Origin of the sequence: Nonomuraea basaltis (assembly GCF_005893125.1) — a bacterium.
Lineage (GTDB): Bacteria > Actinomycetota > Actinomycetes > Streptosporangiales > Streptosporangiaceae > Nonomuraea > Nonomuraea basaltis.
Genome location: NZ_VCJS01000098.1, coordinates 1 through 45,583, shown reverse-complemented (window position 1 = coordinate 45,583; position 45,583 = coordinate 1). Strand labels below are relative to the sequence as shown.

The 45,583-nt window shown below is 69.4% G+C and carries 36 protein-coding genes and 3 pseudogenes; 13 read left to right on the top strand and 26 right to left on the bottom strand.

Translation table 11 applies throughout. The features are described 5' to 3' along the window. The 9 genes from EJK15_RS36645 to EJK15_RS36605 all read right to left on the bottom strand — a co-directional run. Nucleotides 1-284: DUF2255 family protein (locus tag EJK15_RS36645; protein ID WP_138715066.1), on the bottom strand; the 284-nt coding region annotated here is incomplete at its 3' end. A gap of 8 nt (nucleotides 285-292) precedes the next feature. Next, complete coding sequence (locus EJK15_RS36640; protein ID WP_138715065.1) at nucleotides 293-1,327, bottom strand: zinc-dependent alcohol dehydrogenase family protein; 1,035 nt, start codon at nucleotides 1,325-1,327, stop codon at nucleotides 293-295. Between the two features lie 97 nt (nucleotides 1,328-1,424). Further along, on the bottom strand, nucleotides 1,425-2,267 hold the full coding sequence (locus EJK15_RS36635) for an SDR family oxidoreductase (protein WP_138715064.1): 843 nt from the start codon (nucleotides 2,265-2,267) through the stop codon (nucleotides 1,425-1,427). Beyond that, the gene (locus EJK15_RS36630; RefSeq protein ID WP_138715063.1) at nucleotides 2,264-3,016 is read right to left on the bottom strand and encodes a carboxymuconolactone decarboxylase family protein; all 753 of its coding nucleotides are present in this window, start codon (nucleotides 3,014-3,016) and stop codon (nucleotides 2,264-2,266) included. Before EJK15_RS36630 ends, EJK15_RS36635 begins: the two co-directional genes overlap by 4 nt. A 21-nt stretch (nucleotides 3,017-3,037) precedes the next feature. Then, nucleotides 3,038-3,217, bottom strand: coding sequence for a hypothetical protein (locus tag EJK15_RS36625; RefSeq protein WP_138715062.1), 180 nt, complete (start codon nucleotides 3,215-3,217; stop codon nucleotides 3,038-3,040). Between the two features lie 270 nt (nucleotides 3,218-3,487). Continuing rightward, a complete protein-coding gene (locus tag EJK15_RS36620; RefSeq protein ID WP_206061321.1) occupies nucleotides 3,488-4,369 on the bottom strand; it encodes a helix-turn-helix transcriptional regulator in 882 nt (293 codons plus the stop codon). A 395-nt stretch (nucleotides 4,370-4,764) separates the two neighbouring features. After that, on the bottom strand, nucleotides 4,765-7,803 hold the full coding sequence (locus EJK15_RS36615; RefSeq protein ID WP_138715060.1) for a Tn3 family transposase: 3,039 nt from the start codon (nucleotides 7,801-7,803) through the stop codon (nucleotides 4,765-4,767). Between the two features lie 92 nt (nucleotides 7,804-7,895). Continuing rightward, complete coding sequence (locus EJK15_RS36610) at nucleotides 7,896-8,477, bottom strand: tyrosine-type recombinase/integrase (protein WP_240777444.1); 582 nt, start codon at nucleotides 8,475-8,477, stop codon at nucleotides 7,896-7,898. A 468-nt stretch (nucleotides 8,478-8,945) separates the two neighbouring features. Continuing rightward, nucleotides 8,946-9,596, bottom strand: coding sequence for a TetR/AcrR family transcriptional regulator (locus EJK15_RS36605; protein WP_138715059.1), 651 nt, complete (start codon nucleotides 9,594-9,596; stop codon nucleotides 8,946-8,948). A gap of 497 nt (nucleotides 9,597-10,093) precedes the next feature. Here EJK15_RS36605 and EJK15_RS36600 point away from each other — a divergent pair, with 497 nt between their 5' ends. Next, nucleotides 10,094-11,674, top strand: a complete 1,581-nt coding sequence (locus EJK15_RS36600; protein WP_138715058.1) for a cytochrome P450 — start codon at nucleotides 10,094-10,096, stop codon at nucleotides 11,672-11,674. A 153-nt stretch (nucleotides 11,675-11,827) separates the two neighbouring features. On the opposite strand, the pseudogene EJK15_RS77215 reads toward EJK15_RS36600, so the two are convergent. The 10 genes and pseudogenes from EJK15_RS77215 to EJK15_RS36545 form a co-directional block, all read right to left on the bottom strand. Further along, a pseudogene (locus EJK15_RS77215) lies at nucleotides 11,828-12,286 on the bottom strand (helix-turn-helix transcriptional regulator); the annotation flags it as partial. A gap of 171 nt (nucleotides 12,287-12,457) precedes the next feature. Then, entirely contained in the window at nucleotides 12,458-13,405 is a 948-nt protein-coding gene (locus EJK15_RS36585; RefSeq protein ID WP_138715057.1) for an alpha/beta fold hydrolase, read from the bottom strand. After that, entirely contained in the window at nucleotides 13,402-15,159 is a 1,758-nt protein-coding gene (locus EJK15_RS36580; protein ID WP_206061319.1) for an FAD-dependent monooxygenase, read from the bottom strand. The genes EJK15_RS36585 and EJK15_RS36580 overlap by 4 nt, the downstream gene beginning before the upstream one ends. Further along, nucleotides 15,152-16,072 carry an amidohydrolase family protein gene (locus tag EJK15_RS36575; RefSeq protein ID WP_138715056.1) on the bottom strand — a complete coding sequence of 307 codons (921 nt, stop codon included), beginning with the start codon at nucleotides 16,070-16,072 and terminating at the stop codon, nucleotides 15,152-15,154. The genes EJK15_RS36580 and EJK15_RS36575 overlap by 8 nt, the downstream gene beginning before the upstream one ends. Then, the gene (locus tag EJK15_RS36570; protein ID WP_138715055.1) at nucleotides 16,069-16,488 is read right to left on the bottom strand and encodes a TIGR03618 family F420-dependent PPOX class oxidoreductase; all 420 of its coding nucleotides are present in this window, start codon (nucleotides 16,486-16,488) and stop codon (nucleotides 16,069-16,071) included. Before EJK15_RS36570 ends, EJK15_RS36575 begins: the two co-directional genes overlap by 4 nt. Next, nucleotides 16,485-18,320 carry an acyl-CoA synthetase gene (locus EJK15_RS36565; RefSeq protein WP_138715054.1) on the bottom strand — a complete coding sequence of 612 codons (1,836 nt, stop codon included), beginning with the start codon at nucleotides 18,318-18,320 and terminating at the stop codon, nucleotides 16,485-16,487. Before EJK15_RS36565 ends, EJK15_RS36570 begins: the two co-directional genes overlap by 4 nt. Continuing rightward, entirely contained in the window at nucleotides 18,317-19,228 is a 912-nt protein-coding gene (locus tag EJK15_RS36560; RefSeq protein WP_138715053.1) for a VOC family protein, read from the bottom strand. The genes EJK15_RS36565 and EJK15_RS36560 overlap by 4 nt, the downstream gene beginning before the upstream one ends. A 3-nt stretch (nucleotides 19,229-19,231) precedes the next feature. Further along, on the bottom strand, nucleotides 19,232-20,068 hold the full coding sequence (locus EJK15_RS36555; protein ID WP_138715052.1) for a fumarylacetoacetate hydrolase family protein: 837 nt from the start codon (nucleotides 20,066-20,068) through the stop codon (nucleotides 19,232-19,234). Nucleotides 20,069-20,186: 118 nt separating this feature from the next. Further along, nucleotides 20,187-21,425, bottom strand: coding sequence for a PucR family transcriptional regulator (locus EJK15_RS36550; protein ID WP_240777445.1), 1,239 nt, complete (start codon nucleotides 21,423-21,425; stop codon nucleotides 20,187-20,189). Nucleotides 21,426-21,627: 202 nt separating this feature from the next. After that, nucleotides 21,628-21,882, bottom strand: coding sequence for a site-specific integrase (locus EJK15_RS36545; RefSeq protein WP_206061318.1), 255 nt, complete (start codon nucleotides 21,880-21,882; stop codon nucleotides 21,628-21,630). 331 nt (nucleotides 21,883-22,213) lie between these two features. Here EJK15_RS36545 and EJK15_RS36540 point away from each other — a divergent pair, with 331 nt between their 5' ends. Beyond that, nucleotides 22,214-22,777 (top strand): RNA polymerase sigma factor, encoded by a 564-nt coding sequence (locus tag EJK15_RS36540; protein ID WP_138715050.1) that lies wholly within the window; start codon nucleotides 22,214-22,216, stop codon nucleotides 22,775-22,777. Beyond that, the gene (locus tag EJK15_RS36535) at nucleotides 22,777-23,712 is read left to right on the top strand and encodes a CU044_5270 family protein (protein ID WP_138715049.1); all 936 of its coding nucleotides are present in this window, start codon (nucleotides 22,777-22,779) and stop codon (nucleotides 23,710-23,712) included. Before EJK15_RS36540 ends, EJK15_RS36535 begins: the two co-directional genes overlap by 1 nt. 135 nt (nucleotides 23,713-23,847) lie before the next feature. On the opposite strand, the pseudogene EJK15_RS36530 reads toward EJK15_RS36535, so the two are convergent. The 3 genes and pseudogenes from EJK15_RS36530 to EJK15_RS36520 all read right to left on the bottom strand — a co-directional run bounded on the left by EJK15_RS36530 (nucleotide 23,848) and on the right by EJK15_RS36520 (nucleotide 29,415). Beyond that, a pseudogene (locus EJK15_RS36530) lies at nucleotides 23,848-26,897 on the bottom strand (Tn3 family transposase). Between the two features lie 146 nt (nucleotides 26,898-27,043). Then, on the bottom strand, nucleotides 27,044-28,201 hold the full coding sequence (tcmP, locus tag EJK15_RS36525) for a three-Cys-motif partner protein TcmP (RefSeq protein ID WP_138715048.1): 1,158 nt from the start codon (nucleotides 28,199-28,201) through the stop codon (nucleotides 27,044-27,046). Nucleotides 28,202-28,608: 407 nt separating this feature from the next. Then, nucleotides 28,609-29,415 (bottom strand): DUF2637 domain-containing protein, encoded by an 807-nt coding sequence (locus EJK15_RS36520; protein WP_138715047.1) that lies wholly within the window; start codon nucleotides 29,413-29,415, stop codon nucleotides 28,609-28,611. A gap of 354 nt (nucleotides 29,416-29,769) precedes the next feature. Here EJK15_RS36520 and EJK15_RS36515 point away from each other — a divergent pair, with 354 nt between their 5' ends. Then, on the top strand, nucleotides 29,770-32,904 hold the full coding sequence (locus tag EJK15_RS36515) for a Tn3 family transposase (RefSeq protein WP_138715046.1): 3,135 nt from the start codon (nucleotides 29,770-29,772) through the stop codon (nucleotides 32,902-32,904). A gap of 184 nt (nucleotides 32,905-33,088) precedes the next feature. Here EJK15_RS36515 and EJK15_RS36510 read toward each other — a convergent pair whose 3' ends face one another. Beyond that, a complete protein-coding gene (locus EJK15_RS36510; protein WP_138715045.1) occupies nucleotides 33,089-33,967 on the bottom strand; it encodes an SDR family NAD(P)-dependent oxidoreductase in 879 nt (292 codons plus the stop codon). A 51-nt stretch (nucleotides 33,968-34,018) separates the two neighbouring features. On the opposite strand from EJK15_RS36510, the gene EJK15_RS36505 reads away from it, so the two are divergent. The 3 genes from EJK15_RS36505 to EJK15_RS36495 all read left to right on the top strand — a co-directional run bounded on the left by EJK15_RS36505 (nucleotide 34,019) and on the right by EJK15_RS36495 (nucleotide 36,809). Beyond that, complete coding sequence (locus tag EJK15_RS36505; RefSeq protein ID WP_206061316.1) at nucleotides 34,019-34,666, top strand: TetR/AcrR family transcriptional regulator; 648 nt, start codon at nucleotides 34,019-34,021, stop codon at nucleotides 34,664-34,666. A gap of 305 nt (nucleotides 34,667-34,971) precedes the next feature. Continuing rightward, nucleotides 34,972-35,628 (top strand): recombinase family protein, encoded by a 657-nt coding sequence (locus EJK15_RS36500; RefSeq protein ID WP_138715043.1) that lies wholly within the window; start codon nucleotides 34,972-34,974, stop codon nucleotides 35,626-35,628. A gap of 20 nt (nucleotides 35,629-35,648) precedes the next feature. After that, the gene (locus EJK15_RS36495; RefSeq protein WP_138715042.1) at nucleotides 35,649-36,809 is read left to right on the top strand and encodes a pentapeptide repeat-containing protein; all 1,161 of its coding nucleotides are present in this window, start codon (nucleotides 35,649-35,651) and stop codon (nucleotides 36,807-36,809) included. A 298-nt stretch (nucleotides 36,810-37,107) separates the two neighbouring features. Here EJK15_RS36495 and EJK15_RS36490 read toward each other — a convergent pair whose 3' ends face one another. Further along, nucleotides 37,108-38,580, bottom strand: coding sequence for an AAA family ATPase (locus tag EJK15_RS36490; protein ID WP_138715041.1), 1,473 nt, complete (start codon nucleotides 38,578-38,580; stop codon nucleotides 37,108-37,110). A 431-nt stretch (nucleotides 38,581-39,011) separates the two neighbouring features. Here EJK15_RS36490 and EJK15_RS36485 point away from each other — a divergent pair, with 431 nt between their 5' ends. After that, the gene (locus tag EJK15_RS36485; protein WP_138715040.1) at nucleotides 39,012-39,464 is read left to right on the top strand and encodes a hypothetical protein; all 453 of its coding nucleotides are present in this window, start codon (nucleotides 39,012-39,014) and stop codon (nucleotides 39,462-39,464) included. A 230-nt stretch (nucleotides 39,465-39,694) separates the two neighbouring features. Further along, a pseudogene (locus EJK15_RS36480) lies at nucleotides 39,695-40,025 on the top strand (IS110 family transposase); the annotation flags it as partial. Nucleotides 40,026-40,187: 162 nt separating this feature from the next. On the opposite strand, the gene EJK15_RS73140 reads toward EJK15_RS36480, so the two are convergent. Together EJK15_RS73140 and EJK15_RS36470 are read right to left on the bottom strand one after the other, a co-directional pair. Beyond that, nucleotides 40,188-40,343 carry a hypothetical protein gene (locus tag EJK15_RS73140; protein WP_206061315.1) on the bottom strand — a complete coding sequence of 52 codons (156 nt, stop codon included), beginning with the start codon at nucleotides 40,341-40,343 and terminating at the stop codon, nucleotides 40,188-40,190. 20 nt (nucleotides 40,344-40,363) lie between these two features. Next, complete coding sequence (locus tag EJK15_RS36470) at nucleotides 40,364-42,844, bottom strand: ATP-binding protein (protein ID WP_420847121.1); 2,481 nt, start codon at nucleotides 42,842-42,844, stop codon at nucleotides 40,364-40,366. 230 nt (nucleotides 42,845-43,074) lie between these two features. On the opposite strand from EJK15_RS36470, the gene EJK15_RS36465 reads away from it, so the two are divergent. The 4 genes from EJK15_RS36465 to EJK15_RS36450 all read left to right on the top strand — a co-directional run bounded on the left by EJK15_RS36465 (nucleotide 43,075) and on the right by EJK15_RS36450 (nucleotide 45,421). Then, a complete protein-coding gene (locus tag EJK15_RS36465) occupies nucleotides 43,075-43,575 on the top strand; it encodes a GNAT family N-acetyltransferase (RefSeq protein ID WP_171074724.1) in 501 nt (166 codons plus the stop codon). Then, nucleotides 43,563-44,156 carry a dihydrofolate reductase family protein gene (locus tag EJK15_RS36460; protein WP_138715037.1) on the top strand — a complete coding sequence of 198 codons (594 nt, stop codon included), beginning with the start codon at nucleotides 43,563-43,565 and terminating at the stop codon, nucleotides 44,154-44,156. Before EJK15_RS36465 ends, EJK15_RS36460 begins: the two co-directional genes overlap by 13 nt. After that, nucleotides 44,153-45,079 (top strand): aldo/keto reductase, encoded by a 927-nt coding sequence (locus EJK15_RS36455; RefSeq protein ID WP_206061314.1) that lies wholly within the window; start codon nucleotides 44,153-44,155, stop codon nucleotides 45,077-45,079. Before EJK15_RS36460 ends, EJK15_RS36455 begins: the two co-directional genes overlap by 4 nt. A 192-nt stretch (nucleotides 45,080-45,271) precedes the next feature. After that, nucleotides 45,272-45,421, top strand: a complete 150-nt coding sequence (locus tag EJK15_RS36450; protein ID WP_138715036.1) for an FAD-dependent oxidoreductase — start codon at nucleotides 45,272-45,274, stop codon at nucleotides 45,419-45,421. Nucleotides 45,422-45,583: the final 162 nt, after the last annotated feature.

The window sequence follows — 45,583 nt, the reverse complement described above, 5'->3', positions numbered from 1 at the left end:
TCGTCGATCCGGTCGTGGACGGCGGTGTCGCCGGGGTCGGCGTCGGTGAAGGCGACGTCGGCCTGGATGCCGCCGGCCGAGATGCGGCCCTGGTGGCGGGTCCGGGTGCCGCGGTACCAGGCGCCGGAGCGGCCGTTCATGCAGCGCACGTACAACGCGTCTCCGGCGCGGACGACCCACATCGTCACCGGGCGGCGCAAGGTGCCGTCGGCGGGGCGGGAGGCGAGGTCGAGCTCTTCGGCATCGCCGATGGCGGTGAGTTCGTCGCTGGTCCAGGCGGTCATGGTTCTCCTTACGGCTGGATGAGGACCTTCAGCGCGGTGCGGTCGTTCATCGCGCGGTAGCCGTCGGGCACCTGCTCCAGGCCCACCGTGCGGTCGAAGACGCGGCCGGGCTGCAGGGTGCCGTTCAGCACCTCCGGCAGCAGTTCCTCGATGTAGGCGCGGGCCGGGGCGACGCCGCCGGTCAGGGTGAGGTTGCGCATGAACTCGCCGAATCCCATCGGCACCTGCTCATACTGGGGCGCGCCGACGCGGCTGACGGTGCCGCCGTCGCGGGCCACGGCGAACGCCGTGGCGATGGCCTGCTCGGTGCCGACGCACTCCAGCACGGCGTGGGTGCCGTCGCCGCCGGTCAGCTCCCGGACCCGCTCGATGCCCTCCTGATCGCGTTCGGCGACGACGTCGGTGGCGCCGAAGTCGCGGCCCAGTTCGGTGCGGTCCTCGTGGCGGCCCATGAGGATGATCTGCTCGGCGCCGAGGCGCTTGGCGGCCAGCACCGCCATCAGCCCGACCGCGCCGTCGCCGATCACGGTCACCGTCGTGCCTTGCCCGACCCTGGCGGTGACCGCGCAATGGTGGCCGGTGGGAAGGACGTCGGAGAGGGTGAGCAGGGACGGCAGCAACTCGGAGTCCTCCCCGACCGGGAGTTTGACCAGAGTGCCGGCGGCCTGCGGGACGCGGACCGCCTCGCCCTGGCCGCCGTCCACGCCGTCCGCGCCCCACTGGCCGCCGTGCCGGCAGGAGGTCTGCAGGCCTTCACGGCAGAAGCCGCAGGTGTTGTCCGACCACACGAACGGGGCCACCACGACGTCGCCGCGCCGCAGCCCGGACACCTGCGAGCCGGTGTCCTCGACGACGCCGAGGAACTCGTGCCCGATCCGGTCGCCCTGCTCGGTGGCCGGGCGGGACTTGTAGGGCCACAGGTCGCTGCCGCAGACACACGAGCGCAGCACGCGCACGATGGCGTCGGTGGGCTCGCGCAGCACCGGGTCGGGCACGTTCTCCACGCGCACGTCGCCGGCGCCGTAGATCAGGGTCGCTCGCATGAGAGCCTTCCATGTTCGTCGTGGTCGTACCCGCGGCCGGTCCAAGCCGGGTGAGCGGCCCGCCTGCCGCAGGTCCGCTGTCGGCAATCCCCGGGCGTCACTCGCCCGGCGGAAAGTCGGTGGAGGCGGCCAGCTCGGTCTGGCCCTCGAAGTCGGCGACGCGCTTGCGCAGCACGGCCAGGGTGCTCTCCAGCGCCTGGGAGCCGAGCACCAGGCGCAGCGGCGCGGGCTCGGTTGCGACGCTGTCGATGATCCGGGCGGCCATCCGGGCCGGGTCGCCGGGCGCGAGGCCGCCTGCCGGGTCGAGCATCTTCAGGAAGGCGTGCGCCGGGGTGTCGTCGTAGACCGGCATCAGGTCGGCGACCCGGGCGCTGCCGTAGCGGAACTCGGTGCGCGCGCCGCCCGGCTCCACGATCGTCACGCCGATGCCGAACGGCGCGACCTCGGCGGCGACCGACTCGGCGAAGCCCTCGATGCCCCACTTGGTGGCGTGGTAGAGCGAGTTGCCGGGGAAGGCGACCTGGCCGCCGTAGGACGAGATCTGAACGATCCGGCCGCCGCCCTGGGCGCGCAGGTGCGGAAGCGCGGAGCGAATCAGCTGGATCGAGCCGGTCAGGTTGGTGGCGATGATGTGGTCGACCTGCTCGTCCGACAGCTCCTCGGCGGCGCCGAACAGGCCGTACCCGGCGTTGCTGACGACCACGTCGATCCGGCCGAGCTCGGCGAACGCGCGATCGACCACCTGGCGAACGGCGGCGGCGTCGGTCACGTCCAGCACCTCGGCGCGGAACGTCTCCGGGTACTGCTTGACCAGGTCGGCAATCTTGCTGGTGTCGCGGACGGTGCCGATCACCCGCTCGCCGCGCTCCAGGAGCTGCCCGGTCAGCTCGCGGCCGAAGCCGCTGCTGACACCGGTGATGAGCCAGGTACGCGGGTTCACAGGGTCACCTCGTCCAGGACGCGCAGGCCGTTAAGCGTGCGCGGATAGCCGATGAAAGCAATGAGCTGGGTGAGCACCGCCAGCAGGCGGGCGCGGTCGTTGCCGATGTTGAGGTTGGCCGCGACGTGCCCCCTGACCTGCGGCTCGCAGCCGCCGAGGGCGACCAGCATGGCGAAGGTCAACAGCTCGCGGGTCGGCACGTCCAGGTCGGCGCGGGTCAGGTGGTCGCCGAAGCAGTTCGCCGACAGAAAGCGCTGGATGTGCTGCTCGTCCTGCGGCGCGGAGGCGTAGAGGGCCTCGACCCGGTCGGCGCCGACGATCTGCTTCTGCACGGCCAGGCCCTGCTCGTAGCGGGTGTCGGGGGTGGTGGTGGACTGGCCGGGCAGCGGCAGCTCGACGCCACGCTCGGTCAGCACGTCGTTGGTGGCGTGCAGGAAGTCGAAGACCTTGGCCATGCCGGCGTAGGGTACGGCCTGGTAGACGATCTCCTTGACCTCGACCGGGGTGACGCCGGCGGTGAGCGCCGCGCCCAGCATCACTCGGTACTCGCCCACCGCCTGGCAGGCGATCAGCGCGGCGAGCTGAACCATGAGCCGCGTCCGGGTGTCGAGGTCGCCGTGGCGCAGCACCTCGTCGAAGGCGAAGTTGTCGAAGACCTCGACCAGCTCGGGATCGGTGCGGGCGAGCGTCGAGACGTGGTCGGGGAACAGCTCGTCGTGGGTGTGGCGGGCTGCTTCGCTGATGGCCATGCGTGCTCCTGTTCAGGGTCTTCAGGGTCGGATGAGGACCTTCAGCGCGATGCGGTCGTTCATCGCGCGGTAGCCGTCGGGCACCTGCTCCAGCCCGACCTCGCGGTCGAAGACCTCGTGGCCGATGGCCGACGTGAGGCCGGGCCCGGGCTTCGCCCCTGTAGGGCCACAGACCGCTGCCGCATATGCGGGACCGCGCATCCGCACCACCGTGTCGGTCGGTTCACCTCATGCGCCCTTCCCTCTGAAGGCCGACGTTTTGCCTGGTCAGCCTCCATCAAACAGGCGCGTTCGGACATGCGGCAGGGCCTGCTGTTACAGGTAATGACAGAACCCCCCAGCCGGGTTTACGGCCCCGCTGCGCGGTGCCGTCCCCGGGCCAACCGGAGGTATGGACAGTGCGCGGGGAATGGATCTCGCGCCGCGAGTCGCGCCCTTGGGGATGCGGAGCCAGGAGGTCGGTGACGCGGGTCAGGCCTGGTCTGGGGCCGCCTGCTGTCCCTCGGCGAGGTCTTGAGTGGCCGCCCAGCTGGCGAGCATCTTCAGCCCGTCGGCGGTGGGGCTGCCGGGGGCGGCGGTGTAGACGTTCAGGGTCAGACCGGGCTCGGACGGCAGCTCCATCGACTCGAAGTTCAAATCGAGCCGGCCGACCACCGGGTGACGCAGCCGCTTCATCCCGCTGCGGTGGTACTGCACGTCGTGGGAGGCCCAGCGCTGCCGGAAGACCTCGCTGCGCGTGGACAGCTCACCGACCAGCTCGACCAGCGCCCGATCGTGCGGGTTGCGGCCCGCCGCCAGCCGGAGCATGGCGGCGGCGTCGTTGGCGACCCGGTCCCAGTCGACGAAGAACTCGCGCGCGGCCTCATCGAGGTAGAGGAACCGGGTGGTGTTCGCCGGGCGGCGCGGGTCGGCCAGGATGGGCGCGTACAGGGCGCGGGCGAGGCGGTTCATGGCGACGATGTCGTGGCGGCCGTTGCGCACCCAAGCCGGCGCGTCGGTGATGGCATCCAGCACCTGCTGGATCGCCGGCCGCACACTGGCCGGCGGCGTGCGGCGGCGGCGAGGGCCCGGACCGGCCGCCCGGGCCAGGGAAAACAGGTGGTCACGCTCGGCCTCGTCCAACTGCAGGGCGCGGGCCAGGGCGTCCAGCACGCTGTCGGAGGCACCGGAGAGGTTCCCCCGCTCCATGCGGACGTAGTAGTCGATGGAGACGCCGGCGAGCATCGCGACCTCCTCCCGCCGCAGTCCCTTGACGCGACGGTTACCGCCGTAGGCGGGTAGTCCCGCCTGCTCCGGGGTGATGCGCGCCCGCCGCGAGCTGAGAAACGCGCGCACCTCGGCGCGGTGGTCGATCTGGCCCATAACCCCAGGGTAAGCAAGGTGACGGCAGCGGAGGAGGTAAGGCCAGTACCCCTAACGAGCGTCACTCCCTCGGCCGCCGGGACCGTCGTTGACTAGGAGCATCCGTCCTGCGGCCGCAAGGGACAGAAAGGGCGAAGCGAACACATGACGGCTGGCCGATGCACCCACAGCCTCGAATTCAGCGACGACGTCGCCGCCGTGGACAAAACCCGCGCCTGCTCGGCCCCGACGGGCCGGCGACGCCCCACAATCCAGTCGGCACCCTGGAGCGCCAGGCCGAAAGGTTTCTGCAACTGCTCGGCTGGCGGCGGGCACCGCTGCCCGCCGTACACGAGGCTCGGCGGGGCACCGGCGCGGCGCGCAGGCCAGGCGCCGGGAAGCGGCGGTCACATCAGAGCCACGTCCGCAGTTACCGGACGCAGGGGCCGCCAGCCACCGCCGTCCAGCTTGGCCAGCTCCGCCTCGACATCCACGGTGATGACGCCGAAGAAGTTGATGTTCTCGCTGTGCGCCGGGGAGATGTGGGCCAGCAGCTCGTCGGGCACCTCCCGGCCGGCGGCCCGCAGCTGCCGCACGGCCAGCGAGTAGTACTCCGCCATCCAAGTGATGACAGAGTTGGTCAAAACGGTCAAACACCACGCCTGGTCGGTCTGATCGACCAAGGCCGGCTTGGTGACGGCGCCCTGCTGGGCGTAGTGCAGATCCCGGCGCAGCGCGTGCAGGCTCTCCCCCTTGTTCAGCTGGCGGGCGATCTTCCTGCGGTAGGCCGGGTCCGACAGATACTTCGCCACGTGCAGCGTACGGCGCAGCATGCCCCACTCCTTCAACGCCGCCGCCAGGGTGTTCTGCCGGGAGGCGGCCGACCACTTACCCACCACCAACGAGGCGGTCGCCTGCCCGTACTTCAGCGACCCGGCCATGCGCAGCAGATCCGGCCAGCACTCGGCGATGAGGTCCTCATTCCAGCGGGCGCCCAGCAGCGGCCCCGCGTGCGGATAGCGCTTGACCATCTCGGTGGGGGTGTCATCCCGGATCAGGGTGATCTTGCCAAGGTCGCGGATACGCGGGGAGAGCAACTTGCCCACCAGGTCGAACAGCGCAAAGTTGATCAACGTGACGCCATGGGTATCCGTCGCGTGTTCGAACAGGGGCAGATCGGTGGCGTTGCCCAGGAAGTCGTCCAGCACGAAATGCGCCTCGCGGGCGTTCGGCACGATGATCTTGGTGCCGAACGTGGAGTGCTGATCCGACACGTGCGTATAGCTGGACAGCACCTGGCCGCCGTGGATGGTCATGTCCCGGGCCGTCGTGCTCTTTCCGCGAACCGGAAATCGCTGCCCGTCGGAGGAGGACATGGTGCCGCCGCCGAACACCTTCGACAGCTCCAAGGCGTGGTGGTGGTTCACGATGCAGGTGTTGGCCTCGCGCAGCGTCTCCTCCCGCACGTACCACTCCTGCGTCCAGCGCAGCACGTCATACGGGATACCGCAGGCCTCCGCCATCCTGGCCAAGCCCAGATTCGTGGCGTTGGCGATGAGCACGCTGAGGATGTTGCGCTTGAGATCGACCGAGCGGGCCTGCTTACGGCCGCCGGCGTGGGTGAAGCAGTCCAGGAACCCGGTGCGCACATCCAGCTCGATCAGCAGCGAGGCGATCGGCGCGAACGGCAGCATTCCCGCCAGCTCCGCCTTCAGCTCCTTGGCCTCCCCCGGCACGTCCTCGGCCGACAGCGGCGGGATGACGAGCTTGTCGTCCTCGTCCAGCCGCACCGCGCCGCTGTCGTCCGGCAGCGCCTGGGCCAGCGTCTGGTCGAGCTGGGTCAGCGCGGCGTGTAGTTCCTCCTTGCCCTGTTCGATCGCCTCGGCCGCATCGGCGGGCTTACGGACCAGCTTGCAGAAGTCAGCCCGCCGCGGCGCCCACTGCTCGGGCGTGTACAGGTAGGTGGCCGGGTCGGCGTAGCGGCGCGAGCCCGGCACGAACACGTCCCCCGAGCGCAGCCCGTCGCGCAGCGCCAGCACCGTGCACAGCTCCCAGTAATGCCGGTAGGCGGTCTCATCGCCGTCCTTGCGCGCCTTGGCCAGGTACTCACCATAGCGGGTCGGTACGAACGAGGTCGGCGCCTCCTCGGGCACCTTGCGGCCACCGCTCTCATTCAGTCGCTTCAAGATGGCCACCGCCTCCATCAAGTCCCCGGTGCCGGTCCCGCCCTGAAAGTCGATCGCCGCCAGCACCAGCGGGGTGAACTGGCGCAGGTAGGTGTAGGAGGCGTGCAGCGCCGAGAGCCGGCCGTGATCGCGCGGCAGCTTCTTCCAGCCTTCGGAGACGACCTCGCGCAGCTTGCTCATCCCGATCGTGTTGCGCAGCAGCCCGCCGATCTGCTCGTCCGGGATAGCCGGGTCGGCGAGCACCGGCAAGATCACGTCCAGGAGCAGTTGACGGGCCTCACCAGCCTTGGCCCGTTCGATCAACGCCTCGTCCGTCTTGGACTTGGCCCGCGACTCCCGGGCCGAGACTGCCTGGTCGAACAGCATCACCACCTCGTCGACCTGGTCGATCGCCGACTGCGTGACCACCGCCAGCAAGATCGGATAGCGGCGCTGCTCATCGCGGCGTTCCAGCGCCTGGTTGGTCGAGCGGCGGCCGACCGAGGCCAGAAAGCGGCGCCGCTCGGCGGCAAGCCCCGACACATCCAGGGTGTGGGCGTCCATGTTGCGCAGGTAGAGCAGTTTGTCGATGGCGGTCTTCACCGAGGTCGCGCTGGCGTCGGTGGCCACCTTGATCAGCCAGGCTAGCCGGGTCATCTTCAGCCCGGCGTCGTAGACCAGCAGCCGGTCCAGATCCGCGCGTAACTGATCGGTCAGCAGGTGCGCCACCTTCTCCCAGGTGAGCGCGGTGGCGCTGGTCCGGGCGGTGGCCACCATCTTGGCCAGTGTGGTCACGCCCGGCCGGATCGTCTTGGCCGCCATCAGGTACTCGGTGGCCAGGTTGAACAGCAACGTGGGTGAGTCGTGTTCCATGGCCCGGTCCAGCAGGAACTGCTCCAGTTCCTTCATCGCCGTGCTGTCGGCCGGGGCGTTCTTCCACCCCAGATAGCCGGCCACCAGCCGCAGATGATCGCTGCGTGTCTGCTCGCGCTGGCCATAGTCAGCGAGAACGGCTGGATCCACGCTCAGCCGCTCGGCCAGCCGGGCCACCGCCACCGGTGGCGCCGCCCTGACCTCGTCCGGGACGAACCCGAGCCAGGACAACGTGGCGAGCTGGACGGCCAGTCCGAGGCGATCGCTGGCGCCTCGGCCTCGGCCCGGGTCGATGAAGGCGACGTCGGCGGGTGTCAGGGTGAAGTACCGGATCAGATCGTCGCGGCCGATGTCGGGATACGACCGCAACCGCTCCAACTGGTCCTCAGAGAACATCCGGGTCGACATCGACCACCGCCTCCACACCGCAACCCGGTTCAGGACCGTACGAACGGTAGCGGAAGTGATCAACAAACGGAACAGGCTTGCATCAGTGCAGGTCAGGCAAATCCGTTGGAAATTTCCCCAGGACTACAGGAAGGCCAGGACAGCGGCCCGCCGCGACCGTTGATCGAGGCGCGGAACAGCGGCCCGGCGGCGTAGCCGGCGCGGGTCAGGTAGAGCTTGAGCAGGGTGACGTAGCCGCGGTCGTCCAGCAGCACGGTGCGGACGCTGCCGCCCTTGCCGCGGATGCGGACGTGTTCGTCGTCCAGGCGCAGGTCCAGGTCTTCGACGTACAGGCCGCACACCTCCGAGGCGCGGGCGCCGCAGACGTAGGCGGTCTCAAACAGCACCCGATCCCGCAGCCGGTCCAGCGGCAGGTCTTTACGCGGCCGCCGCGAGCAGATCACCGCCAGCACCTTGGCCACGTCGGCGGCCGCGGCCGGACGGGGCAGGGCTTTCGGGACCTTGACAGTGTCGATGCGGTCCATCGGGTTGGCGACCAGCAGGTCGTGGCGGACGGCCCACTTGGCGAAGGAGGCGATGGCGGCGCGCTTGCGCTTGCGGCTGGCCGGCGACAAGTCGGCGAGCCCGGCCAGATAGGCGCGGATTATCTGGGGTGCCGAGAAGACGTCAGGCATGTAAGGCAAGCGCGTTCCCGACGAACATGCCTGACAAGTTATCTGGGGTTGTCAGGCATGTTCGTCACCTGCGGAAATCCTTCTCGAGGATCTCGCTTTGACCCGGTCGTACGTGTCGTACGTCAGCGTTTCCGCGGTCACGCTGCCTCAGACGCCCACCGGGCTCGATGCTGGGGGCCGACGAAGGAGGCTTGCAGCGGCGATCGCCCCAGCCCGTACCGAAGCCCGGCCACCGCCAGCGATCGTCACGGCCATACTCGGTCCTCGAATGGGTGTCCAGGTGTTTCGAAACACTTCCGGACAGCCTCATGTGCCTACATGCCCGTCAAGATCATCTGTCTCTGACCTGGGAGAAGGGGCCAAGAACCCAGATAACGATGGACCTCAGCAGCCAGGCACCGTCGCCACCGCTCAGCCGATCTGAAACGAAACGCTCAGGACCGGCACACCAGCCATCGCCTGGCACTGCTACGCAGTGGCGTCGGGGAGAAGGCCTTCGAGCTCGGGCAGGGGGCGTTGACAGATTTGGTGGGCCTCGTCGGCGGGGATGCCGAAGGTGCGCAGCAGGTCTTCGGCGATCTGGTCGGTGGCCTGGGCATCGTCGCGGTCGGGCTGGGTGTGGAGCAATTGGCCGAGGCACAGTGTGGCGCCTGCGGCCATCACGAGTGCGAGCTCCGGGTCGCCTATGGTGAAGCGCCCGGCTTGGATGCCGGCTTGGAGGTCGCGTCGGGTACGCGGGGCGAGGCCGTGCTCGGAGGTGGCGATGGCCAGGCCGGTGTTGAGCAGGACTTTGCTGAGCTGGGGATGGCGGCGGTGCAGCCGCCCGGTCAGCCGGAAGCTGTAGGCGAAGATCTCGGCGGGGTCGTCCATGCCGCGGGTCAGCTCGTCCAGTGCCGCGCCGTGCCGGTCGAGGGCGTCTTCCACGGCGGCCTGGAAGAGTTCGTCCTTGCTGGAGAAGTGGTTGTAGAACGAGCCCATGCCCACGTCGGCGGCCTGGGTGAGTTCCAGGATCGCCACGTTGGTCTTGCCGTCGGCGATGAAGGTATGGGCCGCGTGGATGAGCGCGGCGCGGGTGCGCGCCTTGCGCCGCTCCAGGCGGCTCGGTGCGGCCTCAGCCATCTGTTCTCACTCCCGTCGCAGCTTTCGCCGGCGATGTGCCCACTGTAGTGCACTTCGTCAAGACTGACGGAATACTCAACTCCTCTTTGACGAATCATTTCATTAGTGACGGTAGTGTCCATAAGTGACGATATCGTCATATATGTGGAGGTAGCCGATGGGTGTGCGTCGTGATCCACGCGCTGGCTTGCACGGCCGGCAAGGCGCGCTGACGGGAGAGCGCTCCAGCAGAGCGAGCAACCCGGTGATCAAGGTGCGTGACGGACTTCCTCGGCATGGCACTCGGCGGCATCCCGCCGAGGTTGTCACTGCGGCCACCGCCGCGCAGAAGGAATCCATCCATGACGTGCACGAACACAAGCACGCCCGGGCATCGCGGCAAGGTCGCAACGCCCTTGCCGCCATCAAGGAGGAGTTCGGCCCTCGGCTGAGAGCACAAGTCCACACCGCGGCAAGCCGGCCTGCTGCCGCAGCTTCCCTTTCCCAATGGAGGAACCATGACCGACCAGCTCACCACCACCGGCCCTCGCCCCATACCGTCCCCGCGCGGGATTCCTCTGCTCGGTCACACGCCGCAGATCCCCGACACCAACCCGGTCGAGTACTTCGGCGAGCTGTCCAAGCAGTTCCCCGAGGGGATCTTCAGCCTGGACATCGCCGGCCAGGCGAACGTCTTCGTCTACGACCCGGACCTCGTGACCGAGGTCTGCGACGAGACCCGTTTCGGCAAGCCGATCTTCCCGCCGCTGAGCCATGTCCGAGACTACGCCGGCGCCGGCCTGTTCACGGCGCACGACGATGAGGAGGTCTGGGGCATGGCGCACCGGATCCTCATGCCGGCCTTCAGCCAGCGGGCTATGAAGGGCTACTTCGGGCAGATGCTGGAGATCGCTCAGACCCTGGTGGGCAAGTGGGAGGGCAAGCAGGGGCAGCCGGTCAAGGTGACCGACGACTACACCCGGCTGACGCTGGACACGATCGCCCTGTCGGGGTTCGGTTACCGGTTCGACTCCTTCGGCAAGGAGGAGCTGCATCCCTTCCTTCAGGCACTGCTGGAGGCGCTGGTGGAGTCGATGCGGCGCTCGCAGGAGCTGCCGATGATGACCAAGCTGCGCAAGGCCGACGACAAGAAGTACGGCGAGAACATCCAGCTGATGCGCGAGCTGGTCGAGAGTGTGATCAAGGAGCGCCGTCGGGGGAAGAGCGGCGGTGAGGACGACCTGCTGGGCCTGATGATGGAGGCTGTGGACCCGGAGACCGGCAGGCGGCTGGACGACGACAACGTCCGCGACCAGGCGAGGGAACTGGACTCGCACGAGCAGGCGATGGAGGTGGAGCGCTACGTCCCCGCCAAGGAACTGCAGGAACTGAACGAACAGCTGAGGGAGGCGAAAACGCACGTTGAACAGCTGTTCGAACGGCAGTGTCGGTTCGCCGCTGACGCCTCGCACGAGCTCCGTACGCCAATCGCCGGCCTACGCCTGCAAGTGGTGGCAGCGCAGCTGCATCCAGACGACGTCGACCTGCCCGATCTCCTGAACCACGTCAAGGGTGACCTCGATCGGCTGGAGAACATCGTCAATGATCTCCTCCTTCTGGCCCGGCCGCAGGCCGACACCGGGAGAATTCTCCAGGACGTGGACCTGACAGAACTGATCAAGACAGAAGCGGCTCGCTGGGCCGACCGGTGCAACCTGCAACTCGACCTCGACCCCGCGGTGACGGTGAACGCCGCCCCCGGCGAGATCGCCCGATTGTTCGTCAACCTGCTCGACAACGCCCGACGTCACGCCACCCACATGGTAGAGATTCGCCTGCGCCGCGCAGGCGAACATGCCGAAGTGGCCGTGACTGATGACGGCGAGGGAATTGCCCCTGCCGACCGCGAAAGCGTATTCCGGAACTTCGTCCGGCTGGACACCGCCCGCAGCCGCGACCGCGGTGGTGCCGGCCTGGGGCTGGCCATCGCGCGCGACATCGCCTCAGATCATCATGGCACTCTGTATATCGAAGACTCGGCTGCCGGCGGCGCGTGCTTCGTAGTCCGCCTTCCCCTCGCCCGCCAACAGCGGGCCTGATCCGGTTGGACGGACATCCGTCGAGCGCTGCGCCCGCAGCAGACGCTCTCGCTGCTGCGCGGTCAGTCCAACGACCCGGAGTTCGAACGCGCGCTCATCCTGGAACGCCAGCGCGAGGGCATCACCGCGGCCAAGCAGCGCGGCGCCTACACAGCGCCAGGTCCGTGCGGACACCGCGGTCATCCAGTCGACGCGGAAGCTGCGCCAGTCGTCGCGCTCAAGGTCGTAGGCAAGTAGATACCAGCGCCGGTCGGAGGCGACCAGGCGATAGGGCTCGACCCGCCTCCGTCGTATCTCGTTCCCGGACGGGTAGTCGAAGTCGGCCTCGACCTCGTCGCGGCAGGCTCTGACCAGCGTCATCAACACCTCGGTGGCGTCGACCGGCGCACGCCCTCCGCCAAAGGGCTCCACCGAGCCGGAGAGCGCGCGCACTTCGTGCCGCAGCCGGGTGGGCAGCACCCGGCCGAGCTTGGCCAGCGCCCGCAGCGCGGCGTCACCGGCGCCGGCGACCGCGCCACCCGCGCCGACGAGCAGCGACACCGCGGTGGCGATCGCCTCCTCGTCGTCGAGAAGCAGCGGCGGCAAGTCCTGCCCCGGGCGGAGCTGATAACCATCGACCTGGGCGGCGACGTAGAAGCGGACATGAGGTGTGGCAGCGGCATGCCGTCCTTCTCCAAGCCACGATGACGGGCTTGAGGAACAGCGCTCACGATCGCGGCTCGCCTTGCGCTCATCCAGTTGACGTCTCCCAGGATGCCCAGGCGGCGCCCTGGGAGGCGGACTTCAGGCGGGCAAAGTTGCGGCCCACTCGGTGAGCGTCTTGGTGAACAGCTGCGGGTCCTGGCCGTGCATCGAGTGGCCCATCTGCGGGAACGACAGGTAGTCGATGCGGTTGCCGGTGGCGGTGACGAGTTCTTGGACGCGTGCGGCCTGGAGGTCGGACAGGGCGCCCATGAGGTGGCCGGTCCGCTCGTCGACCATGCGGAAGTGGTGGGTGAACAGGACGGAGACCTTGACGGCCGCCAGCATACGGGAGTGGTCGCAACTGGCGGCCACGGTGCCGGTCCAGAAGGCGCGGGCCCACTCGGGGTCGTATTCCTTGAGGTTCTGCGGGGGTTCGTCGGTGTCGGGGATCAGGCCGAGCATCCAGGCCGGGAGCTCGGCGGGGGCGGCGGCGCGCATGCCGTCCCAGTCGCCGATGCTCCACTGATCGCCGAGATACTTGCTCCACAGGGCGAACTTCGGGCCGATGCCCTGGCGCAGTGACTGGCCGCAGGAGGTGTCGACCTCGGAGTGGAACAGGGGCGGGTCCTCGTAGTGGGCGCCGCGGATGGTGCCGGGTGGTGCGTAGGCCGACAGCCAGGCGGCCAGGACGGCGCCGGAGGACAGGCCACTGACGATGACCGGGCGAGCGATGACTCCGGCGATGAAGCGCACAAGGTCGTTGCCGAAGTTGTCGAGGGTGTAACGGCCGGGGGTGCGGGTGGAGCGGCCCTGGCCGCGCAGGTCGACGGCATAGCACTGGAAGTGGCCTTGCAGCAGGTGCATCGCCTGTTCGTAGCCCCACCAGGATTCCGACTGACCGGGGATGAGCAGCAGAGCGGGCCGGTCGCCGGCACCGGCCACGGCGTAGTTGAGGTGAATCTCGCCGGTGTCGAAGGTCTGCTCGGGGAAGTCGTGCGGGACGTAGGTGCGTTCGGGGCGGTCGGGGCCGTAGCGGTGGCGCGTCATGAGGTGGTGGCCTCTCCAAGGATCGACTGCAGGGTCTGGGACAGTTGGGCCGGCGCGTCGGTGGCCTCCTGCGCGCGCCAGGCGATGAACCGGTCGGGGCGGACCAGGACCGCGCCGACCGGGCCGTGTCCGCGGTGGCGGGTCCAGGTGGAGCGGGGGTCGAGCAGGTCGCCGTCCGGATGGCCGACGCGTACGACGTCCAGCGGCCAGACGTCAGCGAGTTTGGCGGCGGCCTGGAGCCAGTCGTGGCCGTCCTCGCCGGTGATGAGCAGGAAGCGGCCCGGTCGCACGAGGTCGTGGACGGACAGGCGGTGGCCGTGGTCGTCTTCCAGCCAGGCGTGCGGCAAGGGGTGTCCGGGGCGGGCGCAGGGCTGGTAGAGGCGGATGGGGTCGGGGTTGTCCGGTTCGAGGGTGCCGTCGGGGACAATGGCGGCCGAGGTGTAGGTGTAGCCGTACTCGATGTTGTGCTCGTTGAACTCCATCGACTGGCTGGCGATGGCGCGGTGGACGGCGCGGGCGTGCTCGGCGTCCACCGGGAGCCCGCTCCATAGGCGGCGCATCTGCCGCCAGTTCGCCTCAGGGTCGGCGCCGGGCACGATGCCGGCGGCTTGGGCGGTGACGGTGTGGTTGAGGGCGTTTTCGACCGAGCGTTGCACGTTTCGGGCGGTGACCGGCTTGCGTTCGGGTTCGTAGGTGTTCAGAAGACGCTCGTGGGCGTGGCCGTGCAGGACGGCGGCGAGCTTCCAGGTGAGGTTGGCGGCGTCGTGGATGGCGGAGTTGAGGCCGAGGCCACCGGTGGGCGGGTGGCGGTGGGCGGCGTCGCCGAGCAGGAAGACGCGGCCGTCGCGGAAGCGGTCGGCGACAACGCCCTCGATGGACCAGCGGGTGATCAGGTGCACGGTGAGCGGGTGATCGGGCAGGCCGAGCGCAGTGCGCAGGTCGGCGATGACCTTCTCGTCGTCGAGGCTACGCGGGTCGTCGGCGGCGTAGTTGAGGTGGACGACCCATTCCTCGGAGTCGGGGCCCCAGTGGTCGGGACCCATGGGGACCATGGTGGCACCGCCGCTGGTGTGCGGGAGGGTCAGCCAGCGGATGAGCACCTCGGGGTCGCGGGCGTAGGCCGACAGGTCGGCCGACAGGTGGACGGTGGCGATGCGGGCTAGGTCACGGGCGCCTTCCATCACGATGCCGAGCTGCCGGCCGACGGTGCGGCCGCCGTCGCAGGCCAGCAGGTAGCGGGCGCGCACCTCAATGGTCTGGCCGCGGTCGCGGTCCAGGACGGTGGCGGTGACGCCGTCGGCGTCCTGGGTGAAGGCGGTCAGCTCGTGGCCGAAGCGGACGCGGCCGGGGGCCAGTTCCTCGGCGCGGGCCTTGAGGATGGGCTCCAGGCGGATTTGGGGCAGGTTGGTCTGGCTCTGTGGGCTGGCTGAGGCCCAGTCGTTCGACAGGCCGCCGCAGCCCCACGACTCGACCAGGCCGAAGCGGCGGCCATAGTCGCCGGTGGGGCCGGCCAGGCCGGCGTACCAGCCGGAGTAGCGCATCTGCTCGGGCGGGGTGCCCCGCTCGTAGATGGTCTCGGCGATGCCGAGCTCGGCCAGGATCTCCATGGTGCGCTGGTTGAGCACGTGGGCCTTGGGCAGCACCGAGGTGGTCGGCAGGGCACTGATGAGCAGGTGGTCGATGCCGAGGCGGGACAGCAGCATGGAGGCGGTCAGGCCGGCGCCGCCGCCGCCCACGATGAGCACGTCATGCACGGGGTGCCTCCTTCAGGCGGGGGAACAGCTCTCGGGCGTTGTGGTGGTTGATCGCGTCGTCGTCGGCCCAGGTGTTGAAGTAGGCGACGGCGAGCTCGGGGGCGAAGGGCCAGTCGCTGCCGTACAGCACGTGGCCGGGCTTGGCGAAGGAGGTCAGGGAGGGCAGCGCGGCGGGGCTGGAGGATAGGGCGGTGTCGAAGTAGAAGCCGGACAGGTCCTCCAGCACCTGGTTCAGGTCGCGGCCGGTCTCACCGAAAACCGTGATAGCCAGGCGGTGGGCGGCATACGGGACGAACCCGCCGGCGTGGGCCAGGATGAACCGGATACGCGGGAAGCGCCGCGGCACGTCCTGCTTGACCAGGTTGAACGCGGCGCGGGTGGTGTCGAGCAGGAAATCGGCGGTGAACGGCGCGATGCCCTCGATCACGGGGCCGGGTAGCTGGGCCGGGTGGACGAACACCACCGCCGCGTGCTCGTCGAGGACCGCCATGAGCGGGTCGAAAGCCCGGTCGCCCAGGTAGGTGCCGCCGCTGTTGGCCAGCAGCATCACCCCGTCGGCCGACAGTTCGTCCAGCGCGTGGGCGGCCTCGGCGACGGCGGCCTTGACGTCGGGCAGGGTCAGCGTGGCGAAGAAACCGAATCTGCCGGGGTGGTCGGCGGCGATCTGGGCGGCGTACTCGTTGGCCTGCCGGGCCACGTACGCGGCGTCGCTCCCGTGGCCCAGGTAGGCGCCGGGCGTGGTCAGCGACAGGATGGCGGTGGCGATGCCCTGGCGCTCCATCAACTCCAGCGCCTCGGCCGGGCTCCAGGACGGGAGCGGCCTTCCACCGGGCGCGTCCACGCCGTGCGAGCGCAGCCAGCGGGCGTACTGTTCGGGGACTAGATGCTGGTGCACGTCGATGCGGCCGGTCATGTCGTTTCTCCCTGGTCGAGGTAGCTGGCGCCGTAGACGCGTTCGATGGTGATCTCGAGGATGACCCGGTTCATGGCGGCCAGGTCCGCATCGCTCATCGGCTCGACCGGCCGGCCACCCATGCGGGACCAGAGCTCGGCGGTGTCGGCGCCGATGCCGGTGGTGCGGATGCGGGCGGGACCCTCCAAGGTGACGGACGGGTACGGAGGCGCGCCGCCCATCACGCACAGTGAGGCGCGGCCGGTGCGGGTCACGTCCTTGGTTTTGGCCCGGCCGGGTTCGGTGGAAATGAGCAGGCGGTCGCCATCCAGGGCGAAGTAGACCACCGACTGGCGCACGCCGCCGCCGGACCGGGTGGTGGCCAGCACGCCGGCCGTCTGACGGGTGAGGAAGTCGCGGACGATCTGATCGATCATGGGGTCACCGTGCGGTAGCGGATGGGGTAGCGATCGAGGGCGGCGGCCAGGTCGGGGTCCGGGCCGATCAGCGCGGTCGGGCGGCCGTCTTCCAGGACGACCTGGGCCGGGGCGCCGGGTGCGAGCTCGGCGAGGATGCGGCGGACGGCGTCGGCGACCAGTTCGGGCTTGAACAGCTTGCCGACCGAGGTGATGGGTAGTTCGGCGACGACGTGCACGGCCTTGGGAGCGGCGGCCGGTTCCGGCGCGCGGGCTCGGGCCCAGGCCAGCAGGTCGTCCTCGGGGACCGGGCCGGTGACGGTGACGTAGGCGACGGGGACCTCGCCCGCGTGGGCGTCGGGGCGGCCGATGACGGCGGCGCCGGACACGTCCGGGTGGGCCAGCAACGATTCCTCGATCGGGCGCGGGTCGAGGTTGTGGCCGCCACGGATGATGAGGTCCTTGGCCCGGCCGGTCAGGTAGACATAGCCGTCGGCGTGCACGTGGCCGAGGTCGCCGGTGATCAGCCAGCCGTCGAAGATCTTGCCGGTGGGGTCGGGGCCGCTGGGGCCGAGGTAGCCGGGGAAGACGGCCGGGCCGCTGATGGCCAGCACGCCGGTCCGGCCGGGCGGGCAGTCGCCCGTCGGCCGATCGTCGGCGTCCACGGTGACGGCCTTGATCTGCTGGTACGGCAGGCGCAGCCCGACCGATCCGGCCCGGGGGGCGAAGGCCGGGGTGGCGGCGCTGGCGCAGGTGGCCTCGGTCAGCCCGTACCCCTCCAGCATCGGCACCTTCACCTGCTGCTCGAAGTCGGTGCGGACCTGGCCGGGCAGCGGGGCGGCGCCGACGGCGCCGGCGCGCAGGCTGGAGATGTCCACCCCGTCGGGCACCGGCGGCAAGTTGGCGTACACGGTGGGGACGGCCGAGAAGGCGGTGACCTGGTACCGCTCGATGATGCGCCAGAAGTCGGCCATGAGCGTCTTGTCGCGGTAGCCGAGCGGGCCGAGGCTGACCACGCTCGCGCCGTGCATGAACGGCGCCAGCCCGGTCACGTGCACGGCGTTGACGTGGAAGAGCGGCAGCCCGGCCAGCGCCACCCCGTCGCCGCCCGCGTAGGCGCCGGAGCAGCCGAGCGCCCAGGCCATGTAGACCTCCATGGCGTGCGTGTGCGGGGCGACCTTGGGGTTGCCGGTGGTGCCGCCGGTGTGGAAGTACGCGGCCAGGTCCTGCGGGCCCGGCCGGTGGGAGGTGAGTAGGTGGTCGCCGGGCTGCTCGGCGGTCAGCCGCTCGAAGTCGCCACCATGCACGCCCGCAGGGGTGTGGACGGCATCGAGGGTCGCGTTGCCGTCCACGACCAGCAGCGCGCGCAGCCCTGGCAGTCCTTCGGCGACGCGCAGCGCCTTCTCCCACAGGCCCGGCAGCATCGACGATCCGGCCACCACCAGGATCTCGGCCCGGGTGAGGGTGAAGATGTCGATGATGTGGTGCTCGGCCAGCATCGGGTTGACCGGGTTGGCGACGCCGACGGCCTGGGCGCCCAGCAGGGCGGCGTAGGTGTGGCCGGAGTTGGGCAGCAGCAGGCCCACCGTCCCGCCCGGCTCCAGGCCCAGGCCGGTGTAGAGGTTGGCGGCCCGGTGCACCCGTTCCAGCAGCTCTCCGTAGCTCCAGGTCACCTCCGCACCCTCGCCCAGCAGGTGCAGCGCGGGCGCGTGCGGGGCCGCGGTGGCGGTGCGGCGCAGCAGCTCGTAGGTGGAGGCGGGCAGGTCACGCTCGGCCAGCGGTACCGCCTCCACCAGCGGCAGATCCTCGGGAACCAGGACCAGCGGCCGGTCCCCGTCGGTGTGGTGGCTCATGAGCTGTGCGCTCCCGCCATCAGCGCGGCCAGGTCCTCCGGCTCGATGAACGACGGCGGCACCGGCGGTCCCCAGCTGTAGAGGATGCGCATGTCCTGGAACACCTCGGGCTTCCAGATCGCCTCGTCCACGACGCAGTCCAGGTCGCTGTAGTACTCGGAGAAGTTGCCTGCCGGGTCCTTGAGGTACCAGAAGAAGTTCGAGCCGATGTGGTGCCGTCCGAGTCCCCACACGTGCCGCTCGGGGTGGCCCTCCAGCATGTGGTGGGCGCCGCGGCCGATCTCGTCGACGTCCTCGACCTCCCAGGAGGTGTGGTGCAGGTACGGCACCGGCGCGGGCTGGACCAGCACGTTGTGGTGGTCGGTCGAGCAGCGCAGGAACGCGGCGATGCCGGGCACCTCGTCGCTGACCTTGAACCCGATGCCGTCGGTGAAGAAGCGCTGGCTGGCCTCCTGGTCGGTGGAGCCGAGTACCACGTGGCCGAGCTTGCGGGGGCGTACCGGCTGCTCGCGCAGCACGCCCGGGGCGCGGGCGTCGACCCGGTCCGCGCGGCCGGGCCCGTTGTAGAGCGGGGCGGGCTCGGCCGGCCGGGTGATCCGGTCGGCGATCGAAACCTGGACGCGGACCTTCGTGGCGGGGTCGCTCACCCGGCCGTCAGCGTCCAGGGCCAGGTCCAGTCGGGCCAGGGCGGCGCCGATGCGGCCGAGGTCGTCGGCGTCGTCCACGCCGACGCCCAGCTCGACCAGGCGGCGGGTGGGCGCGTGCACCAGGCGCAGTTGCTCGCCGCCGTCGGCGGTGGCGAACGTGTTTTCGCCGGTCTTCAGAAGGCCGAAGTCGGCGTAGTAGGCGCTGGTCTCGGCGAGGTTCGGGACGCCGATGGTGATTCGGGTGAGGCGGTGCAGTGCCATGGTTCAGGCTCCCGTGAAAGTGGTGCGGAGGGTGCCGATGCCCTCGATCGTGCTGTGCAGGTGCTCGCCCGGGGCCAGGAACCGGGCCGGGGTGCGGGTGCCGCCGATGCCGCCCGGCGTGCCGGTGAAGATCACGTCACCGGGCAGGAGTGGGGTCACGGCCGACAGCTTCTCGATCAGCTCGGGCACCGGGAAGATCATCTGGCTGGTGCGGGCGTGCTGCATGCGCTCGCCGTCCAGGTGGCAGGAGATCTCCAGGTCGTCGGGGTCGGCGAGCTCGTCCGGGGTGACCAGCCACGGTCCCATCGGGCCGAAGCCGGGGAAGGACTTGCCGAGGGAGAACTGGTGCGGCTGCGGCGGCGACAGTTGCGTGATGCGCTCGGACAGGTCCTGCCCCACCGTGAGACCGGCCACGTGGTGCCAGGCCTCGGCCGCGGCCACTCGATGGGCGCGGCGGCCGATCACCACGACCAGCTCCACCTCCCAGTCGGTCAGCCCGCCCTGCGGCAGCGCGACCACGGCGTCCTGGCCGGTCAGGCAGGAGAGGAACTTGGTGAACACCGGCGGCCTGGCCCCGGGTTCGATCTGCGACTCCTCGGCGTGGTCGCGGTAGTTCACCCCGATCGCGAACACCTGGCGCGGCGCCGGCGTCGGCGCCTCCAGCTCCGCTTCGGCGTACGGCACCGGCTCGGCGTCGGTGCTCCAGGACCGCAGCTCGTTCCAGCGCTCGAACAGCGCCTGCGGGTCGGCGGGGAAGCGGCCGCCGCTGGCTTTCTCGATGTCGATCGCGCCGTCATCGGTCAGCAGCACGGCTCGGCCGGCGAGGTTGGCAACACGCATGGGCTTCCCTTCGTCATCGGATTGTCACGTCGATTTAACGAAGGCGCTGCCACGTGCCGCTTGTGCCGCAAGCCCAAATTCCTTGCACCGATTGGGCCCTGGGCGGGCTCGATCGGGCTCAGTGCGCAGTGCGGGCGATCTCCAGCGCCAGCCGCAGCTCCAGCAAGTCGTCCGGCAGCGGGTGGCCGAGGAGTTCCTCGGCCCGCTTGACCCGGTAGCCCACGGTGTTGCGCGAGACGTGCAGCACCTCGCCAGCCCGCTGGGGGCTGCGGCCCGAGGCCAGGTAGACCCGCAACGTCTCGCGCAGCTCCGCCACCCGTGCATCACCGTCGGCCAGCCCGCCCAGCATTTCCTCGGCGAACCAGCGTGCCCGTTCCCCGCCCGCGTGCAGCAGTGACCGCACCCGGATGTCGGCATAACGGCACAACCGGGTCTCCGCCAGGAATTCCTGGGCATCCTTAGCGCCCAGATGGCTGCGCCGGAACCCGGCCACCCCGTACGCGACGGGCCCGACGGCCAGGCGCAGCCCCGTCGGCACCTTGATGTCCAGGCGAGGTGTGGGGCTGGACAGCAAGGCCGTCCAGCCCCACACGTCCGACGGGCCCGCCTGCACCGTCAGCACGCTGCGCCCGTCCATCGCCCGCGCCGCCTCCGCCGCGAAGCGCCGCAGCACCTCGGCCGGGGTGTCGAGCTCGTCGGCGGTGACCACGAACGCCAGATGGTAGCGGGTCAGCTCGTACTCCAGCGTGCGCTCGGCCATCCCCTGGTCGATCCGCCGCCCCGCCACGATGTCATCCACGATCCGGTGCCGAGCCGCCTCGGTGCTGGCCTGCCAGCGGTCCCGCTCGGCGATGTACTCCTCGGCCATCCGGCTGGCGTGCGCATCGGCGTAGGAGAACAGCACCTCGCTGACCCGGTGGCTCTCCGACGTGCGCGCTGGCTCCGGCTCGGCGTCGATGACGTCCATCAGCCGCTGGTGCAGGCACGCGTGCCCGATCCGCACCCCCCGCAACACAAGGTCCAGCGGCACCCCGCGCCGGACCAGCTCCGCGTTGCCCTCCACCGCCTCCACCGGCACCAGCTCCGGCGACGGACGGGCGTCCAGAAACAGACCGGCCAGCGCCGCCAGCACGCTCGCCTCCACCGAGCGCCGCAACGTCTCGAACGGCATCCGCCCGCCACCATAGGCCGGCACCTGCCGGATAACCTCCTGCGTCATCCACACGGCCGTCTCCACCGCCCACCCCATCGGCCCGTCCCCCAGCGTCTCGCGGGCGAAGGCCAGGGTGGCGGGGGACGCCGCGGGCGGATGCCCGCCGCCCTGCGCCCGCAGACCCAGCAGCCACCGGCACAGCATGTCACTCACGTGGCCAGTCCTAGCACGAAAGGCCCCACACCGGTGAGCTTCCCCCTTCGGCGACTGTCAAGGTCGTGAGCGTCGCGGTATGGCCTGCTGAGCTCAGCGCCTGGCTGTCCTACGGCGCCGACCGCGCAAGCCTACTTGCCTGACGTGACTGACAGACCTTCATGCGACTGACCAGCAGGTTCGCTTGACAACCCTAGATAACGCGTGCGGGCGCGGCGGTCAGCTCGGCGAGGTCCTCGCCGTGGTGGGCGGCGAAGGCGATCAGGTCGCCGCGGTATGCGCGCCGGGTATGCGCGGAGGCGCCGGCGTTGGCCAGGTCGGTGAGGAAGTCGTCGAGATGGCGGGCGAGCGGGTGTGTGCGGCCGAGCTGCTCAGTGATGACCGGATCCACCGTGCCGACCTCCACCATCCGCCAGGTTGCCAGATAACCGGGAAACGAAGCCTCCACGCCGGGCGACGGCCGCCCAGCTCGCGCCACCCCGGTGATCGCTACCTTGCCAGATAACGAAGGTTATCCAGCAACCCTTCCGCACGTCTCTGGGAATCCGGAAACGACAGCCCTTCGTCAGTGTCCTCACCGAGAATCTCGCGCAGCGTGTGCCCGAGCGCGGGCATCGACCAGCACGCCCATCTCTGCCAGCGGAACCCGAGGGGTAGTGCCTACACCTGCTGCTTGCGGGCGACGGCATCACATTTGCTGCGTGTCACGGTTTTGGGGGAACCCGGTGACGCCCTTCGGGAGACAGCAGGGTGAAATACCTACTCACGAAGGAGAGGCGTTGAGTGCTGAGACGGTCGAGATCGACGACGGAGAACTGATCCGTCGTTCGGTGCACGACCCAGAGCAGTTCGCGGCGCTGTTCGACCGCTACGCCCAGCAGATCCATCTGTACGCGGCTCGGCGGCTCGGCACGCAGGCCGCCGACGACATCGTGGCCGAGACGTTCCTGGCGGCCTTCCGCAGGCGCGGGACGTATGACACGTCGTTCGCGCTGGCCAGGCCTTGGTTGTACGGGATCGCCACCACGTTGATCGCCAGACATCGGCGGCAGGAGGAACGGCTGCTGCGGGCGCTGAGCCGCACCGGAGTGGACCCTCTGCCGGAGGCACTGGACGACACCGTGGCGCGCCGGGTGGCGGCGCAGGGCAGGGAGCGTGAGCTGGCGGGGGCGCTGGCGTCGCTGCCCCGTGGGCATCGGGACGTGCTGCTGCTGGTGGCGTGGGAGGACATGTCGTACGAGGAAGTGGCGCGGGCGCTGGACATCTCTGTGGGGACTGTGCGGTCACGGCTGCACCGGGCGCGGAAGAAGGCCAGGAACGTGCTAGGGGATGAGGAGCTGTAGTGAACGAGCTGAAGGAGTTTCGCCGGAACACCCCGGCGATGACTGACAACGCCGCGACTGCTGCCAAGGCGCGGCTGATGACAGCGATCCACGAACCGGAGGCCGTGCGCAAGCCGGCCGCGTCCGGGACGAGAAGGTTCGGCTGGCGGATCGCGGTGGCGGCGGCTCTGGCCCTGGTCGTCGGCGGGACCGTCGTGACGCTCAGGGACCAGCCGGACATGGCGCCGGTGGCCAGCGTGGCCGAGCTCGGCGAGCGTGCGGCCAGCGCGGCCGAGAACGACCCGACGCCCGCGCCGGGACCCGCTCAGTGGCTCTACACCAAGGAACTGCAGCTGGCCGGCATCGAGGCTGACGTTGACCGGGACCGGCGCGCCACCTGGGAACGGTGGACCAGCGTGGACGGCAAGCAGTCGGCCTGGTACCAGGGCGGCAAGCTGATGTTTCAGGGCAGCGCGGTCTTCAACCCGGCTGAGATGGCCAAAGCTCCTGTCAGCCCGGCTGGGGTGATCGCCAGGATCAAGGCGGCCATCCTCGACGAGGACCGCCGGGGGCCGCAGGAGCTGAAGGGCCACGTCCCGCCGGTGATGCTCTTCATGGAGATCAACCAGATCATCTCCGAGCAGTGGCTCGCCCCTGAGGTGCGGGCCGCGCTCTTCCGTGCGCTGCCCACGATCAAAGGCATTACCATGACCGAGGACGTGCCCGTGGCCGACGGACGGCGAGGCGTGGCCTTCAGCCTCGACGACGATGGGGCACGGCAATCGCTCGTCCTGGACCCGCAGACCTTCCGGTATCTGGGCACCAACTCGACGCGGCTGCAGGACCGGACGTACGAGCGCGCCGATGGCAGTAAGGAGATCTTCAAGGCAGGCACGGTGAGCCTGACCTCGCAGCTGGAAGCCATGATCGTGAACCAGCCCGGCCAACGCTCCTGATCGCAGCAGAATCAGGCCCGACGACGATAACCAGGGCGGCGGTCCAACCGACGCCCTGGTACACCGCACTGTCAGGAAGACCAGGAAGACCCCGGTGCTGCAGTGACCTGGCGTCAACGCAGTCTCCGAGCCCCTTTATACCTCCGGAGGAGGCGGTGGCCCGGTCAGGTCCAGCCGCCGGTCGCGGCGCAACTGCACCGTCCCGTACGGCGTCATGTTCGTGGTGAACAGCGGAGTCAAACCGCGGCGGTCGACGTCGGTGAGCACCTCCGCCCACTCCGGCTCAGCAAGGCAGTCTTGAATCATCAGGGTATTGATGTAGCCGAGGCTGCTCTGCAAGATCATCAAGCAGAGCATCGCCACCTCCTGCTCCTCGCGCCTATTTGAGGCCAGCTCCCCGCGCTTACCGAACCGGATGTAATCGTTGACCCCGTTATAGTTCTCCACCACGTTCAGCCCGGACTCGGTCTCATGCTGCAGGTCCCGGTCACGGAGCCAGCGAGCTAGGAAAATGGTTCTCTGGGCACACCCCACCTCCAGCATCGCCGAGTAGGCCGGGTGAGTGGTCTCGCCCTGGAACGGCGTAGCAGGGCCTCGGTGGAGGCGGTGCCCTGCCGGATCGCCGTCGCATACTTGATCATCAGATCGTAGTTGTTCTCGATGATGTCGGGGCGGATAGGCCGGGTCAGCGCCGGGCGCAGCAGGGGGTACGCGAACCGGTCTCCTCGGCCCGGCAGGTACAGCTTCATCACGTTGATCTGCTTGAAGCGGGCGACCAGGTCGAAGTTCAGCAAGCGGGTGATGCCGAACCCGATGAGGCTGGCTCCGTGGGAATCCACATAGTTGGTCTCCACGTTCATGTTCGTCTCGTGCCGCATCGCACCCTCGACCATGGCATGCACCTCCGAGGCCGAACACGCCAGGTGCTGGCTGTAAATGGCCATCGCTCCCGCGGTCTCGACCGTCCAGTAGATCAGCACGCCCCGTTTGGCCCGCTTGTACCGCGAGTGGTACTCGGTGAAAATGTTCTGGTCGTAGGCGGAGAAGTGGGTGGAGTCGGAGGCCACCGCGGTGGTGCCCTCACCCCACAGGGCGCTTTGCCGGGCGGCGAAGGTGGCGTTGGCGATGGTCTTGGCCACCTGGCGTGCCCCGGGCACCGACAGGAACCAGCGGCGGCAGTAGCGCAGGTCCTCCTCGCTATAGGGGTGTTCGCCGGCGGCCACCGACCGGATCCCGGCGCCGGTGCCGAGCGCATAGATGACCAGCAGCATGCGCTCGAAGAACTCGGTCGGGTCCATTCCCAGCCGGGTGCCGGCCGGGATCAGGGCGTCCAGGCAGCCGGTGCGCAGCGCGGTCTCGGTGAGCATGTCCAGCAGCGGCACCACGCCCCAGCGGGAGCGCACCGCGGCCTTGAGCTTGCGCAGGTTGCGCGGCTCGGGCAGCGGATCCAGCGGCGAGAGCACGATCGCGCCGCCCTTCTTACGCTCGACGATTTCCAGCCACGGCAGTGACGGCAGGGCATCGTGCAGCGCCGACAGCTCGGCGTCCATCTCCTCCAGCAACTCGGCGGTGAACAGCTTGGCCTGGAGCGGTTTGCGCAGCCGGGCGTAGTTCTCCTCTCGCTTGTCCTCAAAATCGGCCGGCAGGTCCAGGTCGGGATTGCGCCACTTATAGGCGCCGTGCACCCAGATCTCCTTGCAGCGCAGCTTCTCCCGCAACGTCTGAAACACCCCGCACTCGTAGACGCTGCGCAAGATCCGCTGGCGGCCGTTCTTGTCGGTGCGATACATCAGCTCGGCCAGCTCCGCCGGCACGATGCCCTCCACCGGCACCGTCTCGCCGGTGGCGTAGTACTTGGTGCGGTGGGTCGTCTCGGCCTTGTACCGCTTGATCAGCGCGAGCGCGGTCATCATCGGCGCGTGCATCGTGTTGGTCGAGCCAAACTCCAGCGCCTCCAGAATCTGGATCAGCCCGGCCCGGTAGTGGTTGGTGTAGGAGGCTTTGAACACCCGCTGCCGGTGCTGGCGGTAGGAGGTGCCCTTGTGCTGGTACTCGTGCCACAGCGCCACCAGCGTGTCCACGCCGCCCGGCACCACCGGGTAGATCGCCTCACTCACCGTCTCCTCCGGCGCCTCAAGCGCGGCCTGGGTCATCTTGAACAGGATGTTCTCCTTGCCCGATACGCGCTTCAGCTCGGCGATGAACTCCTCGGTGACCTTGGTGTCGGCGCGGGCGTTGATGCGGTGCACGGTGGTGATCAGCAGGTCCACGAGAGCGTCGGTGATCTCCCGCCGCCGGCAGTGCAGGTAGGCCGCCAGCAACGTCACCCTCAGCTCGTGACCGTGGCGGCGAAGGTGGCTGGGCGAGGAGACCGCCACCCGTGCCCGCCACGACAGCAGCACGCCCGGGGCGATGTCGTCGAAGACGTCCTCTGGCAGCCCGATCGCCTTGATGGCGCCGAGCTTGAACACCTCCTTCTCCATCGTGGTGACGCTGACGTTGCCGGGGTCCTCGCGGATCGCCGCGAACACGTCCGCGCCCTCACTGTCCGCCGGCGTCTCCTCCTGTTCGTCGTCCCCAGGCTCGGGTGACTCCTGCTCGGCCTGGTCGGCCGCCTCTGCGGCCTCGCTGCGGCGGGCGATCAGGGTGAACATCCGCTGGATGACGTCGTCGCTGATCCGCGAGGAGATGTGCAGCGTCAGGGCCTTCTCGGACTGGTCCAGCGCAGAGCCGACGATCCGTTGCATCCGCTGCTTGGACGGCGGCTCGATCTGCTCGTCCTTCAGGTGGGCCAGCAGCGCCGTCCGCACTCGGTCGGCGCGCCGCTCGGACTTGCACACGTTGCGGGCCAGCCACTCGGCTGCCTTGTCGGCGTCCTCGACACCGCACTCCCGAAAGCCGGTTAAGTCGCGAATGTCGGTCCTGTGGGCTTTGCTGGTCCGCCCGTCCCACTCGTACAACGCCAGATCGGAGGCCGGGACCTTCACCGCGGCGGCGACGTACTCGACCGCCTCGTCCGGCAGCTCGCCACGCCCGCGCGGGAACCGCCCGTGGAGCTGATGAAACTTCAGCATCAGCGCGAAGGCCAGCTTCGTCGGCCCTCGGCGACCTGCCAGGAGTTCCATCTCCTCATCGAGCAGCGTCCAGTGGCCGACCAGTTCGTCTTCGTCGAGGACACGCGCCATGACACTCGGGCTCTCTTCTCAGGGGTGCCGACAGGTCCAGGTCGGCCACCACAGACCAACCCCCGAGATTCGGACCAATACCTACCGCACGTGATCCGATACGTCCGGGAAACCGCGAAAGATCCGGGAGAAACTCCGCAAAGGGCTTAATGACCAGGGCGAACGCGCTCGAATGTACTTGGTGACAGCTTCGTTAACGACAGGCCATTATCGGCAGCTGCGGCGTAGAAACGAATCAAAGACCCCGCTGGCCAGGGTGTCGTGGACTTGACAGGGCTTTGCCGTATCGCCAGGCCGTCTTCATCCATTCTGGTCAGCGTCGTTCGCACCTGCGGCTCCGTGAAACCCAGTCGCTGCGCCTGGTTCACCAGGTACTCGAATGTCCGCGCCTGCCCAGCCAGCGACTCGAGCTTTCCTCGCAACCCGGACAGATCGGGCTCGGGGTCGAACAGTGTCGGTTGCCCGTACTTCCACTCGTTCGCACTCATTCCACGGTGCGGATCCATACGCCATTTGGCCTGGTTGAAGCAGGTCATCCCGCGCATGTCATGGGTGGCGAACACCAGCGAGTAGCGGGCATGGGCGTTCTTGCTGGCGACCGAGAACGACTCGGTGAACGTGCTTCCCGACAGACGCTCGATCCCCTCGCGGTAGGCCTTCAGCAGCGCCTCTTTACGGGGACCTTCGCCGCGCACCTCCAGGGCCGCCCGCCATGCCGAGCCCCCGAAGTGGCGATCGATCGCGGCCTGCTTGGGCGCGTGCTCACAGAACCGGTAGAGCTCGTCGGCGAACCAAGTGACCAACACCTCGTCACGTGGGCGCTGCAGGCACGCCTTCACCAGGTCGAACGGAACCCCTGCCCAGTCGAACGGGTCAAGGATCCACAGCGTCGGGATGCTAGGGCCATGCTGGTGAGCGATCGCATCCAACTCCTTGTGGCGCGCTAGCGCCTCCCCTGCCTCAAGAACCTGCAGCCGTAGTTTCGCGGGCCTGCTGATCCCGTTCAGCAAGCCATCCAGGTGATCCCGGCGATCTTCCCGCTTCTCCGCGCAGAGCACGGTCAGGTTCTTGAAACGCTCCAAGTGGCTGTGCTCCAGGTAACCCTTGGCGACGACCACGGGTGATCCGTCTAGCCCGTCTTTGTAGACACCTGGCCCTGCGAAGGCGTCGACGATTGTGGCGTACTCGAAGGACTGGCAGACTTTTCCCATCCAGCAGTCCAGGTACCTACGGTAGATATGGTGCTTGATAAGCGTTCTGGGCTCGCTGTCCCACAGTAATTCGTCAGGCTGCCCCATCGCCATCTACCTCCCTCGCTAAATGCTTTCTGACATAACCACCCCAATTTGTCCAGAGACCTGAAGCTATGAGAGATATGAGATCAAGAGGAGCGGTTGAGCATGACTGACCCGCTTCGACACTCTGGCGGCTGTCGCCAAAGCGAGATGGGCCACCGTATGACGACGGGCGACTGTGCACGATCATCGGCCTGTGCGCGCGGCGTCAGCCGCCCCCGTTACGGGGAAGTGCCGAGTTCACGAAGGGTGTCGGCACTTCGCAGGTTTCCGGGACACGGTGGCGCAGCGATCAGTGTGCCGCGGATCTCCCTCCAGGCGTCGCCGTTCGGCAGGGTCGACGCGGAGGAGGGGGAGCGTCCGGTGTCGCCGATGGTCGCCCGACGCCCCTCCCGCGCTGTGCCCCGGTTTTGGCGCTATGTGAAGCGGCCGTTGCCGTTGAGTGCTTCGCGGCGGTACTTGCGCCCGGTGGTCTCGTGTACCCCGAGCGCACGGGCGAGCGCGGCCCCGGTCATGTTCGGATCCTGAGCGAGCAGGGCCGCCACCTGGGCTCGCCGGTCGCCGTCCTCCCGGGCCTCGCCCGCCGACGCGTCTTGGCCTGCCGATGTGGCCGCCGATTCGGGCTCGGCGGACGCTGACCGGCGCTCGCCGGGTTCCCGCGTCGGCTCGCCTTGATCGACCTGCGGCGTGGCGTGCACCACCGGTCCCGGCCGCGGCACCCGCGGCGCCTGGTCCGAGGCGACGCTCGGGGGTGCGGGCTCGGCGAGCGCTCGCTCCGGCTGCCCCGAGTCGTGCGCGCGATCGGCGAGCTCGCGACCCGAGCGGACCACCCACATGATCAGCTCGTACGAGATCACCAACGCGATCGCCGGCCACGCGGCCAGCGCCGCGGCCAGGGGTCCCCGCTCAATCCCGTGCAAGATGTTCGCCGCCAGCGTCGCGGCCACCCCCAACGCCAGCGCCCAGCGGGCCAGCGCCGGCACCGCCAGGCGGTAGCGGGCACACCACAACAGCACCATCGAGGAGGCGTAGATCATGCCGTCCACCGTCGCCGGGACAAGATGCGCCGACAACTCGTCCTCGGCACCGTACTTCTCGATCACCGCCACCGCATGCCAGTACGACACCCACGCCGCCACCGCCGCGACCGCCAGCACCACGACCGTCATCGACACACGGATCAGCCGATCCCCGCCCCGAGGCACCTGCTTGACCGCATTCACTCCAGAAATGTTGCCATGCCCGATGTATCACTATGCGCCCGTCGGTCACTTCTGTCTCAGGAGGGCGGCGTGGATAGGTCCGGCTGGCGTCGGTCAGTCCCGCTTTGCCTGGGCCATGGAACACCTGACATACGAGAGGTAATGGTTTTTGGCCGGTCTGTCGCGCTAAGGAGGTCTACCATCCCCCGCATGAGACGGGGATACCGCTATAGCGACGCGGTCCGGGTGTGAGTAGTTGCGGTGCAGAAAGTGCCGTTGAGATTGATCTTGGTCGGCTAGCACACCTGTCGAGGGTGCCGTCGGGGTTCACGGAAAGATCGTTGGGCGGGCGCCGGCGCTGGCTACGGTCCGGTCGTGCCGGTGGAGTTTCTGACTGATGAGCAGGCCGAGGCGTACGGGACGTTCACCGAGGTGCCCACGCGCCCGGAGCTGGAGCGGTTCTTCTTCCTCGACGATGACGACCGTGATCTGATCGCGCTGCGGCGTACGGACGCGCACCGGCTGGGGATGGCGGTGCAGATCTGCACGGTCCGCTACATCGGCCGGTTCCTGGGCGATGACCCGCTGGCGGTGCCGTGGGAGGTCGTGGAGTACCTGGCCGGGCAGCTCGGCATCGCCGACGCGTCGTGCGTGAAGCGGTACCCGGAGCGGCGCAGGACGCCGTACGAGCACGCGGAGGAGATCCAGGAGCGGTTCAAGTACCGGGACTTCACCGACCGGCGGTGGGGGCGGGAGTTCCGCGGGTTCCTGTACGGGCGGGCGTGGACGCATGCCGAGGGACCGGTGGCGCTGTTCAACCATGCGGTGACGTGGCTGCGGAGGAACCGGGTGCTGCTGCCGGGGGTGTCGGTGTTGGCCCGGCAGGTGTCGGAGGCGCGCACGGCGGCCGAGCGGCGGCTGTACGAGGCGGTGGCCCGTGCCGCGCACCGGGCCGATCCCGCGCTCGCGCCGGCGCTGGCTCAGCTGCTGGTGGTGCCGGAGGGCAGGCGGGTCTCGGAGCTGGAGCGGCTGCGCACGCCTCCGGTGAAGTCGACGGGCACCGCGATGGTGCGCGCGATGGAGCGGGTGGAGGAGATCTCCGCGTTCGCCCTGGGACGGGTGAACCTCTCAAGGGTGCCGGTGAACCGGCTGTCCACGCTGGCCCGGTACGGGCAGCTCAGCAAAGCGCAGACGATCGAGCGGGCACCGGAGCCGCGGCGCACGGCGCTGCTGACGGCGGTGGTGCGTCAGCTGGAGGCGCAGGCGGTCGATGACGCGCTGGACCTGTTCGCGGTGCTGATGGCGAACCGGATGATCAGCCCCGCGCGGCGGGCCTCGGAGCGGGAGCGGTTGGCAATGCTGCCGCAGTTGGAGAAGGCGGCGCGCATCCTGGCGAAGGCGTCGAAGATCCTCACCGAGGAGCTGGACCTGGTCGCCGAGCACGACGCGGACCTGGACGTCGCCGCACTCTGGGCGGCGGTGGAGGAGGCCGTGCCGCGTACGGCGGTGGCCGGGGCCGTCGCGACGGTGGAGGCCCTGGTGCCGGAGGACGACGGGTCGGCCGAGGCCGCGATGCGCGAGAATCTGGCCTCGCGCTACAACACTGTGCGCCCGTTCCTGTCCCTGCTGGGCGAGTCGGACGCGCTGGATGCGGCCCCAGCCGGGCGGCGCATCCTCAAGGCCGTGCGCCGCCTGCCCGCGCTTTCGCGCCGCCGGGTCAAGGACCGGCCGCTGCTGCCCCGCGAGGTCGACGCCGACCTGGTGCCCGCGATGTGGCGCCGGGCGGTGTTCTCCAACGCCAAGCTGCCCCAGGGCGCAGTGGACCGGGACGCGTACGTGGTGTGCGTGCTGGAGCATCTGCACCGCGCCCTGAACCGGCGCGACGTCTTCGCGGCCCCCTCGAACCGGTGGGCGGACCGGCGCGCTCGGCTGCTGGACGGTCCGCGGTGGGAGGCGGTGCGCCCGGACGTGCTCGCGGGCCTGTCTCTGACCGAGGACGCGGCCGAGCACCTGGCCCAGCTCACGCGCGGGCTGGATGCGGCGTGGCGGCAGATGGCCGACCGCCTGGAAGAGGCCGGCGCCGACGCGAAGGTGGAGATCGTCATTCCCGAGGGCGGGGGACGGGCCCGCCTGTCGGTGGACAAGCTCGGCGCGGTGGGCGAGCCGGAGTCGCTGACCTGGCTGAAGGCCACCACGGAGGCGATGCTGCCCAGGATCGACCTGCCGGACCTGCTGTTCGAGGTCCACTCCTGGACTTCGTTCCTCGACTCCTTCGGGCACGTCTCCGACCGGCGCACCCGCATGGAGGGGCTGCTCGTCTCCCTGGTCGCCCTGCTGGTCTCCCAGAGCTGCAACATCGGGCTGACCCCGGTCATCGACCCGAACAACAAGGCGCTGACCCGCTCGCGGCTCTCGCACGTCGACCAGAACTACGTGCGCGCCGACACCATCGCCGCGGCGAACGCCGCGCTGATCGGCGCGCAGTCCCGCATCGAGCTGGCCCAGATGTGGGGCGGCGGGCTGCTCGCCTCCGTCGACGGCCTGCGCTTCGTCGTCCCCGTCAAGAGCATCAACACCGGCCCGTCACCCAAGTACTACGGCTACAAACGCGGTGTGACCTGGCTGAATGCCGTCAACGACCAGGTCGCCGGGATCGGCGCGATGGTCGTGCGCGGCACCCCGCGCGACAGCCTCTACACCCTGGACACCCTGCTGAACCTGGACGGCGGGGTGAAGCCGGAGATGGTGGCCACCGACAACGCCTCCTACTCCGACATGGCGTTCGGCCTGTACAAGATGCTCGGCTTCCGCTTCGCCCCGCGCTTCCGCGACCTCTCGGATCAGAGGTTCTGGCGGGCCGACCTGCCCGACGGCGAGGAGCTGGCCGACGGGTACGGCCCGCTGGAAGACGTGGCCTGCAACAAGGTCAGCTTGAAGAAGATCGCTACGCACTGGCCGGACATGCTGCGGGTGGCCGGGTCGCTCATCACCAACCAGGTGCGGGCCTACGACCTGCTGCGGATGTTCGGCCGCGAAGGGCACCCGACGCCGCTGGGGGCGGCGTTCGCCGAGTACGGGCGGATCGACAAGACCATGCACCTGCTCGCCCTGGTCGACCCGGTCGATGACACCTACCGGCGGCTGATGAACCGGCAGCTCACCGTCCAGGAGTCCCGCCACCGGCTTGCCCGCGCGATCTGCCACGGCGGCCGGGGCCAGATCCGCCAGGCGTACCGCGAGGGCCAGGAGGACCAGCTCGCCGCCCTGGGCCTGGTTCTCAATGCGGTGGTGCTGTGGAACACCCGCTACCTGGACGCCGCCGTGGCCCGGCTTCGCGCCGAGGGCCACGACATCAAGGACGAGGACGTCGCCCGCCTCTCCCCGCTCAAGGACCGGCACATCAACTTCCTGGGCCGCTACCTCTTCAACATCACCGCCAGCGGTCCCGGTCAGGGCCTGCGGCCCTTCCGGGACCCGGACGCCATCGAGGACGACGAGGACGACGCCTGAGAACCTGATGTGGATGCCCTGCGTATGAAAGCCGTGGCCCGTGGACTGGCCGCGGTGCGACGCTCGTGCAGCGAGCCCGCGGCTTGACGCCGGGAGAGTCCTCGTCCCGGGCAGGAGGGCAAGTTGTCCGTCGACCGTGAGCTCACCGGTGGCCGCACCACAGGGGACGGAGCCGTTCGTGGAGTCATCGTCGGCCGACGGCTCCCTTCGGGTAGTGGCGGCGCAGGTTGGCGGCGAGGACGCGGTCGAGCGTGCGGTCGGACAGCATCGGGCCCAGGCGCATGATCAGGGCGGCATCCCGGCCGGCGGTGTAGCGGGTGCGCGGTCTACGCGTCGTCACGGCCCTCGCGATGACCCGGGCGGCGGCGTCGGCGGTCAAGCCTGAAGCAGTGCCCGAGGTCATCAACTTGTTGTTCGCCTGGACCAGGCTGCCGTAGCGCTCGTCCTGCTCCGGTGTCATCTGGGCAGCCAGGTGGTTCGCCGTCTCGACCCCGCGGGCGGCCATCTCCGTGCGGACGCCGCCGGGCTCGACCACGACCACCTGTACGCCCAGCGGCGCGACCTCCCGGCGGAGCGAGTCGCTGACCGCCTCCAGGGCGAACTTCGCGCCGGCGTACGCGCCGTATGTGGCCATGGCGAACTTGCCGCCGACCGAACTGATGTTGATCACACGACCCTTGCTGCGGAGCAGCGCGGGGAGGAGCGCTTGAGTGACGGCGACATGGCCGAAGAGGTTGACTTCGAACACCCGCCGCCACTCCGTCATCGGCAGGGCTTCGACCGGGGCGTTCACCTGGACGCCGGCGTTGTTGACGAGCGCGTGCAGCGCGCGCGGGTCGTCGGCGACCCGCGCGGCGAGTGCCTCCACCTGCTCGGACTTGGTGATGTCGAGGATGACCGGCTCGATGCCGGTCGATCGGATGGCGTCGGCGTCACGGTCGCGTCGCACGCCGGCCAGGACGTGAAATCCCTGGCGAGCCAGTTCGCGGGCGGCTGACGCGCCCATGCCCGTGGAGGCTCCGGTTACGACGATCAACTTCTGGGTTTCAGATGACGTTGTCACCTTGGCTACGGTACCGGTTCAGATGACGCTGTCAACTGTATGATGGGCGTCATGACCACCCGTGCCGAGTCCGCCGCCGTCACCCGCCGCGCTCTGCTCGACGCGGCCGCCGAGCTCCTCGACCTCGGCGGCCCCGAAGCGGTCACCTTGCGCGAGGTGGGCGCGCGGGCAGGCGTGACCCGGGGAGCGCCGTACCGGCACTTCACGGGCAAGGACAGCCTGCTGACCGCCGTCGCGGCCGAACGCTGGGAACGGATCGGCGACCAGGTGCACGCCCTTCGGACCGACCCGGCCCTGTCCGCCTCCGAGAAGCTGCGCGGCGCTCTCCGCGCCCTCATCGACGTTGGCCGGAACCAGCCGCACCTGTACCAGGTGTTGTTCAGGCGGCGCGCAAACCTTCCCGGGCAGCTCGGTGACGGGATGGATCGCATCCGGCGCCAGCTATGCGGGCCGGAAGGCGACCCGGCCGTGGCCGACCGCGCGGCCGAACGCTTTCAGGACGAGTTCCTGGACATCGTCGCCGCCCTCGCGGGAGAGCGGAACGCACGGCACTACGGCGCCCTGCTGCTGACCAGCGCCCACGGCATCGCGGGCATGGAGCTCAGCGGCCACCTCGACACGGCCAAGTGGCACACCACCGCCGACGAACTCGTCGACACCCTCGTCCGCATGGTCACGGACGCCGGCGGAATGACATAGCGACGCCCACGCCCCCTCGACGGCAGACGCCCCGTGCGAGGACGGCGAGGACCCGCGGCGAGCTGATGCTCTCCTTCTCGTCTCGCTCAACCTGCACCTCCTGGGTGCCTTCGCTCTGCCGGTTGCGGAAGCCATCCGCACTATCCTCCGGTTCGCCTGAGCACTTGCCGGTTCGTCAAGAAACCTTCGTTTTTTGCAGATCTTGAAAAAGCCGCCCCAGAGCCACGAAAGCCCTTCAAAAACTCCTTCAACAACCTCGGCGGTTCAACAACCTCTGAGGACCGTTTGTTGAGAGAGTTACGAGCATGACCGACGCCCTGCAGCTGTCCGCCGACCCGCTGGCCGCCTTCCCGGCCCACCGCAGCGAGATCCGTATCGGCTACGCCCGCGTCTCCACCGCCGGGCAGAACCTCGAGCGTCAGTTGGACGTGCTGAAGGCGGCCGGGTGCCGGCGCGTCTTCGCCGACAAGAAGTCCGGCAAGAGCTCCGAGCGGCCCGAACTCGCGGCCTGCCACGCGTTCCTGAACGAGGGCGACACCCTGGTCGTGCCCTCCCTGGACCGCTACGGCCGCTCCCTGGCCGACCTCATCACCATGGTCGGCGACCTCCGCAAGCGCGAGATCGGCTTCACCTCCCTGCACGAGAACCTCGACACCACCACCCCCGGCGGCCGACTCATCTTCCACGTCTTCGCCGCCCTGGCCGAGTTCATCCGCGAACTCATCGTCGCCGGCACTCGCGACGGCCTGGCCGCCGCCCGCGCCCGCGGCCGCACCGGCGGCCGCCCCACCGTCATCACCCCCGAGCTGCTGCGCGCGGCGCGCGACATGCTGCCCAACCCGGAGAACTCGATTACCTCGATCGCCAAGCTGCTCGGCGTCTCGCCGGGGACGCTGTACAACCACATCCCCGACCTACGCGAACTGCGTTCCGGTCGCGCCACCTCCACCCTCACCGCGTGACCAACGCTCGGAGGCCTGCCATGAGGTTCCATCGGCTCGGCGACCACGAGTCCAGCGCGCGGCCGCGTCCCTTGCGCGTACTGCCATGGTGGATCGCGCTCGTCGGCGTGATCATGGTCATCATGGCAACGTGGGCAACCACGGCCTGGCTGCTGGCGGAGGCCAATCAGGCTTTACCTCAGGTCAGGGCCGGGCTCCGCATCGATGCCATCCGCACCGGCCTATCCGTAGGCGCGGGCACTGGTGGCGCCTTCGCGCTGCTGCTCGCGCTCCGCCGTCAATGGCTTAACGAGCGTGCCCAAGCCCACCAGGAGAAGGTCGCTGCAATGTCGGAACTCGACGCGGTAGAGCGGCGGATCACCGAGTTGTACACCAAGGCCGGTGACCAGCTCGGCAACGAACGGGCGCCCGTACGCCTTGCCGGACTGTACGCACTCGAACGTCTTGGCCAGACCCACCCCGATCACCGGCAGACCGTAGTCGACGTCATCTGCGCCTACCTGCGCATGCCTTTTGCCAGCCCGGCGATCTCCCAGCCCCCGGCCAGACCGCCCGCTGCCGAGCCATCCTCCGAACCCGGCCCGAAGCCTGGCGAACATCATCCCCGTCAGGAACTTCAGGTACGCCTGACCGCTCAACGCATACTCACCGATCACCTGCACGATATGCGCGAGGGCCGGCGCACGACCCCCGCCAATCCGCGTTTTTGGGCCGGGATGCAGATAGATCTGACCGGGGCCATGTTGGTCGACTTCGATTTCGGCGGCTGCCATGCTATGCGCGCGATCTTCGACGAGGTGCGGTTCGTCGGCGGAGCCAACTTCGCCTATGCCGAATTCGACACCGACGCGTACTTTGAGAAGGCCCGGTTCGAGGACAAAAGTGGCCATTTCCACGGGGCGCGGTTCGGCCGCCGCGCGGTCTTCGTCGACACCGATTTCGGCGGCGAGGAGGCTTCTTTCGCCTCCGCCAGGTTCTGCGGAATGACCTTTTTCAGCGGAGTCAGGCTCGAAGGCGGTGTCCGATTCGATGACGCCCAGGCCCTGCTGGACTTTGATACGCGCTGGGGTAACGAGCGGAACTGGCCGCCCCGCTGGAGCCTGGACAGCATGAAGCGGCAAGATGAGGACTGGGCGATGATCGTCCGGGAGGATCACCAGACAGTGGGCGGACCTCTATGAACGAGGGGGCCTGTCCGCAGCGAACATCAACACGGCCTGAATAACCACTGACCTTCCTTCTCCTCCCCGCGCGGTGGTGACCGCATTCGTCGAAACCGCCTTCAGCGAGCCCCGGCCGAGGGCTGGCCGCACTCTGGGGGACATCGGGCGCTACTCGGCGACCCGGGCGGCGTGGTGGCACATGGTGGCCACGCTCGGCTCGGCGGCGGTCGGTGCAGGCCACCTTCCAAGCAACAGCTCGAGCCGTCAGCCCTCCTGGGGTCCCCAGGAATGCTCCTGGGGACCCCAGGAGCAGGGGCTAAAACGACGTCGTGGCCTGGGAAGTGACGATCAGGTCGAGGATCTGGGGGGAGATGTTCTGAGGGCGTCGAGTGATCAAGTGACGCACCTGGGAGGTACGGATGACGTGAACCCCGTTCACGGCGAGTAGGTCTTGGGCGACCGCGAAGTCGGAGACGGCCACGGCGACGACGGGGATGAGGTCATCGCCGACGCGGATCGGGCTCACTCGGGCCACGGCGGCGGCCAGGGCGGTCACATCAGGCTGCCACGCCTGTTGCGGCACCAGCACGTACACGCCCGAGCGGCAGGCCACCAGATACCCGGCCGCGCTGCCGGACAGCAGCACGCCGCTCCAGGCGTGGAAGTCGTCGCCGACGAGGGATGCCAGCATGCGCATCAGGCGCGGTTGTTTGACGGGCCGGGTGGTCCGTAGCGTGGTGATCAGGTAGACGGTCAGCCGAATAGGCGCGCCCAACACAAAAGCGATCAATGTGTAGACCGCGTCTCCCACGGCAACCACCAGCACGAAGAGGTTTTCGCGGCTGGCCGGAGCGGAGATCGCCAGCAGCAGCAGGGCCAGGGCCGTCAGTACTCCGCCCTGCCAGCCCCACAGCCAGAACGGCGGACCGAACACGATCACGGCCAGCACCGCGGCCACGATCAGCACGAGCACGCTGGCGGAAGCTATCTCGGCCAGAGTGGTCAAGGTGATGGTCCACCACCGGTCGAGGTGCGGGATCGGGGTCAGAGCGCGCACGTCGAGTGCCCTGCCGTCGTTCCAGAAGACGCGGCTGTCATCAGGGCCGACACGGCGCAGGGAACGGTCGGAGACCCAGATCGGCGTGCTGTCCGCAGGCGCGGCGGAGGCCTCGACCCGGGACTCGCCCTCCGTGACCGCGTCGACCAGAGCTCGGCTGGAGCGCAGCCGTCGCAGCTCCGCCTCCAGTTCGACGGCGTAACCGGCGCTGGTCTGGGCCAGCTGCAGGTCGCCGTTCAGACGAGTGAGCTCGGCGTCGCGAGTGATCGCCTGTTCGCGCATCTCGGCCAGCAGGCCCCGATAGCGCTCAACTTCGATTTCCAGGGCCTGGCCGCGTGCCCGGATCTCCGCCAGTTCCTGCGCGCTGCGCTGGGCACCTGCGGTGATCTCCGCACGGGCGGCCGCCAGGTCGTTCCGAAGCTCAACCTCACGGCGGGCGGTATCGAGGAGTTCCTCGGTGAGCTGGTGGCATTTGCGCGTCAGCGCGATCACCTGCGCCTCGAGCTCAACTCGCGGGATGGGCAGGTGCGGCGTGGCGACCTTCTCTGCGGCCGCATACAGCAGGCGTCCCTCCGCGATGACTTCTGCACTCAGCAGGCCGCCGATGATCTCCTCGATCGGGATCAGATAGTTCGGCTCCACGTACTCCCAGGCCGGCAGGTACTCGTCGCCGCGCAGATCCTTAGAGATCTTGTTCTTGTCCCGGATGCCCAGGTGCTGGGCGAGCCGCACCTAGCTCACGCCCGCCTCGTCCATGACCGAGCGCAGCCACTTCACGAAGCGCACCACCTCAGGCGCCGGTAAGTCCCTCATAGCCGCTGGCCTCCTGCCCCATCGCAGATAAGCAGGGAGAGTCACCGGCGCCGCAGCGGGGTGTTCTCTCAGGACAGCGCCCGGGCTATCGCAGATAAGGGCTCACTATCTGCGATAGGTCCCTCCCTTGTCGGACGGAGAGGCGACCTCCGAACTGGCGATCACAACGCATAGCCGTTTCAGCCGTCCGGTTTGCCCGGGTTCCCGAAACGGCTATGCGTTGTCGTACGAGCCCGATCTTCCGGCGCCATGTCCGGGGTGCGGGGTTCGGAATCGTGGCTTTTGCAGGGATGGCCGGGTTCGCTGACGACCTTCAGACTGCGGGTGCAGCGAACCGCGGGGAGGTCCCGTTGAGCGAGACGCCGCCGAACGAGCCGCGAGGATCACGGTTACTGCTGGCTCTGCAAGGCGCGAGCGCTGTGATGGGCACGGTGCTGATCGTGTGGCTGTCGTTCCCCGACGTGCTGGCGTGGGCGCGCTCCCCCGCGGGTCTGGATCAATCAACATTCTGGGCTTGGGTGACCGCGGCCTGGGTGGCCGCCAGCCCCGCCATGCTGGCAATCTCGGCGTGGCTGGCCTGGCGGGACGGCCGAAGCGCCCGCGACCTGATCGCCGTGGCGTTCGTCCTGGTTGTCTTCGGAGCACTCGTGCAGTGGGGAGCCGGCGGATCGTGGGCGGAGATCCTGTGCCGGCCTCCCATCCTGGCGCTCATGGTCTGGATCCTGCGACCCGATCCCGTCCGCGCGGTAGGCCGCCAGGGCGAGGCCGCCCCGGAATGGCCGCCGAAGGCTACCGACCAGTAACGGCACGGTGCAGTGATTCCCAGATCGCTCGGCTGCTGCCCTGCCAGATAGGCAGGATGCGAGGGTCGGCGTGAGCCCTGGCCATCGCCACTTTCCTCTGCGGCACACCTTCACCACCCGCGCCAACGACTGGGCCCGGCACAGCCTGGACCGCCACCCCGCAGGTCAGGCGAGGGGCAGGTCCTTGCGAGCCTGTTCCAAGTCGGTGGCCCAGATCCACAGCCGCTGGGGACGTCGGCAAGAGCGACCACTACGCAACGGGCCTGGACCCCGACGGCCGGCGGTTGCACGACGCGCCACGGCCCAACAGCGAACCCAAACTGCGGGCGATGTTCGACAAGCTCGCCGCTCACGGCCGGGTGCTGGTCGTGGTGGACCAGCCCGCAACGATCGGCGCGCTGCCGGTCACGGTCGCCCGGGCCTGCGGTCACGACGTCGCCTACCTTCCCGGGCTGGCGATGCGCCGGATCGCCGACCTGTATCCCGGGCAACGCCAAAACCGATGCCCGGGACGCGTTCATCATCGCCGACGCTGCCCGCACCCTGCCGCACGCCTTGCGCCGCTCGATGCCTGGCAGGTACGGGCATGGCGCCGTCGCATTAGATCGCGGTGCCAGCGCAGGACGGTATCCGGTTGGACGAGGAGCCGCAGCTGGCGCAGGACCTCGCGGGGCAGCGATGCCAGGAGGGCAGCGAGAAAGGCCCGGTCCTCCGGGGCGAACCTCACCCTGGTATCGGCGCGCCGAGGTGCCGTTCAAGAACGGTGATCTGGTGACGCAAGGCGAGAATCTCGACATTCTTGTCCCGATCTCCCATCGGCAGCAACCGCAGCGCGGCGAAGGCATTCATAACGGCGATACAGGCCAAGCGAAGGACCACGGCCGATCATCCTGCCCGGATCAGCGGAGGATATCGGCGAGCTGGGTGCGCGAGGTGACGCCGAGCTTGGGGAAGGCGCGGTAGAGGTGGTGGCCCACCGTGCGGGGGCTGAGGAAGAGCTGGGTCGCGATCTCGCGGTTGCTGATGCCCGCGGCGGCCAGCCGTACCACCTCACGCTCTTGCGGCGTGAGGCGGCCCAGGAGCGTGCCGGTGGCGCTGGCCTGGTCGATGACCTCGCCGGTGCCGCGCAGCTCGGCCCGGGCACGGTCGGCCCAGGGGATGGCTCCGGCCTGTTCGAAGCCTTCGAGGGCCGCACGGAGCTGCCGCCGGGCGTCGGTACGGCGGCGTCGGCGGCGCAGCCACTCCCCGTACAACAGGTGGGTCCGCGAGCGCTCCCACTCCTGGCTATGTTGGCGGAGAGCGGTCTCGAAATGCGCTTCCGCTTCCGCTGCCGGGCTGATGAGCGCGCGGCAGCGGGTGGCAAGGGCCAGGGCGTCCGGGCGGCCGGCCTGCCTGGCCCAGCTCTCGCAGCGGGTTGCGGCCTCGTGGTGTGCCGTGCCCGTGCGGGCGGCGGCCTCGACGAGGTCGGGAAGGAGGTAGGCGGTGAGTGGCCCCGGCGGGACCTGGTCGAGCTGGTCGAGGGCGGGTTCCGGCTCACCGGAGCCGAGGTGGAGGAGCGCGAGCGCGTGGCGGGCACGGGCCGCGGCTGAGCCGATGTCGTGCGCGGTGGCGTGGGACAGGGCCGCCTCGGCCAGCCAGTGGCAGCGGTCCTGGTCGCCTTCTAGGGCAGCGAGGGCGGCGAGGGTGGCGCGCAGGTGGCAGGCGCGGTGGGCCAGCCCGGCGTACTCGGTGATGCGCAGGCCCTCCTCGGCCGCCTGCCCGGCTCGGCCGAGCTCGCCGAGCGCGAGGTGCGCTTCGGCGATCAGGTGCATGCAGGTGGCCTTCCAGCCCATCAGGCCGTGGTCGCGGCAGTGGCGTAGCAGGAGGATGGCCAGGTCCAGGGCGGCGCGGTGGTCGGCGCGCAGGTGCATGGCGTGCGCGGCTGCGAACCGTTCGCTGACCGACGCCTCCTGGCCGGTCTTGGGCGGCGGGGCGGGCACCCGCGCCAGCAGGTCGGGGTCGGCGGCCGACTGGGCCGCGTGCAGAGCGTCGGCGGCCACGGCCGGATCGGTGAGGTCCAGGGTGAGCAGCACCTCGACCGCGCGGCGGGCCGAGCCGGTGTTCAGTTCCAGGGCGGCTCGTACCCGGGCCAGGTCAGGCGAGTCGGGGCTGCGCTCCAGGAGCGCAGCGACGCGCGGGAACTGGCCGGCGTCGGCCGCCAGCTGGGCCGCGGCGACCAGGCGGCGCTGCCTGGCCTCGGGGTCGGCGCTGAGCTGGGAGGCGCGCTCGTAGGCGGCCGAGGCCGAGGCGGTGCCCAGCAGCCCGGTCGCACGGTCGGCTGCGCGCTCCAGCTCCCGGGCGATCTGCTCGTCGGGGCCGGTGGCCGCCGCGGCCCGGTGCCAGGCGCGCCGGTCGGCGTGGTCCTCGCCGTGCAGGATCTCGGCCAGGGCCCGGTGGGCGGCGATCCGCTCGGCGTAGGTGGCACCGTGGTAGGCCGCGGCACGGACGAGCGGGTGGCGGAAGGCCAACGTGGCGCCCTCCAGCCGCACCAGCCCGGCCTTTTCCGCCGGTTCCAGGTCCGTCGGGGAGACCCCGGACGCCGCCAGCACCACGGAGAGCTCGCCGGAGTCGTGGGCGGCGGCGACCAGCAGAGCCCTGCGGGTGGGCTCCGGTAGCCGCTGGATCTGCGCGCCGAAGGTAGCCTGCACCCGGCTGGAGGGTGTCGCACCACCGGGCGCCTGCTGCTCCTCGCTCATCGCCCGGGACAGCTCGATGAGGGCCAGCGGGTTGCCGTGTGCCTCCTCCATAACGCGTGCCATCAGGGGTTCGGGCAGGACGGAACCGACCACGGCCCGGGCAGCTTCCTCGTCCAGCCGGTCCAGCCGCAGCTCCGGCAGGCCCAGCGGGCGTGGCTCGCGCATGGCGAAGAGCATCACCACGCCCTCGGCGTCCAGACGGCGCGCGGCGAAGCCCAGCGCCTCCATGGAGGCCTGGTCCACCCATTGCGCGTCGTCGACCAGGCAGAGCACGGGACCCTCGCCGGCGTGCTCGGACAGCAGCGTCAGAACCGCCAGCCCGATCAGGAACCGGTCCTGTCCCGCGACGTGTGCCATGCCGAAGGCCGCGCGCAGGGCGGCGGCCTGCGGTTCCGGCAGCAGCTCCAGCTGACCCAGAGCGGGACGCAGCAGCTGGTGCAGCGCGGCGAAGGGTAGCTCGGTCTCGGCTTCAATCCCCGTGGTGCGCAGGATCCTGGCCGGTCCGGCCTCGGCTGCCAGGTGCTCCAGCAGCGCTGTCTTGCCGATGCCGGCCTCGCCGGAGATCACCAGCGCGGCGCTGTCACCCGCTTGTGCCCGGGTGAGAAGGTGCCGCAGCTGCTCCTGTTCGGGGCTCCTGCCGTACAACACCCGACAATCTACCCACATCCTCGTTCGGCGGGCCGCTCGCCTTAAGTCATGCCGACCGATTCGGGGCTAGCTCTCGCGCGCCTACCGTCTTTACCAGTTCGCGAGCTTCACGAGATGAACGGAGCGCAGATGAACCCCGCCAAGAGGCGCTGGAGCCAGCCCTGCACCCATCGCCCTCTGCCCGTTCCGACGCGGCGCGTCCGCCACATCGGGCCCCGGGGGGCGCGGTGACCAGGATCGAGACGGCGCGGCTCCAGCTGCGCCCCTACACCCTCGCGGAGGCAGGGCACGTGGTGTCCGGCCTCCGCGAGAGCCGTACCTGGAGCCCGGGTTACCCGCGCGACGACGACCGGGACATCGCCCGGCTCTTCCTGCAGGCGCCCCCGGTCGAGGCGTTGTTCGGACCGCTGCAGATCGTGCTTCTCAGCTCGGACGCGGTCATCGGGGGCATCGGCTTCTTCGACCCGCCCGACTCAGAGGGCACGGTCGGGCTCGGTTACGGCCTGGCCCCGGAGGTCGAGGGGCGCGGTTACGCCACCGAGGCGCTGCGTGCCCTGCTGCACGAGGGCTTCGCCACCGGGCGGATCACCCGTGCGGTCGCCGACACCGCCCACGACAACCCCGCCTCCCAGCGGGTGCTGGAGAAGGCCGGCCTGCGCCGGATCTCCTCCGACGAACGCCTCCACTACTACGCGACCGAGAGATGGGATCCACCATGCGCACACTGACGTATTTCGTCGCCACCACCCTCGACGGCTTCATCGCCGGGACCGACGGCACCGACCCCACGGGCAGCATCTTCACCCCCACCCAGGACTATCTGGACCACATGATCGCCCACTACCCGGAAACGCTCCCGGTCGCCGCCCGCCAGGCGCTCGGCGTCACCGCGCCCCGCACCCGCTTCGACACCATCCTGGAGGGACGCCGCTCCTACCAACTCGGCCTGGACGCGGGCGTCACCAACGCCTACCCGCACCTGCGCCACCTGGTCTTCTCCCGCACCCTCGACCAGAGCCCAGACCCTGCAGTAGAACTGGTCGCCGGCGACCCGCTGGAGAAGGTCAGGCAGCTCAAGGCCGAAGACGGCGGCAGCATCTGGCTCGTCGGCGGTGCCGAGCTGGCCGGAGCGCTCTACGAGGAGATCGACGAGCTCATCCTCAAGGTGAACCCGGTCACCCTCGGCTCCGGTATCCCCCTGTTCGCAGGGAAGATCGATAGCGGCCTCCGCCGCTTTACGTTGATCGAGAGCACCGTGTTGATCAGTGGAGCGGCCTTCCTCACCTACCGGCAGGAGCTTCCTTGGTGACCGCGGGCACCTGGAATCTCGGCGACCTGCCTGTCAACCGCATCGGTCTGGGCGCGATGCGCCTGACCGGCAGCGCGGCCTTCGACCTCGGCACCCCCAGCGACCGGGGCCGCGCGATCAGCGTGCTACGACGCGCCGTCGAGCTCGGCGTCAACCACATCGACACCGCCGCATTCTACTTCTCCCGGCTGCGCTCGGCCAACGAGCTGATCAACACCGCCCTGGCCCCGTACCCGGAGGACCTGGTCATCGCTGTCAAGGTCGGCCCGGGCCGGGACCCGTCGGGCGAGTGGCTCCCGTGGGCCAGGCCCGGACAGCTGCGCGGGCAGGTCGAGGAGAACCTGCGCCAGCTCGGCCGCGAGCACCTCGACCTGGTGTACCTGCGCGCCTACGGGCCCGGCCCGATCGCCGACCACTTCGGCGCGCTGGCCGAGCTGCGCCAAGCCGGGCTGCTCCGCCACCTGGGCCTGTCCAGCGTCGGGCCTGCCCAGCTCGCCGAGGCCCACGCCATCGCGCCGGTGGTCAGCGTGCAGAACCGGTACGGCATCGGCACGCCCCCGGAGCAGCGGGCCTTCCTGCGCGCCTGCGGCGAACAAGGCGTGGCGTTCGTCCCGTATTTCGCCATCGCAGGCGCCGCACGCGAGGCCGGCACGCGCAGCGCCGACGCGGAGCCCTTGATCGCCATCGCCCGCGCGCACGAGGCGACCCCCGCCCAGGTACGGCTGGCCTGGACCCTTCAGCAAGGCGCCCACGTCCTGGCCATCCCCGGCACTGGCAACCCCGACCACCTTGCGGCCAACATCGCCGCCGGAGCACTGCGGCTGTCGGGCGAGGAGATGGCGCTGCTCGACGCCCTCCAGGAGACGGAGCCCGTGATCAGGACTCGTCTCCTCCCTCCAGGACGTACAGCAGCAAAGCCGTGAGCGTGTCGATGACCTTGTCGTCGGGGAGACACGGCCCCTTGCCGCCCGTGGTGAGCACGGTAAGCCCCAGCAGGGCCGTCCCACGGTCGCCGCGGCGTCCTTCCGCAGAAACCTGGCCGGCGGGCCTCATCTGGCCGAACGCACTTTCACCGAATGCTGATTCAGTGGATCTTGGTTTAAGGAGCGATTCGTATGCGTGCGTTAGTGATCGGCGGCGGAGTCGCCAGGGCGGCCACGGCGCTGGCGTTGCGCCAGGCCGGCGCGCAGGTGACCGTCTACGAGGCGTACGAGGACCCGGCCGGACAGGTCGGCTCGGCCACATCGTCGATGGCCAGGCCGTAGCGGACCCACGACTCCTCTTGCAGCCCTTTCCACTGCTCAGAGGGCGGTCCGCGGGTCTATGCCCCTGATGCCTTAGTGTGATCGAGTGAATCTGTAGCGTTATGCCTGCCTGGTGGGCTCGGCTGTGCTGGGATGGCGGGGTGAGTGAGCACGGACTTATCC

Coding starts and splice junctions, on each gene's coding strand:
- EJK15_RS36640 (WP_138715065.1), bottom strand. CDS start 1,327: ATGCGAGCGACCCTGATCTACGGCGCCGGCGACGTGCGCGTGGAGAAC.
- EJK15_RS36630 (WP_138715063.1), bottom strand. CDS start 3,016: ATGGCCATCAGCGAAGCAGCCCGCCACACCCACGACGAGCTGTTCCCC.
- EJK15_RS36625 (WP_138715062.1), bottom strand. CDS start 3,217: ATGCGCGGTCCCGCATATGCGGCAGCGGTCTGTGGCCCTACAGGGGCG.
- EJK15_RS36615 (WP_138715060.1), bottom strand. CDS start 7,803: ATGTCGACCCGGATGTTCTCTGAGGACCAGTTGGAGCGGTTGCGGTCG.
- EJK15_RS36610 (WP_240777444.1), bottom strand. CDS start 8,477: ATGCCTGACGTCTTCTCGGCACCCCAGATAATCCGCGCCTATCTGGCC.
- EJK15_RS36605 (WP_138715059.1), bottom strand. CDS start 9,596: ATGGCTGAGGCCGCACCGAGCCGCCTGGAGCGGCGCAAGGCGCGCACC.
- EJK15_RS36600 (WP_138715058.1), top strand. CDS start 10,094: ATGACCGACCAGCTCACCACCACCGGCCCTCGCCCCATACCGTCCCCG.
- EJK15_RS36585 (WP_138715057.1), bottom strand. CDS start 13,405: ATGACGCGCCACCGCTACGGCCCCGACCGCCCCGAACGCACCTACGTC.
- EJK15_RS36575 (WP_138715056.1), bottom strand. CDS start 16,072: ATGACCGGCCGCATCGACGTGCACCAGCATCTAGTCCCCGAACAGTAC.
- EJK15_RS36570 (WP_138715055.1), bottom strand. CDS start 16,488: ATGATCGATCAGATCGTCCGCGACTTCCTCACCCGTCAGACGGCCGGC.
- EJK15_RS36565 (WP_138715054.1), bottom strand. CDS start 18,320: ATGAGCCACCACACCGACGGGGACCGGCCGCTGGTCCTGGTTCCCGAG.
- EJK15_RS36560 (WP_138715053.1), bottom strand. CDS start 19,228: ATGGCACTGCACCGCCTCACCCGAATCACCATCGGCGTCCCGAACCTC.
- EJK15_RS36555 (WP_138715052.1), bottom strand. CDS start 20,068: ATGCGTGTTGCCAACCTCGCCGGCCGAGCCGTGCTGCTGACCGATGAC.
- EJK15_RS36550 (WP_240777445.1), bottom strand. CDS start 21,425: ATGCTGTGCCGGTGGCTGCTGGGTCTGCGGGCGCAGGGCGGCGGGCAT.
- tcmP (WP_138715048.1), bottom strand. CDS start 28,201: ATGGCGATGGGGCAGCCTGACGAATTACTGTGGGACAGCGAGCCCAGA.
- EJK15_RS36505 (WP_206061316.1), top strand. CDS start 34,019: ATGACCACCCGTGCCGAGTCCGCCGCCGTCACCCGCCGCGCTCTGCTC.
- EJK15_RS36500 (WP_138715043.1), top strand. CDS start 34,972: ATGACCGACGCCCTGCAGCTGTCCGCCGACCCGCTGGCCGCCTTCCCG.
- EJK15_RS36495 (WP_138715042.1), top strand. CDS start 35,649: ATGAGGTTCCATCGGCTCGGCGACCACGAGTCCAGCGCGCGGCCGCGT.
- EJK15_RS36460 (WP_138715037.1), top strand. CDS start 43,563: ATGCGCACACTGACGTATTTCGTCGCCACCACCCTCGACGGCTTCATC.
- EJK15_RS36450 (WP_138715036.1), top strand. CDS start 45,272: ATGCGTGCGTTAGTGATCGGCGGCGGAGTCGCCAGGGCGGCCACGGCG.